The organism is Roseovarius sp. CAU 1744 (assembly GCF_039839345.1).
In the GTDB taxonomy this organism is placed as follows: Bacteria; Pseudomonadota; Alphaproteobacteria; order Rhodobacterales; family Rhodobacteraceae; genus Roseovarius.
On sequence record NZ_JBDOQV010000009.1, the window covers coordinates 114234 to 169447 of the forward strand.

Genomic DNA, 55214 nt, shown 5'->3' on the forward strand with positions numbered 1-55214 from the left:
AGCCGTTGCGCATGATCTGGTATTCCTTGTCGGTGAGCGTCAGCGCCGGGGCCACGGTGATGGAATCGCCCGTGTGCACGCCCATCGGATCGACGTTTTCGATGGAACAGACGATGATCGCGTTATCCGCCTTGTCGCGGACGACCTCCATCTCGTATTCCTTCCAGCCCAGCAGGCTTTCGTCGATCAGGATCTGGTTGACCGGCGAGGCATCGAGGCCCGATTTGCAGAAATGTTCGTAATCGTCGCGGTTATAGGCCACGCCGCCGCCGGTGCCGCCCAGCGTGAAGGCCGGCCGGATGATCGCGGGCAGGCCGATATCCTCGAGCGCGGCCATGCATTCTTCCATCGTGTTGGCGATGGTGGCCTTGGGGTTTTCGATCCCCAGCCGGTCCATTGCCTCGCGGAAAAGCTTGCGGTCCTCGGCCATTTCGATGGCTTCGCGGTTGGCGCCGATCAGTTCCACGCCGAACTTTTCCAGCACGCCCATATCGGCCACCGCCAGCGCGGTATTGAGGCCGGTCTGCCCGCCCATGGTGGGCAACAGCGCATCGGGGCGTTCCTTCTCGATGATCCGGGCGACGACCTCGGGGGTGATCGGCTCGATATAGGTGGCGTCGGCCAGTTCCGGGTCGGTCATGATGGTGGCCGGGTTCGAGTTCACCAGCACCACCCGGTAGCCTTCTTCCCGCAGGGCCTTGCAGGCCTGGGCACCGGAATAGTCAAACTCGCACGCCTGCCCGATAACAATGGGCCCCGCCCCGATTATCATGATGGACGAGATGTCAGTTCTTTTCGGCATGGTGGTCCCCAGGGCAACTATTCGGGCGGCAGCAGATTGGGTGCGGGCACAGGCACGCACACGCAAATTGTTGGGGGTTATAGCCATCATCGGACGCAGCGCAAGGGGGATCGCAAACACAGGCGAAATGGACGCTTTTTAGGGTGCCATTCGCGGCCCGGACCGCTAGATACGGGGACCAGACCAGCGGCAAAGGACGCCAAGCGTGCAGATTCGTTTCGATCACGGCCCCGATGGCAGCGCGTGCAGCTTTGCGCGGGCACGGCGGCTGATCGTGGCCGATGCGCCAAAGGATGTGCCCGCCGCGCTGGATGCGCTGGAGGCCGCGCGGGCGGACGGGCTGTGGGTGGCGGGATACGCCACCTACGAGCTGGGCTACGTGCTGGAGCCGAAACTGACCCCGCTGCTGCCCGCCGACCGGCGGCTGCCGCTGTTGCAGTTCGGGGTCTATGACTGGCCCTCGATCGCCGACGCGCTGCAGCCCGGTGATGCGGGGCTGGACGGGTTTTCCCCCGGCTGGGATGCGGCGCGATATGCGGGTGGGTTCCGGACCGTGCATGACTATATTTGCGCCGGTGACATCTATCAGGCCAATCTGACCTTTCCGATCACGCTTGACGCGCAGGGCACGCCGCTTGCGCTTTACCATGCGCTGAGCCAGGTGCAGACGGTACGCCACGGCGCGCTGATCGAGCAGGAGGGGCTGCCGGCGATCCTGTCCCGCTCACCCGAGCTGTTTTTCCGCACCGACACGCGCGGCCGGATCGAGACCCGCCCGATGAAGGGCACGATGCCGCGCAGCGATGACGCGGCCGAGGATGCCCGCCACCGGTTTTTCCTGCAGACCGACGAGAAAAACCGGGCCGAGAACCTGATGATCGTCGACCTGTTGCGCAACGACCTGTCGCGGATCAGCGCGCCGGGCAGCGTCGCGGTGCCCGAGCTGTTTTCCATCGAAAGCTACGAGACCGTGCACCAGATGACGTCGCTGGTGACCGGGCAGATGGTGGCGGGCACCGGGCTGGGCGACATCTTTCGCGCGCTGTTCCCCTGCGGGTCGATCACCGGCGCGCCCAAGGTGCGGGCGATGGAAATCCTGCGCGCGCTGGAGCCCGCCCCGCGCGAAGTCTATTGCGGCACGATCGGCTGGGCCGCGCCGGACGGGCGCGCGGAATTCAACGTGGCGATCCGCACGCTGTTGGTCGAGGATGGCCGCGCCACGCTAAACGTGGGTGGTGGCCTGGTCTATGACAGCACCGCCGCCGCAGAATACGAGGAGGCCCTGTGGAAGGCCCGTTTTGCCCGCCAGCTGACCCCGGGTTTCGCCTGATCGAGACTTTCCGCCGGGTGCCGGGCCGCGGCATCCTGCGCGGCTGGTCCGATGGCCTCACTCTGCCGCTTTCAGATCCGCCGGACCGTTTCGCGTATAGAGGTAGTCGCGCGTCAGTGGCACCGCGTCTTGCCTTCTGGTCAGTTGCAGCTGGAACACCACCTGCCGGTTCAGGCGGAAGGTCAGCTCGCTGGCGATCAGGTAATAGCGCCACATCCGGCAGAACCGGTCATCGTAAAGCGCCCGCGCCCGTTCGATATTGGCCATGAACCGGTCATGCCAATGGCGCAAGGTTTCGGCGTAGTGCAGCCGCCAGACCTCGATATCGGTCTGGACCAACCCCTGGTGTTCCACCGCGCGCATCACCTCGGACAGGGCCGGGCAATAGCCGCCGGGAAAGATGTACTTGGTGATCCACGGGCTGGTAGCCCCCGGCGGCTGGGCGCGCCCGATGGTGTGAATGAGCGAGATGCCATCCTCGGTCAGCCGGTCGCGCACATGGGCGAAAAATTCGTTGTAATGCGGCACGCCCACATGTTCGAACATCCCGACGGACACGATCCGGTCGAATTGCCCGGTGACCTTGCGGTAATCCAGCAGCTCAAACCGGCAGCGGTTCGCCAGACCGGCCATTTCGGCGCGCGCGGTGGCCATGGCATGCTGTTCCTTCGAGAGCGTCACGCCCAGCACTTCGGCGCCATGATCGCGCGCCAGCGTCAGGCCCATGCCCCCCCAGCCGCAGCCGATATCCAGCACCTGCATCCCCGGCTGGATCAGCAGCTTGCGGGCGATATGCTGTTTCTTGGCCGCCTGTGCCGCCTCCAGCGTCATCCCCGGGTCGCGGAAATAGGCGCAGGAATATTGCCGGTCCTCGTCGAGGAACAGGTCATATAGCTCGCCCGAGAGATCATAGTGATGCGCCACGTTGGCCCGCGCCCGCGGCGCCGGGTTGAATTGCTGCAAATGGCGCATCAGGTGGCGGACCAGCACGATCGGGCGGCGAAACCAGGGTGGACCCTGCGCCGCGATATTGCTGATCGCCAGCGTCAGAAAACCGTGCAGGTCATCGTTTTCGATGGTCAGCCGGCCATCCATATAGCCCTCGCCCACGGCCATTTCGGGCGACAGCACGATCTTTCTGGGCAGGCTGCGGTCCAGCAGGGCAATCGCGACCTCGGGCCCGTCGCGGCCGCTGCCATAGGTTTTCGTGCTGCCATCCGGGTAGGTCACGCCAAGCGACCCCCGGCGCATCAGTTGCGTAAGCAGCCGGTCAAGTGCCGTCATCCACATTTGTCACCCCCATACCTCTGCGCCCTCCCGCGACGCATTCCTCCGGTGATGTGAAACCTGCCTGTGGCACCCGGTTTTCCGGGTGAACTGACTCGACGGCACATATTTTTGCGCAAAAAAACATGCCTGTAAATGATTTTGCCGGTCTGCGCGGGCCGTCGCCGATTGCCAGCCCTTGACTTTGCCCCATAGGCAAGGTGTATCGGCGCGAACCAATGCCAGCGGCCCGCGAGGGGCCAGATGAGGACGTCATGCACAGCTATCGCAGCCATACCTGCGCCGAACTGACCAAATCCAACGTGGGCGACACTGTGCGCCTGTCGGGCTGGGTGCACCGCATCCGCGACCACGGCGGGGTGCTGTTTGTCGATCTGCGCGATCACTATGGCATGACGCAAGTGCTGTGCGACCCTGACAGCCCGGTTTTCGCCGAGGTCGAGAAGCTGCGCAGCGAATGGTGCGTGCGGATCGACGGCGAGGTCAAGGCGCGCGACGAGAGCCTGGTAAACCCCAAGATCCCCACCGGCGAGATCGAGGTGTTCATCCGCGACATGGAAGTACTGGGCAGCGCGGGCGAACTGCCGCTGATTGTCTTCGGCGATCAGGAATATCCCGAGGAAACCCGCCTGCGCTATCGCTACCTTGATCTGCGCCGCGAGGCGATGCAGGAGAACATGAAGTTGCGCTCTGACGTGGTGGCGTCGATCCGCCGCCGCATGTGGGATACCGGTTTCCGCGAATACCAGACGCCAATCATCACCGCGTCGTCGCCCGAGGGCGCGCGCGATTTCCTGGTGCCAAGCCGCCTGCATCCGGGCAGGTTCTACGCCCTGCCGCAGGCGCCGCAGCTTTTCAAGCAGCTGATCATGGTGTCGGGCTTTGACAAGTACTTCCAGATCGCGCCGTGTTTCCGCGATGAAGACCCGCGCGCCGACCGGTCGCCCACCGATTTCTACCAGCTCGACATGGAGATGAGCTTTGTCGAGCAGCAAGACGTGTTCGATACGATCCAGCCGGTGATTGCGGGGATTTTCGAAGAGTTCGGCGGCGGGCGCAAAGTGGATGCGGAGTGGCCGCAGATCTCCTACGCGGATGCGGCGATGTGGTACGGCACCGACAAGCCCGACCTACGCAACCCGATCAAGATGCAGGATGTCAGCGAGCATTTCCGCGGCTCGGGCTTTGCGATCTTCGCCAAGCTGCTGGAACAGGACGGCACGCAAATCCGCGCGATCCCCGCGCCCACCGGCGGCAGCCGCAAGTTCTGCGACCGGATGAACGCCTTTGCCCAGAAAGAGGGATTGCCGGGCATGGGCTATATTTTCTGGCGCGATCAGGGCGAGGGGATGGAGGCCGCAGGACCGCTGGCCAAGAATATCGGGCCTGAGCGGACCGAGGCCATTCGTCAGCAGCTGGGCCTTGATGTGGGCGATGCGGCGTTTTTCCTGGGTGGCAAGCCGGATGCGTTCGAAACCGTCGCCGGCAAGGCGCGGGTGGTGATTGGCGAGGAACTGAACCTGACCGACAAGGACCGGTTCGCCTTTGCCTGGATCGTCGATTTCCCGATGTACGAGGCCGACGAGGAAACCGGCCGGGTGGATTTCAGCCACAACCCGTTCTCGATGCCGCAGGGCGGGCTCGATGCGCTGGAGGGCGATCCGCTGAATGTGCTGGGCTATCAGTATGACCTGGCCTGCAACGGTTACGAGCTGGTTTCGGGCGCGATCCGGAACCACAAGCTGGACATCATGATCAAGGCGTTTGAGCTGGCGGGTTACGGCGCCGACGAGGTGCACAAGCGTTTCGGCGGGCTGGTCAACGCCTTCCAATACGGCGCGCCGCCCCACGGCGGCTGTGCCGCGGGGATCGACCGGATGGTGATGCTCTTGGCGGATGAGGCCAATATCCGCGAGGTCATCATGTTCCCGATGAACCAGCGCGCCGAAGACCTGATGATGAACGCCCCCAGCGAACCCACCAGCGACCAGCTGATGGAACTGGGCCTGCGCATACTCCCGCAGGAAGACTGATTGCGGCACCTTTTTGCCCGCGCAACCGACGGAATATGCAGTTTACTGCGTAGGATGGTATGGTTGGCGGGTAAGAAGTGACGGTGCCATAGGATGTTTGATTCCGAACGAGCGGAAATCCGGTTTGGCTGCGGGCTGTCGCCGCGCATCGCGCCGGCGGGCTCGGTGCCCAAGATGCTGGCCCGGCTGAAGGGGCCGGATACCGCTGCCGCGCGTTTCGCAATCCCCAGCCTTGACCAGTTCCGCCCCGAGGCCCTGAAATTCGCCAGGCTGCGCCGGGCCTATTTCTTTGCCGATAACCCGGATGAGAAGGCCGAGGCACGGGTTGAATTCAGGGCGGGATCGCGCGTGATGCGGCATCATGCCTACCGCTGGTTCGGCCAGATGATCCTGCGGCGCGCGCTGGGCCAGGATTCGATGCGCGAGAGGCTGGCGGCGTTCTGGGCCGATCACTTCACCGCGCAGGGCCGCGATATCGTCTCGCACACCGTCCAGGCCATCTATGTCGAAGAGGCGATCCGCCCGCATGTGTCGGGACGGTTCGCCGATATGCTCAGGGCGGTGATGACCCATCCGCTGATGCTGATCTATCTTGACCAGAACCGGTCGGTCGGGCCGAACAGCCGCGCCGCAAAAAGACGGCCCGAGAAAAAGCGCGGGCTGAATGAAAACCTGGCGCGCGAGTTGCTGGAGCTGCACACGCTTGGCGTCGGCGGGCCCTATAGCCAGGATGACGTGCGCCAGCTGGCCGAGCTGCTGACCGGGCTGCGGTATTCGCTGGAGAAAGGATTTCAGTTTGATCCCGCGCGGGCGGAACCGGGCGCCGAGACCGTGCTGGGCAAGATCTATGGGGGCGATGCGCCCGCCTTGTCGGATATTCACGCGGTGCTGGACGATCTGGCGGCGCACCCGGCCACGGCAGCGCATCTGGCGCGTAAGCTGGCGGTGCATTTCGTGTCGGACACGCCCGACCCGGCGATGATCGCGGCGATGGCGGCGCGGTACCAGCAGACGGGCGGCGATCTGCTCGAAGTCTATCGGGCCATGCTGGATCATCCCTCGGCCTGGGATTTCACGCACCGAAACGTCAAGCAACCGATTGATTTCATAAGCTCTTCCCTGCGTGCGCTGGATATCTCTCCGCGCCATATCCAGGGCGCGCGGCCCGGCAAGATCCTGACCAACCTGGTGGCGCCGTTGACCCTGATGGGGCAGCAATGGGCGCGCGCGCCGGGTCCCGATGGCTGGCCCGAGGAAGACGGGCAATGGATCACCCCGCAGCGGCTGTCGGCGCGGCTGCAATGGGCGATGGGGGTGCCATTCCTGCTGCGCCGCGTGCTGCCCGATCCGCGTGAATTTGTCGATACCGCGCTGGGCCGCGACGCGCCCGAGGCGGTACGTTTTGCCGCCGGGGCCGCCGAAAACCGCGCCGAAGGCGTGGGGCTGGTGCTGGGCTCGCCCGCGTTTCAGCGGATGTAAGGAGGAATTGCCATGCCGTCCCGATCCCGCCGCAATGTCCTGACCAACGGGCTTGCGCTTGGCTGCTCGCTGGCCGCCAGCCCGCTGCTGACGCCGATGACATTCGCCAGCGCGCCCTGGGAAAACCGGCTGGTCGTCATCATCCTGCGCGGCGGGATGGACGGGCTGGACGTGGTGCGTCCGGTTGGTGCGCCCGAATATGCCGGCCTGCGTCGATCTGATCCCGGGGAGGCGCAGGATCTTGACGGATTCTTTGCCCTGCACCCGGCACTGGCCGATCTGATGCCGCTCTGGCAGGCGGGGGATCTGGGATTCGTGCACGCGGTGTCGACGCCCTACCGGGACAAGCGCAGCCATTTCGACGGGCAGGATATCCTCGAGGCCGGTTCCGGCGGGTCCGCCCCGGGCCGCATCCGCGACGGCTGGCTGAACCGGCTGTTGCAGAACGTGCCCGGCGCCCATGCCGAGACCGCCTATGCCATCGGGCGCGCCGACATGTTGCTGACGCGCGGGGCGGCGCGGATTGCGGACTGGTCGCCCGATGCCGGCCTGACGCTCAGCCCGCAGGCGCAGCGCCTGCTTGAGGTGGTGATGCATGATGACCCGCTGTTTCGCGAGGCTGTCACCGAAGCGATCACCCTGTCGGCCGCTACCCCGGCGCAGGCCGGGCAGGACGGGGATGCCGATAGCGGCGATATGCTTGATGCGATGCAGAGCACGATGCAAAAGGCACGCCGGGGCGCGCGACCCGAAACCATCGCCAGCTTTGCCGCCGAACGGCTGCGCGGCGACACGAGGATCGCCGCCTTTTCGCTGAACGGGTTTGACACCCATGCCCGGCAGAAGGACGCGTTGCTGCGCGCGCTGGCGCAGTTGGGAACGGCAATTCTGACGCTGAAACAAGAGCTTGGCCCGATCTGGAAGAAAACCGCCCTGGTCGCGATGACCGAGTTTGGCCGCACCGTGCGGCTGAACGGTTCGGGCGGGACCGATCATGGCACGGCCGGTGCGATGGTGCTGGCGGGCGGCGCGGTGCGCGGTGGCCGGGTGGTGGCCGACTGGCCTGGACTGGACGAGGCCGACCTCTATAACCGCCGCGACCTGCTGCCCACGCGCGATCTGCGCGCCCATACCGGCTGGATCCTGCAGGAGCTGTTCGGCCTCGACGCGCAATTGCTGGAGCGCACCGTGTTCCCCGATCTGGAGTTGGGCGCAAACCCGGGCCTGATCCTGTGAACGCATCTGGCGCGGCGCCGGGGGCTGGTCTAGGGTCTGTGCCAATCACGTCCCGGAGGCAGAATGACCGACCAGACCCGCCCTGTCGGCCCCGCGATTGAAAACTGGCAGGTGCCACCCGTGCCCGCCGATCTGACGCTTGAGGGTGAATATGCCCGGCTGGAGCCGCTTGCGGCCATGGCCCACGCGGCGCCGCTGTTCGCGGCCTTCGACGGTCATGACTGGGTCTGGGATTACATGCCGGCGGGACCGTTTCCGTCAGCCGCAGCGTTCCGTCGCTGGATGGACGAGGCAATTTCGGCGGGCGATCCGGTCTTTCATGCCATCCACGACAAGGAGCGCGGTGCCTTCGGCGGCTTTGCCTCTTATCTCAGGATCAAGCCCGGCACCGGTTCGATCGAGGTGGGGTATATCGCGATGTCCCCGCAATTGCAGCGCACCCGCGCGGCGACTGAGGCCATGTACCTGATGATGAAATGGGCGTTCGAGGCGGGTTACAGACGCTACGAGTGGAAATGCGATGCGCTCAATCGCCCTTCGCGGCGTGCGGCGCAGCGGCTGGGGTTCAGCTATGAAGGGGTGTTCCGGCAGGCCACGATCGTCAAGGGCCGCAACCGCGATACCGCCTGGTTCGCCGTGATCGACGGTGAATGGCCGGCGCTGGAGGGTGCGTTCCGGCGGTGGCTGTCCCCGGCCAATTTCGATGCGGCGGGTCGGCAGCGCGAATCGCTCAGCGATCTGACGCTGCCGCTGCGCGTGTCGGACGATCCGACGCTCTGACCGGATGCGGCCGGTGTCAGATGGCGACGCGGTCGCTCAGCCGGTCCTGCACCAGCCCGGCCAGGCGGGAAATCTTGACCGGCAGAGCGGCCTTGTCGCTCAGGCTGCTTTCCAGATCCCGTGTCGCCTCGATCAGCTGCCGGTCTTTCGCGCTGCGGGCGACACCGCTGAGGAATTGCAGAACGTAATCCAGGACCGGACCGTCCTGGTGATCCCCCAGCAGGTTGGCCACGTGGCACATGTCGTCACGATAGGCCATCGGATCGGGGTCGATCACGTCCTGGCTCAGCACCCGCGGGCCCGAGGGACGCCGGTCAACCGGCAATTTCTCAAGAATGGCCTGCTGAAATTCGCCGACCGAGCTGAGCGGTTTGGACAGGAAACCATCCGCCCCCGCCGCCAGCGCGTGATCTTTCAGGCTGTCATCCCCGCTGGTGGCCATGATGACGCCAACCCGCGGATTGGCGGTATCCAGATCCTCGATCAGGTCGATTCCGGATCCGTCCGGCAGGCCCAGATCGACAATCGCGATCGACGGTCGGTAGACACGCAGGTGCCGTCGGGCCGAGCGCAGGCTGTCCGCGCGCCGGATACGGGCACCGCTGCGCAGGCACATCAGGCGCAGGGCTTCACAGGTGAAACGGCTGTCTTCGACCACCAGCACGGTCATGCCCAGAAGAGGGCGGTTGCTGGTGGGCATCTGCGGTGGCGGCAGGTCGCTTAGGTCATCCATCTTACAGCTCCTCAGGCGGGTTCGGCCCCGGAAGGATTACGCAAACATGCCTAACGGATGGTTAATCGCCGCATTGCGTCCCTCTGTCGCTTGTCAGCCGCGCCCCGCGGCCCCATAACAGCGCCAAAGGCTTTGCAGAAGGAATTGACCATGATCGGACGCCTCAACCACGTCGCCATCGCCGTCCCGGATCTCGAGGCCGCTTCGGCGCAGTACCGCACTGCCCTGGGGGCCAATGTCGGCGCGCCGCAGGACGAGCCCGATCACGGTGTCACGGTGGTGTTCATCGAACTGCCCAATACCAAGATCGAGCTTCTCTACCCGCTGGGCGAGGACAGCCCGATCAACGGTTTCCTGGAAAAGAACCCGGCGGGCGGCATCCACCATGTCTGCTACGAGGTCGAAGACATCATCGCCGCGCGCGATCATCTGCAGGAAACCGGTGCGCGCGTTCTGGGCAGCGGCGAACCCAAGATCGGCGCCCATGGCAAGCCGGTGTTGTTCCTGCACCCGAAGGATTTCAACGGCTGCCTGGTCGAGCTGGAGCAGGTCTGATGGGCGTCGCCTCGGGGATTGTGCTCTACATGGTGTTCTGGTTTATGACCTTCCTGGTGGCGCTGCCGATCCGCATCCAGACACAGGGCGAGGCGGGCAAGGTGGTGCCGGGCACCCATGACGGCTCGCCGCAGAAACACCATCTGAAGAAAAAGGCGGTGATCACTACCATCGTCGCGGCGGTTCTGTGGGCGATTGCAGCCTATATCATCATCACCGGCACGATCACCGTGCGCGACATCGACATGTTCAACCGGATGGGCGAACCCTGAGGTTAAAGGCCGGGAGTTGATCCCGGCCGATGGCGGTAATGCGGACGGAGCGGCCAATCGGTTGGGTGCTCCCAGCGCGGCTCCGGTTGAATTACTGATTCGTGCTCTTAGCCGTCTATGGGTGCAATACTTGAGAACTCTACATGGATAGTGAAACTAAACAAAGCCTAGCCAACCGATTAATCATTGGGGTCTGTCTCATTGCGGTCCCAATTTGTTGTTTGGTTGCTTCTTCTTTTTTTCGGTCAAGCGGGTTTGCTGCTGAAAACAATCTCTCGGGTTTCCTGTTCTTTGTTGCGATCTTTCCAGGAATCGCAATGTTTCTGTTTGGCGTTTTCATGGTGATGTTCGCCGTCGCGCAGGCACTCGGTTTGCCAAAGAAATAGGCTGAATTACAGTAATTCGGGCAAAGCGCCGTTCGACCGCTCAACTACAAGCCGCGCATTGCCGACGCGCGCGGTGGCGATCCGACAGAAATTCTGAGCAGTTTATCCCAGCCAAGTCCTAGAAACATCAGTCCATTGCGCCTGCCTCAGCCAAATTGCCGCCGCATGGGAGCGCGCCGGCAATGCGCGGCGCCCTTCGGGCTTGATTCCACGCAGGGCGCCTATCAAATGTCGGGTTTGGGCACAAAGCGGTCAATTGGCGCGCCCGATCAGTCAGGGCTTCGGTGCCCTTGTCTCAACCGCGTGGTAGATATGGGTGAAGGTCGCCGCGCCGAGGAGGGGGATCAGCAGGTTAACCAGAGGCAGCGTCAGGGGCAATGCCATCAGCGTACCCGCCAGCCAGATCGTGCCCCGGTTCTGCTTGCGCAGCGCGGTGGCCCGTGCCCGGCCCAGGCGGCGCATTGCGGCCAACTGGAAATACTCCATCCCCAGCAGATACCCGTTCAGCGCCCAGAAGATAAAGACCGAGGCAGGCGGCACCGCTGCATAGACAAAGAGCGCCAGAATGTTCGCGCCAATGAGAATGCCCAGGAAGTTCAGCGTATCGCGGATCGCATCCCAGAGGGGGACCCTTGGGGCGGGGGGCAGGTGCGGATAGTGCCGGTCCTCGACCGCTTTTGCCACCTCGTCAAGGAACATCGAGGTGATGGCCGAGGCCACCGGGACCATCAGGAAGACCGACAGGATCAGCATCAGAAACAGGCTGCCCCAGCCCAGCAGGTCATCCAGCCACGTCACCGTTCCGATCAGGGGCAGTTCGGCCCCGTCGCCAAGCGCCCATTGCAGCAGGCCCAGAAACCCGGCGTAGACTGCCACCAGCAGCGCCAGCGTCAGCCCGATGCCCAGCAACAGCACCTTGCGGAATCGCGGATCACCGATCTGTGCCAGCGCCTTGAAAAACGAGGAAAATATCATTCCATGACCCAGCTGATGATGGTGTCGGCGTCAGGGCGGGGGCGCTCGGGCGGCGGGTTGGTTTCGGTGCCGATATGGATGAAACCGGCGATGCGCTCGTTCTCGGCCAGCGACAGCGCCCGGGCGGCGAACTGCCGGTCGTGGCTGGCCCAGCCGGACAGCCAGTTCGCGCCCCAGCCGCTGGCCAGCGCGGCATTCAGCAGGGCCAGGCAGACCGCGCCCGCCGAATAGCTCTGCTCAATCGCCGGCACCTTGGCCGAAGGTTTCTGCACCTCGATCACCGCGACGGCGAGATCCGCATTGGCGAACTGGTCGCGCGCCTTGGCAACCTCTTCCGGCGTGCGCCCCAGCCGTTCACCTGTCTCCGGGACTAGTGCCGCCAGCCGGGCCAGCGCCGCGCGGTCCAGCACGATCAGCCGCCACGGCTCGAGCTTGCCATGATCCGGGCTGCGCAGCCCCGCCTGCAGGATCGGCATCAGCGCATCACGGTCGGGCACCGGCCCTGTCAGGGTCTTCGCGGGACGGGACCGGCGGGTCAGCAGAAAGTCGAGGGCGGCGGGGTTGCGATCGGGCATGGTATCCTCGGCGGTTTGTTCGTCGCGCTACATGTCGGGGGTCCGGAGAACATGGTCAAGGGGGCAGGGCATGGCACGGGTGCGATTGGTGCCGGGTCTCGCTGAATGGCGGCGGCGGTTTGCGCCCATTGCGGTGGTTGGTGTCGCCGCGCTGCAGGCACCGGCCGTCGGGCGGGGGCACGCGAACCGCACCTGAGTATTTCGGGAACGGTGAAAGAGCGGGCGTCTCGCGCAGGATGACCGTGGGCCGGACAGATATTCAAAGCCTGTCCCGGCGCGGCTTGTCGTTTCACGGGGCGAGGGATCTCTTGGTCCGCATTACGACCGCGCCGCCTGATTCTAGGGATTGTTCTGCGCCAGGGAATAGACCCCTTCGGGCAGGTTCAGCGCGGCGCCGAGGTCGCGCAGCTGCGCCATCGACAGCGTGATCTTGTGGGTCGTGTCGTTGCGCGGGTCATATTGTTCGACCGTCACGCATTCTTCGAACGCATTGACGATCACATCCTCTTGCAGCGGGGCCGCGCCGTCATCGACAAGCGTGACCACAGTTGCGTCGAATTCATGCTCGATTGAAAACATGCCCCTACCCTGACCTGCCCGGCGGCTCTTTGCAAGCGCTGAACCCCTGGTGGCAATCAGGGTGGTACAAGCCGCAATCCCTGCTAAATATAAAGCATCAGTTGGTAGTGAGGACCTCAGATGCGTTGGATAGCCCTTGTTTGCGCCTTTGCCCTGTCAGCCTGTGTGGCGACCACACAGGCACCGTCGCCACAAAAACCCGCGCCTGGCCGGCAGGCGGCCAAGAAACCGGCCGTGCCGAGCCAGGCGCAGATGGAGTCGTTTTCCCGCGTTGTCCGCACGATGGAGCCGGTGGCGGAACGTGAATGTCGCCGTCGCGCCCAAGGCCTGAACTGCGACTTCAAGGTCGTCGTCGACAGGCGCCCGGGCCAGCCTGCAAACGCGTTCCAGACGCTGGACAAGACCGGCCGCCCGATCCTGGCCTTCAACCTGGCCTTCATCGCCTCGGCCCGAAACCCGCACGAGCTGGCCTTTGTCATGGGGCATGAGGCCGCCCACCACATTTCCGGCCATATCGCGCGCCAGCGCCAGAACGCCACCGCCGGCGCGATCCTGCTGGGCGGGATTGCCGCCATCACCGGTGCCGGATCGGGGACCATCAGCACAGCACAGGATATCGGCGCGACGGTGGGGGCCCGCACCTATTCCAAGGATTTCGAACTTGAAGCGGACGCCCTGGGTACGATCATCACCAAGCGCGCGGGTTACAACCCGGTCAGGGGCGCGCAGTTCTTTACCCAGATCCCCGATCCGGGTGACCGCTTCCTGGGCACCCACCCGCCCAACGCACAGCGGATGGAGACGGTTATTCGGGTGAATAACAGCCTCTGATGCGTCAACTGACGGGTGTCATCAGCGATCGTGGGTCGAAATACGCCGTGTCGGGCGGACCTGCGGATAGCCGCGATGCGGTTGAGGCTTTCCTGAAGGCCCTGAAAAAGGACAAGAAATTCGCCCGCGCCACACATAACAGCTGGGCGGTGCTGCTCTCGGACGGCACGCCGCTCAAGGGGGATGACGGCGAAGCCGGGGCGGGGATGGTGATCCTGCGGATGCTGGAGCGGGAAAATCTGCGCGATCACGTCATAGTCGTCACCCGCTGGTATGGCGGCAAACATCTGGGTGGCGATCGCTTCCGTCACGTGCAGGGGTGCGTGCACGCGTATCTGGCGGGATGACCTCCGCATTGACATAGGTCAAAGCCCCACACGGATGCGGGCTGTACATTTGTGGAACAATGCCCGGGAAACCGGGCCGTTTCTGCAAGGGGAGGATACATCCCGTGATCAATCAAACGACACTTCGCCGCCATGCCGATCTGGTGGACCGCATGGCCACGACGCTGGGTCTCGATCTGGAAGAGCTGGCCATGGCTGGCCGGCTCCGCTTTGACACGATCAGCGACGCGGTCTTCAGTTGCACCGGTTGCGCCAGCGCCAGGGATTGCGACCATTGGCTGTCGATGCAGCAGGGTACAGTAGCCGAAGCGCCCGGCATCTGCCGAAATGCCGAGCTTTTCAGGATGTTGAAGGACGGAAAATCCGTCTGACCACTTCGGATTGCGCCGTTGCGCCCCTATCCCGCCACGGCCAAAGCGGTCGAGACTGCGAAGAACAGGCAGGTCGACGCGATCAGGACGATGCCGTGCCAGATCGCGATGGAATAGCGCAGCCCTTCCCAGCGGTAAAAGATGACCCCGGCGGTATAAAGCAGCCCACCCGCGACAACGAGGCCGATGCTGTAGAAGGGCAGCTTTTCGACCAGCGGGACGAAAATGGCGATGCCGATCCAGCCGAGTATCACGTAAGGAATCCAACCTGTTGTCATCCGCCCGGGCGCCGCGCGCAGCTTGCTGGCCGCGCCCAGCAAGGCAAGCGCCCAGACGCAACCCAGCACCACATATCCGAAGGTCGTGTTCAGCACGACGCTGAGCGGGGTGAAGGTGCCGGCGATCTTGAAATAGATCGCCGCGTGATCGATCCGGCGCAGGATTGGGCGGGCAGGTGTGTATGCAGCGATGTGGTAGGTCGCCGAGGCCGTCAGCATGGTCACCAGTGCGGCCGCATAGACACAAGCGGCGGCAAACATGGCCCCCGTCAACTGCCCCGACAAATTCCTGAAAATGATGCAGACCCCAACGAGCGCCGCGGTAACACCCAGCACGTGGATTGCCACGTCGGCAATACGTTCGGCCCGGGTGTATACTGGATACGACATAACTGGTCACACACTCCTGTTAACATTTAACACTACAATTGCTTGAACAACCTAACGGAAATGTATCAATACTTTGTTTCCGTTGCGTCAACATGGGGCACGGTCAATGCTCGTTGGCATATCTTGTGTCGATACGGCCGGACCGCTTCAAGCAGTGGTAGCCTCTGACGCGGTGTCAAGCGGGTGAGTCGCGCGATCGTCGCCACGGTTTCAGGGCGTGGCTTGTTAACCAATTGGGCCCAGTCCGGTGGATGTTTGCCAGTAGCCTGGATCATGCCGGGCAATGATATTTGAAGGGACATGAACCGGGGGCCCTATTCCACCACGATCCAAGCGTCATTGTTCCACGTATACAAATGATCGGACACCGGATAGCTCAGATCTTGTGCCAAACTGGCAACAAGTTCGCTCAGGTAATCGCGGCTTTCCGGTACTGCCCCATCCACGAAAATCACCAGATCGCGCGCGGGAACAGCCATGAGTATTTCGCCCAGCTGGGCGTCGATTTCGCGCCACATGGGGATGAAGGTGACGAAGGACGATTCGTAAAATCCGTCGAGGGTCAGGAAATAGACGCCTTCACCTTCGATCCTGAGATCGTCGAATTTCCGCCGCAGGTTATCATTCCCGATCGCGCGCAACCTCTCGCTGTCAAGCTTCAGCCGTTCCAGGTCGGCGATGGTCAGGAAGCTGACCGTATCGCCTTTGTCGACGACATAGAGAATGTCGCTGTCGCCAAGTGATTGCGAGGAATGAAACTGCAGTTTGGGGAACTCGGACCGTGCCGTCTCTCGGTATTCCCTGTGCCTGATGACCGGAAACACACGCTCAAGATCGGACGGGGTCAGGCCCTCGTCGCTCGAGGCGAGGCTGCCGAACACAGACTCAATGTGAAAATCAAAGATTTCCTGCCGCGCGTGATCGTCGTCTGCCGTAACCAGCTTCTGGTGAAGATTGTCAGGAAAAACCACCATCTCCGTGCCGGATTTGAGGTGAAGCAGGATATTTCCCTCGTCCTTGTGGATGACAGTTCTTTCGGTTTCCGGATGTGCCTCAAGCGCCTCCGACATCCATTGCAGAGTATCGCTGACACCATTGGGCGCGCCGATCTCGGATATCGCGGCCCCGGTCCAGGCCCATAGGAAAACCAGAGCTGTTCCAAGTCTCTTCATTGGGCGACGCGGCCCCAAAGATCGTATTCTCCGGCCTCATCCACCTCGACGCGGACAATGTCGCCGACCGACAGCCCGCCGGTGCCCTGGTCAACGAAGAGGTTGCCGTCGATCTCGGGGGCATCGGCCTTGGTTCGGCAGGTGGCGATGCCGTCTTCGTCGATCTCGTCCACGATCACTTCTTGCACAGACCCGACCTTGGCGGCCAGTTTATGCTCGGATATCGCCTGAGCCTTTGCCATGAACCGATCCCAGCGGTCCTGCTTGACCTCTTCGGGCACATGATCCGGCAGCGCGTTCGAGCGGGCGCCATCGACATTCTCGTACTGGAAACACCCAACCCGATCCAGCTGTGCCTCGTCCATCCAGTCCAGCAGGGTCTGGAATTCATCCTCGGTTTCGCCGGGATAGCCGACGATGAAGGTGCTGCGCAGGGTGATGTCGGGGCAGGTGGCGCGCCAGGCGGCGATCTCATCCAGCGTTCGGGCCGCGGCGGCGGGCCGGGCCATGCGCCGCAGCGTATCGGGGTGGGCGTGCTGAAAGGGAATATCCAGATAGGGCAGCACCTTACCTTCGGCCATCATCGGGATCAGCTGGCGGACATGTGGGTAGGGATAGACGTAATGCAGCCGTACCCACGCGCCCAGGCTGCCCAGATCATTGGCCAGATCGGTGATATGGGCGCGGTGGCCGTGGTCCTCGGCATGTTTGATGTCCACGCCATAGGCTGATGTGTCCTGCGAGATGACCAGCAGCTCCCGGACACCGTTCTCTACCAGCTTCTCCGCCTCGCGCAGCACCGCATGGGCGGGACGGCTGGCCAGCCGGCCGCGCATATCGGGGATAATGCAGAACTTGCACTTGTGGTTACAACCCTCGGAAATCTTGAGGTAACTGTAATGGCGCGGGGTCAGTTTGACACCCGAACCGGGCAGCAGGTCGACAAAGGGGTCGGGGCTGGGTGGCACTGCCAGATGCACCGCATCCAGCACCTGTTCGTACTGGTGTGGGCCGGTCACCGCCAGAACCTTGGGATGCGCGCCGGTGATGTATTCGGGCTCGGCCCCCAGGCAGCCGGTCACGACCACCCGGCCATTTTCGGCCAGCGCCTCGCCGATCGCTTCCAGGCTTTCGGCCTTTGCACTGTCGAGGAACCCGCAGGTGTTCACGATTACCGCGTCGGCCCCCGCGTAATCGGGCGAGATGCCGTAGCCTTCGGCGCGCAGCCGCGTCAGGATGCGTTCGCTGTCCACCAGCGCCTTGGGACAACCCAGCGAGACCATGCCGATGGTCGGCTGGCCCTTGCGGGGCGCGTCAGAGATGCGTGCGCGCGCAAGATCGGGGCGCAGATCTGGGGGGTTGGTGCTCATGAGGCGGCCTATACAACGCCCGATGCCTCTCGGGAAGGGGAAAGCGGTTGTTGCCACGCCGGTCGCGGCCTACATTTCACAGGTAAGAGGTGCGGGAGCGTATGATGAAATGGATCATTCGACTGATCGGGTTACTGGTGGTCCTCGCGGCGTTCCTGCTGGGGGCTCTTTTCTTCCTGCCCGGTGAACGGATTGCAAAAATCGCCGCGGACCAGATCAGCGCCGCGACCGGCCGGCAGGTCGAGATGTCGGGTGAAACGACGATCAGCTTCTATCCCGTTCTCGGCATCAGCACCGGGCGCGTCACCGTGGCGAATGCCGATTGGTCCGACGCGGGACCGATGATCAGCGCCGACAGTTTCAAGCTGGGCGTTGATCCGTCGGTATTGTGGGGCGGTGAGATCCGCATCACCGGGCTGGAGGCGGTCAATCCCACGATCCAACTGGAACGCGCTGCCGATGGCCGCGTCAACTGGGAGTTGGGGGTTGAGGGCGTCGCCCCATCGGACACGGCAGAGCCTGGCAAACCGGCGCAGTCACGCGCCCTTGCGCTGACCCTGGACCGGGCGCTGGTTACCGGAGCGACATTGAAATATGTCGACCATGAAAGCGGCCAGCAAACCACCCTGGCGAATTCGGATTTCGAACTGCGCTGGCCCGCCTACCAGGGCGAGGCGACCTTCGAGGCGACCCTGCGGCCCGCTGGTCAGGATGTGACCATTTCCGGCCAGTTGGGGACCGTGGCCCGGTTCATCGACGGAGAGGTGTCGGACATGTCGGCCACCGTCAGCGCGTCGGGCGGTACGGTGGCGTTTCAGGGCCGCGGCGATATGAAGCCCGAGCTGACCGGCAGGCTGGACGCTGACCTGACGGATACCAGCGAATTCCTGGCGGCTCTTGGTCTGCCTGGCGTCGACATCCCCAACGGGCTGGGCCGCGCGCTGAAGGCGGGCGGAGACGTGACCTTTACCCGCGACCTGCGCCTTGCCTTGCGCGACGGTACGGTGCAGCTGGACCATAACAGCATGAACGTGGCGGCGGATATCGCCATTGGCGGCGACAAGCCGCGGATCAACGCGCAACTGCATGCGGGCGCACTGGATTTCTCGGACCTGGCCAGCGGCAACAGCGCCCCAAGCGGCGGGGGCGGCAGTGGCCAGACAACGGGGACCGCCGCCAGCAGCGGCTGGTCCAGGGATCCGATCGATGTCAGTGCCCTGGCGCTGGTGGATGGCGAGGTTGCCCTGGTGGCCGAAAAGCTCGATTTCGGCACGTTCAACTTTGGCAAGACGCGCATTCTGACCTCGATCGACAATTCGCGTGCGGTCTTTGGCCTGCGCGAATTGCAGGGCTATGGCGGCACCGTGACCGGCGAATTCGTGGCCAACAACCGCAGCGGCCTGTCGGTGGGCGGGGACATGACGGCAGAGGGCATCAACATGCAGTCTCTGCTGGCCGATGCCGCCGGGATCACCCGGTTCACGACGACCGGCACGGCACGGCTGAAATTTCTGGGCGTCGGGCAATCGGTGGACGCGATCATGAAGAGCCTCAGCGGCAATGCCTCGGTCCGCACCGGCAACGGCCATATCAGCGGCTTCGATCTGGACAGGCTGATGCGCTCGGGCAACGGCACTGGCGGCACGACGGTATTCGACAGCCTCAGCGCCAGCTTCGTGATGAAGGACGGGCAGATGTTCAACAACGATCTGGCGATGATCATGCCCTTGGCCAGGGCCACAGGCCTGGGGCGCATCGGGCTGGGCAACCAGGATATCGACTATACGTTCACGCCGTCCCTGCTGGAGGGCGATAACACGCGCGGGCTGGCGATACCGGTGCGCATCCACGGCCCCTGGGCCAGCCCGCGTTTCACCCCTGATCTGGAAAAGGCGATTGATCTGAACCTCAAGGAGGAAAAGAAGAAGCTGAAGCAGAAAGCCCGGAAAGAGGCAAACGAACTGCTGTTGAAGGAACTGGGTGTCGAGGCGCAGGAGGGGCAATCCGCCAAGGATGCGCTGCGGAAAAAACTGGAAAAAGACGCCGCGAAAGAACTGTTCAAGCTGTTCGACTGACGCCCGGAAGTCTTTCTATTTTCACGTTCTCTTGAGCCGTTGCTTTCACGCTTTCTTGCGGAGTCTGTCAGGGTATTAGTGGCAGTGACAACAAGAGGAAATATTGATGAACACCCCCAACAATACCCAGGCCTTCGCTGCGCTGCACGTCAAATCCGATCCGCTGATCCTCTATAATATCTGGGATCCCGGCAGTGCCCGGGCCGTGGCCGCCTCCGGGGCCAAAGCCATTGCCACCGGAAGTGCACCTGTCGCGTTCGCGCACGGGTTTGCCGATGGTCAGAAAATCCCGCGCGCGATGATGCTTGATAACCTGCGGCGCATTGTCGAGGCCGTTGACCTGCCCGTCACCTCGGATATCGAAGGCGGCTATGGAACGGCCCCCGCGGAAGTGGCCGAGACCGCGGCCGAGACCGTTCGCGCGGGCGCCGTTGGCTTCAATTTCGAGGATCAGATCGTGGGCGGCGAGGGGCTTCACGACATTGCCACCCAAGCCGCCCGGATTTCCGCTGCGCGCGAGGCGGTCGACGCGATCACCTCGGACGTTTTCATCAACGCCCGCACCGATATCTTCCTCAAGGCCAAACCGGATACGCACACCGAGGCGATGCTTGACGACGCGCTGGCCCGCGCAGAGGCTTATGCCGCCGCGGGGGCAAGCGGATTTTTCGCGCCGGGCCTGGCGGATGAGGCATTGATCGGACGTTTATGTGCCGAGTGCAGTTTGCCGGTAAACATCATCGCGTTGCCGCATGTGCCGGGCCCCGCGCGACTGGCGGAGCTGGGTGCGTCGCGGATCAGCTACGGGCCGGTGCCCTACAAGCAGATGGTCAACTGGCTTGAAGAGCAGGCGCGCGCTGCCATCGGGTATCGCGACGCCTGAGCCAGAACATCGAAAGGCCGCAGCCTTCGCGCTCTATGTATCACTGACAGGAGAGCCGCGCGTCAACGGCGCGGCCGCTTTATCGCCGACGGTCGCGGCGCGAGCTCATCGGCTGGAAGGCCACGCCCACATGCGCCTCGCAATAGGGTTTGCCGGATTGCACCGGCAGGCCGCAGAACCAGAAATCCGGTGTGGCGGGGTCGCCCACCGGCCATTTGCAGGTTCGCTCTGTCAGTTCCATCAGGCTCAGTTTCTTGGCCTTCTTTTCGACCTCGTTGACCTTGGCCAGCGCGGCCGGGTCGATTTCGTTGGTCGAAGGCTGCGGCGGCAGGGGCTGACCCGCGGGAATGATCGGCTTGATCCGGGTTGCGGGCTGCGGCGGCGGTGCCGCGGATTCCGTCTTGGGCTGCGGTTTGGGTGCCGGTTTGGTCGCCGTCTTGGGTTTGGCGGCCTTGGCGGTTGTCTTGGCCTTGGCCTCGGTCTTGTCGGACCCGCCGCCATTGCGGTTCGACAGGCCCAGCCGGTGCACCTTGCCGATCACCGCATTGCGGGTCACGCCGCCCAGTTCCTTGGCGATCTGGCTGGCCGACTGGCCTTCGCCCCACATCTTTTTCAACAGTTCTACGCGCTCGTCGCTCCAGGACATGCCCTGTTCCTTATCTCAAAAGGCGGCCCGGTCTTGCCTGCCGCCCTGTAAAAATCCATCAGCGCCCTATTCTAGTCACTCACGGCTGAGTTACAAGGCGTCGAATCGGTGAATGAACGGTCGGTTGATATGACAAACGGGTTTGACATGGGGACGCGCCGCTTTGGGCGGGTCAACTGGATGGGGCTGTGGACGCTGGCAAGCCGCGAAATCCAGCGGTTTCTCGCGGTGTGGACACAGACATTGCTGGCGCCGCTGGTGACGGCCGGGCTGTTCCTGATGATCTTCACCATCGCGATCGGTTCCCGACGGGGCGATGTGATGGGGGTCGATTTCATGACCTTCCTGGCGCCGGGAATCCTGATGATGGCCGTTATCCAGAACGCCTTTGCCAACACGTCCTCGTCGATTGTCATCGCCAAGGTGCAGGGCAATATCGTCGATACGTTGATGCCGCCACTCAGCCCGGCCGAGCTGGTCCTGGGTTATCTGGCCGGCGGCATCGGGCGCGGCCTGATGGTGGCTCTGCTCGTCGTCCTGGGCCTCTGGGTGTTCCTGGGGATCGGTGTGGTGCATCCGGTCTGGGCGCTGGTCTTTATCGTCCTCGGGTCGGCTTTTCTGGGCGCGCTTGGCATGATCGCGGGCATTTTCGCCAACAAGTTCGACCAAATGGCGGCGGTTACCAATTTCATCGTCACGCCGCTGGCTTTCCTGTCGGGCACGTTCTACTCGGTCGAGGCGCTGCCGCCGGTCCTGCGCCAGATCACCCATTTCAACCCGGTCTTCTACCTGATCGACGGGCTGCGATTCGGCATGATCGGGGTCTCGGACAGCGCCCCGGCGCTGGGCCTTGTGATCGTCCTGCTGTCGACGCTGGCCGTTGCCGCCATCGCCTGGCTGATGATGGCGCGGGGCTATCGGCTCAAGGCCTGAGTTTCGGGTCTTTTGGGGCACGTTTCAGACGTGCCTCGCGCCAGGCCAGCAGCCCCGCACCGCTAAGGATGATCGCCGATCCGACCAGCGAAACAGTATCGGGCCAGACCGCGAATACAATCCAGTCATAAAGCGCGGAAAAGACCAGGACAGCGTAGAAGAACGGCGCCACGAAACTTGCGTCCGCCCGCGCCATGGCATTGACAAACGAGGCCTGTGCGCCCGCCATCAGCACGCCGATCCCCGCCAGCGCCGCCCATTGCGCAGGATTGGGCCAGATCCAGACGAACGAGGCGGCGAAGGCCGCGATGCACAGGCCGATGGTATTGTTGACCAGCAATATCTGTACCGGCCCCTCACGCCCCGACAGGCGCTTGATCAAGATCACTTCGGTGCCCAGCAAAATCGCCGATCCCAGTGCCAGCAACGCGCCGAATTCCACCGCGCCGCCGCCGGGCCGGGTCAGTACCGCGGCGCCGGTCAGCGCGATGATCGCGGCGCTCCAGCGCACGGGCCCAACCTTTTCGCCCAGGAAAGGGATCGCCAGGATCATCGCGAAGACCGGGTTGAGAAAGCTGATCGCGGTGGCATCCGACAGCGGGATGAAGGCGGCCGCGGCAAACATCAGCGTCACACCGCCCCATCCCAGCGAGGACCGCGCCGTGTGCAACCGCAAATCGGGACGGGTGAATGTGGGCCGGGTCGCGGCCACGAACGCGCCGATCGTCAGCAGGGCAAAGAGAAACCGGCCGAAACTGACCTGAAGCGCCGGCAGTTCGGGCCCCAGGACGCCGGTTCCCAGTGCCTTGGCCAACAGCATCGTGCCCGCCGCCAAGGCGGCAGCCAGCAGCGTCAGCGAAGCGGCAAGGGCAGGGTTCTGGGGCCTGGGCGTATACATCGCGCCAGCCTTGGCGCGAATTTCAGGCGGGCGCAAGCTCGTTTGGGGCTGCATCGGTTTCGGCCGTCAGGATCGCGATGAGGGCGTCACTCGGGGAATTGCTGGAATGTCGAACAGGCCCGGCGCAAGCTGAAGGATGTGTCGGCGTCACCAAGGCCGTGAACTTCTTTGCCATATTCGCGCAGGCGCTGCGCCAGGTGGGACAGGCGTTCGTCCGAACTGGCGAGGATTATCGCGTCAAAGACATCTGTCAGCGCAAATTCCACCGCATCAATTGCCATGAGCAGATCGGTTGCATTCCTGCCCCGCCCGGGATGAACCAGGTGGAAATTCTTCGCATCGTGCCATGCGGAATTCGTGGGCATGGCGCCATAGACACGGGCAAAGGCGATCTGGCCGCGCCCGGCGGTTTCCCGCATGATCCGGGCGGCGTGCGCGGGGCTCACATTGTCTCCGTCTACCATGACTGCGACGCGGTTCTTCATGTAAACTCTCGGGGCGATTTGGCAGTCTGACAGGCTTAAGCCGCCAAAGCGACGAAAATTTGGCGATGTTTTGGAGAGAATGCCGCAATGGTTTACGGGACGGGGGTGTCGCAAACCAGGCCGCCGCGCCTTGCCACGTCGGGCGAAAAGCCAATTTTCCCTTCACCTCCGGTCAGGAACCGGCTAAAGCAGGATCATGTTCAAACGCGCTACATATTCCCAGCCCCGACGCCGACGCCTCCGCGCCTGACGTCCCGCCCTTCGTTTGAACCTGCGCCAGACCGGCGCGCCCCCTGCACATGACATTGACTTGGCCTTTGCCCTCGGGCAACTCTTGGCTTTCCCGATCAAAAGGATTCAGACCCATGATCCCCTCCGTTCTGCCGACCTACAACCGCGCCGCGCTCACCTTCGTCAAGGGCGAGGGCAGCTGGCTGATCGAGGCGGACGGGCGCCGATTTCTCGACCTGGGTGCCGGAATCGCGGTGAATGCCCTGGGCCACGCCCATCCGGCACTGGTCAAGGCGCTGACCGATCAGGGGCAGGCGCTCTGGCATACATCGAACCTCTACCACATTCCGCAACAGCAGGCGCTGGCCGACAAGCTGGTCGAAAACAGCTTCGCCGACACGGTCTTTTTCACCAACTCGGGTACCGAGGCCTGCGAACTAGCCGTCAAGATGGCGCGCAAGCATTTCCACGACGCGGGCCAGCCCGAGCGGGTCGAGATTCTCACCTTCGAGGGCGCGTTTCACGGCCGCTCTTCCGCCGGGATTGCCGCCGCCGGATCCGAGAAGATGACCAAGGGGTTCGGCCCCCTGCTGCCGGGGTTCAGGAAACTGCCCTGGGGCGACCATGACGCGGTGGCCGGCGCCATCACCGACAAGACCGCCGCCATCCTGGTCGAGCCGGTGCTGGGTGAAGGCGGTATTCGTCCGCTGCCCGACCAGTGCCTCAAGGGATTGCGCGATCTTTGCGACGCGCATGGCATGCTGATGATCCTTGACGAGGTGCAATGCGGCATGGGCCGCACCGGCAAGCTCTTTGCCCATGAATGGGCCGGGGTCGACCCTGACATCATGATGGTGGCCAAGGGCATTGGCGGCGGGTTTCCCCTGGGTGCGGTGCTGGCCACGGAACATGCCGCCAGCGGCATGGGTGCGGGCACGCATGGCTCCACCTATGGCGGCAACCCGCTGGCCTGCGCGGTGGGCTGCGCGGTGATGGATATCGTCGCCGACCCGGAGTTCCTGGCCCAGGTGAACCGCACGGCGGGACTTCTGCGCCAACGGCTCGAAGGGCTGGTGGCCGATCACCCGGAGGTCTTTGATAGCGTGCGCGGCAGTGGCCTGATGCTGGGCCTCAAATGCAAGGCCGCCAACACCGATGTGGTTGCCGCCGCCTACCAGGCAGAGCTGATCACCGTGCCCGCCGCCGACAATGTCATCCGCCTGTTGCCGCCGCTCAACATTTCCGAGGAGGAGATCGCCGAGGCCATCACCCGCCTCGATACCGCCGCGCGCCAGGTGGAAACCGCCATTCAGACCGAAACGGCCTGATCTTCACCTTTCCAGAAATACTCCGGGGGGCCGCCACAGGCGGCGGGGGCAGCGCCCCCTCCCGGCCCGGCAAGAAGCGAATACGATATGAACCATTTCCTTGATATCCACAAAACCGATCCCGCCCAGCTGCGCCACATCATCGATCAGGCGCAGGCGATGAAAACCGCCCGCCTCGGCCGCCCGCGGGGCACGCCGGATGATGATCTGCCGCTGGCCGGTCACGTGGTGGCGCTGATTTTCGAGAAACCCTCGACCCGCACCCGCGTGAGCTTTGACGTCGGGGTGCGCCAGATGGGCGGCACGACGATGGTGCTCAGCGGCACCGACATGCAGCTTGGCCACGGCGAGACCATCGCCGACACCGCGCGCGTGCTCAGCCGCTATGTCGACCTGATCATGATCCGCACCTTTGACGAGACGGTGCTGATCGAGATGTCGGAATACGCCGATGTGCCCGTCATCAACGGGCTGACCGACCGGACCCACCCCTGCCAGATCATGGCCGACGTGATGACCTACGAGGAACATCGCGGCCCGATCCGGGGCAAGAAGGTCGTCTGGTCCGGGGACGGCAACAATGTCTGCGCGTCCTTCCTGCACGCCGCCGCCCAGTTCGGCTTTGACCTGACCTTCACCGGCCCCGCGCAACTGGACCCCGAGGATGAATTCGTGGGTCTCGCGCGCAAGGCCGGCAGCTCTGTCACGATCGAGCGCGACCCGTTCAAGGCGGTCGAGGGTGCCGATCTGGTGGTGACCGACACCTGGGTCAGCATGCATGACAGCCAGTCCGCCAAGGAGCGTCGCCATAACATGCTGCGCCCTTATCAGGTAAATGACGCGCTGATGGCCCATGCCAAGCCCGATGCGCTCTTCATGCACTGCCTGCCGGCGCATCGCGAGGAAGAGGCGACATCCACGGTCATGGACGGCCCGCATTCGGTGATCTTCGACGAGGCCGAAAACCGCCTTCACGCGCAAAAGGCCGTGATGCGCTGGTGTCTTGGCGTCTGAGCGCGGGCGGCATTGCAGCGCTGTCTTGACCGGTCGATATGCGGAAGGGCACGATCGGTGATTGGCAACGATCAGGCATCGGTGTTCTTTTCGGATGGCCCGGTGTCGGATACGTGATGCGCGGCGCTTGCAAATCCCGTGCCAGCCCCTAGCCTGCAGAAAGCGGAACAGGTGACAGGGGTTTTTATGCCAAAGGCACAGATCGGGGTTTACGGGCTCGGTACCATGGGCAGTGCTCTGGCGCTGAACATGGCGGAGAAGGGATTTCAGGTTGCCGTCACCAACCGCGAGGCCGGCTGGATATCGGAGTTCATCGCAGAGGCGGGCAGCCTGGAAAAGAACCTGCATCCGCATGAGCTGCTGGAAGATTTCGTCAGCGGCCTGACCACGCCGCGGGTCATACTGTTCATGATACCGTCGGGCAGGCCGATGGACATAATGATCGACGCAATCGCGCCCCTGCTGGAACCGGGTGACACGATCATCGACGGCGGCAATGCCGATTTTCACCGGACACGGGCGCGTTCGGCCGCGCTGGCCGAACAGGATATTCATTTCGTCGGCATGGGGGTTTCGGGCGGCGAAGAGGGCGCGCGCCATGGCCCGTCGATGATGGTGGGCGGGACCGGTCACAGCTGGGCCCAGCTGCGCGACGTGCTCAGGGCCATTGCCGCGCGATTCGAGGGCGATCCCTGTGTCGATCACCTGGGGCCGGACGGGGCCGGGCATTTCGTCAAGACGGTCCATAACGGCATTGAATATGCCGACATGCAGGTGATCGCGGAAATCTACGGGCTTCTGCGCTATGGCGGGTCCTGGACGCCGGCCGAGATCGGGCAGCTGTTTGCCCGCTGGGACGAGGGGCGGCTGAAATCCTACCTGGTCGAGATTACCGCCAGGACGCTTGAATTCGCGGATCCCGAAACCGGTCACCCGATGGTGGATGTGATCAAGGATACCGCGGGCCAGAAGGGCACCGGCCGCTGGAGCGTGGTCGAGGCGGTCAGGCTGGGACAATCCGCCAACATGATCGAGGCGGCCGTCGGCGCGCGCAGCTGGTCGTCGGAAAAGGACACGCGGGTCGCCGCGCAAAAGGCACTGGGCGGCGGGCGGCTGGCGCTGGAGCTCGACGAGGGCACGCTGGCGGATGCGTTCATGGCGGTGCGTATCCTGGGCTACGCGCAGGGATTCCGGATCCTGGCCGCGGCGTCCGAGGAATACGGCTGGAACCTGGATTACGGACGGATCGCGGAAATCTGGCGCGCGGGCTGCATCATTCGCTCGGCGCTGCTGGATGACATTTCCGAAGCGTTCGCCGCTGACCTGCCCGAAGGCCAGCTGATCCTTGCGCCCCGGTTTGCCGAAGTGCTGGCTGAGACCGTCCCCGCCCTGCGCAAGCTTGTCGCGGCGGCGGTAACCGGCGGTCACGCGGTGCCGGCAATGGCGGCCGCGCTGAGCTGGTACGATACGATGCGGCAGGGCTATGGCACGGCCAACATCATTCAGGCCCAGCGGGATTTCTTCGGCTATCACGGGTTCGAGCGCCTGGGACAGGACGGTGCCCATCACGGCCCCTGGTGGGAGTAGCGGTCACGAGGTTGAGTGCGCTGGCGCGCACGCAGGATGTCTCGTCGGCGGCGCGGGGCGCCTTCTCCTCGGGGCGTGTGGCGCCGCAACGCGATGATTGTCCGCAGGTGCCGTGGCGCTGGTTGCACGGTATCATTATCGGGACGAATCCCTTGACGGCCCGGGGCTTTGGGCCTAAAGACCGCAAACGGAATTCGGGGCGCTGCCTTTGGCACGCGCCCGTTTGTATTGAATAGGGCCGTTTGCGCCCGGACCCTGGAAGAGGATGACCCCATGTCGCGCCGCTGCGAACTGACCGGAAAAGGCCCGATGGTTGGCAACAACTCCAGCCATGCCAACAACAAGACCAAGCGTCGGTACCTGCCGAACCTGAACGATGTGACCCTGCAGTCGGAAACCCTGAAACGCGGCATCAAGCTGCGGATCACGGCGGCCGCGCTGCGCAGCGTCGATCATCGCGGTGGGCTGGACGCCTACCTGGCCAAGGCCAAGGATACCGAGCTTTCGGCCAATGCGCTGAAGGTCAAGAAAGAGATCGCCAAGGCGCAGGCCGCCAACGCCTGAGATCCTTGCCGACAATTGTTGCGCAGCCCTGCCGGCGACGGTGGGGCTGTTTTACGTTTGACGGCTCAGCAGCTCTTCCACCCAGGCCGGCACGATGCTGCCCGCCGGTCCGTGGCGCAATTCGGCGAAGTCGCGGACATTGACCGACGGTTCCAGGTTCAGCTCAATCGTGTGTGCCCCGGCGCGTCCCGCGTGCTGACCGAACGCGGCGGCCGGGTAGACATTGCCCGAGGTGCCGATGGCGGCAAAGATATCGGCCTCTTCCAGGTGCTGCCAGATCGCGTCCATCTGGTAGGGCATCTCACCGAACCAGACCACATCCGGGCGCGTCGACGTGGCAGAACAGGCCGGGCAGGGGTCACTGGTCCGCATCTCTTGGGGCGCGGGCCAGCGGTGGCCACAGGCGGCGCAGAGCGCGCCGTTCAGGGCGCCGTGCATGTGAATCACGCTGCCTGATCCCGCGGCCTCGTGCAGCGCATCCACATTCTGCGTGACCACGATAACCTGGCCTGCGTGTTCGCGTTCCAGCCGGGCAAGGGCGAGATGCGCCGGGTTCGGGGCGACGTCGGCGGCCTTGGCGCGCCTGGCGTTGTAGAACTCGTGCACAAGATCGGGGTTGCGCGCGAAGGCTTCGGGCGTGGCCACGTCCTCGACAGCGTGTTGTGCCCAGATGCCCCCGGTATCACGGAACGTGCTGAGCCCGCTTTCGGCGGAAATCCCTGCTCCGGTCAGGATCACGATCTTTTCCATGGTACCTCCTTGCCCTACTGTTCTGCCGAAAGGAGATCACCGTGACCAGCCGAATCCTGTTTGTCTGCCTTGGAAATATCTGCCGGTCACCCGCGGCCGAGGGCGTGTTCCGGGCGCTGGACACCGGGGTCGAGGTGGACAGCGCTGGCACGGCTGGCTGGCACGTGGGCACGCCGCCCTATGGCCCGATGCAGGCGGCGGCCCTGGCGCGCGGATATGATCTGTCCATGTTGCGGGCACGGCAGTTCGGTAGCAGTGATTTCACACGGTTTGACCTGATCCTTGCGATGGATGGCAGTAACCTGGCGGAGATAGAGGCACGGCGCCCTGAGGGGAATATGACGCGCGTGCAGCTGTTTACCGATTACGCCCCTGAAACGGGGATGGATCACGTCCCGGACCCCTATTACACGCGCGATTTCGACGGGGCGCTTGATCTGATCGAAGCGGCGGCGCGGGGCCTTGCCGCACGGCTGTGACCATGACCCTTTCGGGTTTCCCGAAGTACGGTTTCAGCGGCTGAAAAAAGACATGGGCCGGCGCGGGGATTTCCTTGCCGGTTGCAGGCAATGGGCGCATCTGTGGCTTGTAGGAGAGCTTCAGATGCCCGTGACCGTCCTCAAAGCCGCCCCCGGCCAGCCGCCGCAAACCGCCGCGGATATCGCGGATACGGTGCAGATGATGCTGGCCCGTCTGGGCACGGGCGGCGCGCAAGTGGCGCTGGAATATGCAAGACATCTGGACGGGTGGCGGGGCGACGTCACGGTGAGGCGAGCCCACATCGACGCGGCGATTGCCGAGGTGCCGCAATCGCTCAAGGACGACATCCGCTGGGCACATGACAACATCTCGCGCTTCGCCGCCGCACAGCGCGCGACCGCCCAGGACATGGAAATCGAGCTGCGCCCCGGTCTGGTTGCCGGGCAGCGCCAGATCCCGCTGAGCGCCGCGGGATGTTACGTTCCGGGCGGGCGGTACACGCATATCGCCTCGGCGCTGATGTCGATTGCGACGGCGCGCGAGGCGGGCGTGGCCGACATCACAGCCTGTTCGCCGCCCAACGGTGCCCTAGGCATTCCGCCCGCAATGCTGTTTGCGATGGATCTGGCGGGGGCGACGCGCATCCTCACCCTTGGCGGCGTACAGGGCGTGGCGGCGCTGGCGTTTGGCATGTTTGGTGCGCCGGCGGCGGATATCCTGGTCGGACCCGGCAATGCCTATGTGGCCGAGGCCAAGCGACAGCTCTTTGGCCCTGTCGGCATCGACATGTTTGCCGGGCCCACGGACAGCCTGGTGCTGGCGGATCATACGGCCGACCCGGAAACCGTGGCGATCGACCTTGCGGGGCAGGCGGAACACGGCGCGAATTCACCGGTCTGGCTGGCGACCACGCACAGGCCGCTGGCCGATCAGGTACTGGCGCGCATCCCCGCGATCATTGCCGATCTGCCGGATCCGAACCGCAACGCCGCTGCCACCGCCTGGGCCGACCTGGGCGAGGTCGTACTGTGCGACACGGTCGAGGAGATGGCGCAATATGCGGATGCCAAGGGTCCGGAGCATCTGCATGTTCAGGCGGAAAACCTGCCCTGGTGGCGCCAACGTCTGCGCAGCTACGGCTCGTTGTTTCTGGGCGAGGAGACCACGGTGGCATTCGGCGACAAGGCGGCCGGGCCGAACCATGTGCTGCCCACATCCGGCGCTGCGCGCTATACCGGCGGATTGTCGGTGCACAAGTTCCTGAAGACCGTCACCTGGCAACGGGTGGATCAGCGCGCCTTGCCTGACCTGGCGCGCGTCACCGCCAGCCTCAGCCGCGCCGAACGCATGGAAGGGCACGCCCGGTCGGCGGACATCCGGCTGGAGCGTTGTGCACAACGGGCCGAAGCGGTGAACGACGGATAAGCGGACGAAGTGTGCAACCGCGGCGTTTGCTCCAATTACCGGTCTTTACCTATCGCTACCTCTGCCCGGGCGCTCTACGGCTGCCAGATGACGGCTGTTAAGTTCCAATTGCATCTATCCCGGAAGGCCCTCCACCTTGGGAAGGTTGCTAAAATCGTCATCCCAACATGCCCGGCTCTCCCAGCAGATATGGGCTTTGGGACGGATTTCAGGTGGCATGTTCAGGCTGCCTGCAGGCACAACGAGCAGTGTACCGTCCATTTGCAGGTCCGGCAGCGCTGAGCCGCAGGTCCCGCAGAAGCTCTTTCCGTGATTGGTGCCCGGCAACCGGAATGAGCGGACCAGGGCCTGTCCCGAGAGCCAGGAGACCTTGCCACCGGGCGCGAAGACATTGGAAGCATGGGCCGAGCCGGTATCTTTGCGGCAACGCGTGCAATGACATAGAAAAAAATGCTTGAACGCACCGTCTATTTCGAACGTGACGCTGCCGCAAAGGCATGAGCCGGTTGTTTTTTGTTTCACCAGTTTGGGCCTTCCATAGGTTCTCGTGCTCCCCTCAGAGCGCGAGCGAATACGTTCCTTCCGCCCCATAGCTTGTAGCCATCCACGCCGACAGATGAAAGAACGTGATTCGGAGCAACTATCCGGGTGGAAGTGTCAGCTTTGCGCACATTGCTCCAACTTGTGGCGCGCGCAGCATCTGTCGTTATGGGCTCAAAGCCGACCGTATCGTGTTGCGTCCGGGCGTCGTCGCGTTAGACTTTTCCACTCTTCAAAAGAAAGGGACGCGTGATGAGGATGAAACCGCTGGGACGTACCGGCATGATGGTGAGCGAGCTGTGTCTGGGATCGATGACATGGGGCACGCAGACGACCGCAGAGGTTGGCCACGCCCAGATCGACATGGCGCTGGAGCGGGGCGTGAATTTCATCGACACGGCCGAGATGTACCCCGTCAACCCGATCAGCGCCGAGACCATCGGCCGCACAGAAGAGATCATCGGCCAGTGGAATGCCCGATCGGGCAGGCGCGACGAGGTAATCCTGGCGACCAAGCATTCGGGCGCGGGGATGAAACATGCCCGCGATGGCGCCGAAATCTCGTCCAAGACCATCCCGGCGGCCATCGAGGCCTCGCTCAGGCGGCTGCAGACCGACCATATCGACCTCTACCAGTTTCACTGGCCCAATCGCGGCAGCTACATGTTTCGTCAGAACTGGGCATTCGACCCTTCGTCACAGAACCGGGCGGAAACGATTAACCATATGGAAGAGGCGCTTGATGCACTGCAGCGCCAGGTCGACAAGGGCACGATCCGCGCCTTCGGTCTGTCAAACGAAAGCGCCTGGGGCACCGGGCAATGGCTGCGACTGTCCGAGGATCGCGGCCTGCCGCGCGTCGCCTCGATCCAGAACGAATATTCCCTGATGTGCCGGTTATACGACACGGATCTGGCGGAACTGGGCGTGAACGAGGATGTCGGCCTGCTGGCGTTTTCGCCCATGGCGGCGGGCTTTCTGACCGGCAAGTACCAGGGCGGAGCGGTGCCCGAAGGATCCCGCATGTCACTGAACGCTGACCTGGGCGGGCGCAAGACCCACCGGGCCTTCGCCGCGGTGGATGCCTATCTGGACATTGCGCGGCAACACGGCCTGAACGTGGTTCACATGGCGCTGGCCTGGGCCGCGCGGCGCCCTTTCACGTGTTCGGCCATCTTCGGGGCGACGACCCTTGCGCAGCTGGACATGGCCCTGGGTGCGGCGCAGGTCGAGCTGTCTGCGGAGGTGTTACAGGATATCGACACGGCGCACCGCGCCCATCCGATGCCCTACTGACCGGCGGAATGGCGTTCGATCCCATCGACCTGGATGTCGGCGGCCTGCGTGCCCAGCCGGTTCCAGGCATCATCGGCCAGCGCCGATGCGCCAGAACGCAGGCGCAGCAGACGGATGTCCAGACAGGTGCCTGGCAGCCGGTCGGACAGGTCCGTCAGCTCTCCGCGGGTCAGCGATTCATGCGCGACCGAGCGTGGCAGCCAGCCGATGCCCAACCCCTGCCGGACAAACTGCAAGATGGCCGGCGTCAACCCGGTTTCCGCCACGCGCCGGGTTACGGCATCGCGCGGCAATGCCGGCAGCAGATGAAGTTGCAGGATTTCGCCCAGATAGATGTCTGGCGGATAGGCAATCAGCGGCAGCTCCATCCTGTTCAATCCGTCGCGGATCGTCGCATGATCGCGCAGGTTCGCCACCGGCAGCAGGCGGTCCACGCCCAGCGGAATATGTTCGAACAAGGCCGTGTCGGCCATCGTTACCTCGCCCCTGGTCTGGTAAAGCAGGGCAAAGTCGATCTCGTGCCGCAGCAGCATCAGTTGGCATTCGCTGCGCGTCCCTGATCTGATCCTAAGCTCGGTCTCGCGGCCCATAGACAGGCTGCGCGCCAGCAGCGGGGAAACCATCGTCGTCAGCGCGTGCTGGCAGCCCAGAACCAGGCGATTGCGGTTGCGCCCGTCGATATCCGACAAACCGATCTGCAATTCGCGAAACCGCCGCGCGGCGGCGCGCAGTTCCGCCTCCATCGCGCGCACATGCGGCAGCAGCGTGACGGGTTTGCGGTTGCGGTCGAAAAGCTGACAGCCCAGCGACGCTTCGATCCCCCGGATGCGGCGGGTAAAGGCCGACGGTGTCAGAAACCGCCGTTCTGCCGCGGCACTGAAGGATCCCGCATCCAGTACTGCGAGAATATCGTCAATCCATTCAAGGCGCATATCGCACCCTAACTTGCACGTTATGCAAAAAGAAGTCGGGATTTCGAATTTGTTTATGTCAATTGGATGTGAATAATGTCGGATAACGTCATATAAGGAGCGTTTTGATGAACCTCGCCAAATTTCCCCGTGTTCGCCTGGCCCATCTTGCCACCCCGCTGGAGCCGATGCCGCGCCTGACCGAGCTTCTGGGCGGGCCGGAAATCTGGATCAAGCGGGATGATTGCACCGGGCTCAGCACCGGCGGCAACAAAACGCGCAAGCTGGAATTCCTGATGGCCGAGGCACAGGCGCAGGGCGCGGATATGGTGATGACCCAGGGCGCGACCCAGTCCAACCATGCCCGCCAGACCGCCGCCGCCGCCGCCCGGCTGGGCATGGCCTGCCATATCCTGCTAGAGGACCGCACCGGCTATAACCACGAGAACTACAAGTATAACGGCAACGTACTGCTGGATCACCTGCATGGCGCGACAATGGAACATCGCGGTCCCGACCTGGACATGAATGCGGAAATGGAGGCCGTGGCAGACAGGTTTCGTGCCGAGGGGCGCAACGTCTACACGATCCCGGGCGGTGGTTCGAACGCGACCGGGGCGCTTGGCTATGTCAACTGTGCCTTCGAGATGCTGCACCAGTTCGTCGACCGGGGCCTGAATGTCGACCATATCGTGCATGCGACCGGGTCGGCGGGCACCCAGGCGGGTCTGATCACCGGCCTCAAGGCAATGAATGCAAACATTCCGCTGCTGGGTATCGGCGTGCGTGCGCCCAAACCCAAGCAGGAAGAGAATGTTTACAATCTTGCCGTCAAGACCGCCGAGAAGCTTGGCTGCCCCGGCGTTGTCGCCCGCGAGGACGTGGTGGCCAATACCGATTATGTCGGCCCCGGTTACGGTATTCCCGGCGACGATACGCTAGAGGCGATTGATATCTTTGCAAGAACAGAGGCGATCCTGCTGGACCCGGTCTATTCCGCCAAGGGCGCCGCTGGCCTGATAGATCTCATTCGGAAGGGCCGGTTCCAGAAGGGCGAGAGGATTGTCTTCCTGCACACGGGCGGCGCCATCGGGCTGACCGGCTATACCCATTGCTTTGACGTTCCGAAATGAGGCCCGTTGGCATTCTTGGCGGGATGGGGCCCGAGGCCACGATCCTGCTGATGCAAAAGGTGATGGCCGCGATCCCGGCCAGCGACGATGCGGATCACATTCCGCTGATCGTGCATCAGAACCCGCAGGTACCATCGCGCATCGCGGCACTGATTGACGGTACGGGCAAGGATCCGGGGCCGACCCTTGCCGGGATGGCGCGCGATCTGGCCAATGCCGGAGCCCAGGCGCTGGCCATGCCCTGTAACACGGCGCACCATTACGCGCAGGCGATCGAGACCGCGACAACCCTGCCGTTCCTGAACATGATCGGCGCAACAGCCGACCGGCTTGCGGCCTCGGGCGCGCACAGCGTCGGGATGCTGGCCTCGCCGGCGACACGGATTGCGTCGGTTTTCGATGCGGCCTTTGCGGCGCGTGGCCTGACGCCTGTCTGGACCCGCGATGAACCTGCCATGCTGAGCCTGATCCGGCAGGTCAAGGCGGGCAAGGACATCGGCGCAACGGCGGCGGGGCTGAAAGAACAGGCGCAAATGGTGTTGGAGCAAGGTGCGCAGCACCTGTTGGTTGCATGCACGGAACTGTCGCTGCTTACGGATCACCTGCCGCCCAATGTTCCTTGGGATGACAGCCTGGATTGCCTCACCACGGCGATCAAGGATTTTGCAACGAAACCAATGGACTGATTTGTCTGTATTGCGCTGCCCGAGTGACCGCGCATTACCCTGACTGCACTGTCGCCGGTATCAGCTGCAGACCTGTTCGGACCGTTCGCCATAGGCACGGTAAGCTTTCCAGAACCTTTCATCAGCAGCACGGTCAGATTGCCGAATGACCTGGGCCTGATGCGGGTTGTTGTAAAACGCCGCCGCGCGGTTCTGCTGACTGCCGCTCAGCGTCTGGTTGGCGACGGTCTGGATACATCCACACAGCGTACGCGACCGTGCCGAGCGGTTCGAGGACAGGCAGGCACTGTTGATCGGCCCTGTAGAAAGGGGTGCCGCCTGACGGTTGGTCACCGGTCCGGGCCGCGGGTTGTTGTTGCTGCTGCCGCTACTGTTGCTGCATCCCGCCAGAATCGCGATAACCACTCCGAACATCGCAAAATTATTCACCACTCACTCCCCGGCCTCTGCGTTTCTTGCTTTCGGCGATCAATGCCGCATCGCCTTCGGGTTTTCAATTCCCAAGATCGTGATCGGTCAACCGCCGCTGGTCGGTACGAAAGTGATGCGGCGGTCCGGCCCTGGATAGACGACAAAGGCCGGGAACCTGACGCTCACCTCTCCGGCATTGCCTATGGACACCCAGGGTTGCCCTGTATCGACGCAATTGGCCTGGCGTCCGGCCAGGGGGCGGCGCGACGATGCGCGTCGAAAAAACCGGAGATCGCTTATGACTGTCCGGCCACCCGCCACGAGAGAGCCGCGCGCCAGAACCTCGGGGGCCTGTTTTTCAGTGCGCGGGGATTGCCCGCCGCTTTCGCGCCAAACGCCACAGGCAAAGGCATTCGTGCCGATCTGGCGCAGCTCAGCCGCGGCACGGATTCCACCGCCCGAGCTGTACCGGCCACCACCCGATGCGGGTGACTGCCCCAGCGGAATGCGCACCGTGTTGCCGAAAATCGCCTTGATCAGATCGAGCGAACCGCCAAGCGCTCCGGGCCCGGTCTGCCGGAAATCGACGACCGGGCCTTTGACCGCCCCTCCGTCGCGGTAGACGATCTGGTGCGGCAGGCGGATATCCGGGGTCAGTTTTGCGTATTCGGGGCGCCAGGGCTCTTCGCTGGCGCGGCACGGCGCGGGCGTTGTGGAGTACATTGTGGTGGCAGGAACCTTGCGGAGAAAGCCAAGACCGGTAAGAAGCCGCTTATCCCGCAGGTAGACCGCGCCGCTGGACAGAACCCGGGCGGCCTTGCCTCTGGAAAAGGGGGTCTGCGCAGCGCTTTCCGACCACAGGCCGCAAAGCGCAACCCGCCCACCAACATTGCGATACGCGCTGGCAAGGGTAATGCCGCCGCCGGTGGAATAGGTGCCCCCGGTCAGGGCCGGATCGGCGGCCAGCCGGGTGACCGTTTCGGCACCGCCACCGGCACATGCGACCAGGGCGCCAAGCGCAGGGATCGCGCAGATTTTCAGGAAATTCATCATCTCGCCTGTCCTCCGGCACAGCTACTCCTTTCAGGCTAACAGGCTGTGCCCGGCCCCTCAACTGGGGCATGCAGCGGTAACGTACTTGTTCAGACAGCTTTCCGCAGCAACGCCAGATCGGCGGAATAGTTGGTCACATCCGCGGCCCGGCCTAGCCGTGCACGTACAGCGCATGAAAGACGGGTTTGTTCGGAACATCACCGGTGATGCATGACAAGCGTTTTTATTTCGTGAGCCTGAAACTCTTTGCTACGGATTTGTTCCGATCAGGCGTTCAGAACATTTGAAAATCCTGCTATCGCAAGATCGGCAGAAAGGATCGGGACGCAGCATGGCGGCGCAGGAGTTTGATGTTGTCGTGATTGGCGCGGGCCCGGCGGGTGCCGCGGCGGCGGCGACGGCGGCTGCGGCAGGGCTGAATGTTGCCCTGATCGATCACAAGACATTCCCGCGCGACAAGCTGTGTGGTGGGCTGATCACCGGGCGGTCGCTGCGATATTTTGAGGAAATATTCGACGAACCCCTGTCGGTTGATCCGCTGGAGCGCAAGGACAGGATCGCCTTCAGCTATCAGGGGCGGCCCTTGGGTGTGATCGACGATGCACCGCCGCTATATCTGTCGATGCGCTGGGATCTGGATCATTACCTGGTCAGGCGCGCGGTTGCGCGTGGCGCGGCTGACATGACCGGCCAGGCGGTCGCGGTTCTGGACATGCCGGCTCGGCGGGTCGTTCTGAAAGATGGGCGGCATATCGGTTACGGCGTGCTGATTGGCGCCGATGGCGTGAACAGCATGGTCGCCCGCGCGCTCTACGGCAAAAGTTTTGACCGCGCCCGGATCGGTTTCGGCCTCGAGATCGAGGCCCCCCGCGAGGAGAGCCCGGAGGCGGCGGGTATTCAAGTTGATATCGCGGCGGCCCGGTGGGGGTACGGATGGTGTTTTCCTAAAGGTTGCAGCACGACAATTGGCGTCGGCGGGTTGCTGGCGGAAAACCATGACATGAAAGCCGCCATGTCGGCCTATCTGGCGGGGCAGGGGATCGACGCAGAGGCGTGCCGGTTCAGGGGCCAGTTCCTGCCCTTTGGCGATTATCGCAAGAACCCTGGTAATGGTAACGTGCTGCTGGTCGGGGACGCGGCGGGGCTGGTCGATCCGATCACCGGCGAAGGGATCGCCTATGCGATGAAAAGCGGGCAGATTGCGGCGCTGGCCGCGGCGGACGCCATTCTGCAGCGAAGACCGGATACGGCGCTGAAAGAATACAGGTATCGTTTGCGCCCCATCCATCGCTCGTTGAGAATAGCCAACATGTTGCGTCCGCTGATCTTCCGGCGCGGGTTTCAACGGGGCTTCGAACGCGCGTTTCGCAGCTCGTCCACTGTGCGGCGGCAATTTCTGAAGTTGCTGGCCGGGGAGGTCGAGTATGGTGCCATCCTTGCCGCCTGCGTTTGGCGCCTGCCCAGACTACTGCGCCTGATGTTGCCATCGAGGGATCCGCGCTGACGCGCCGCCGGCATGTCCCTTCATGCGCATTGCCATACCGGAGCGGCGCGAGGTTCAGGCGTTGCCGACAGTTCCGATGGTGTTCAGTTGCCGGCAAGCTTGACGATCAACTCCCGCGTCAGCTGATCCGCCATGATGATGACGAGCCGCCTGATTGCGTCCTGGCGGGCGCTGATGAACAGCCCGTCCGAGACCGAATAACCCGCAAACGAGTCAACCGCCCCCTGTTCCAGCACGGCGCCGGTGCCGCGATCAACAAGCTCATAGGTCACAACACCGACGAAGCGTCGCCGTTCGGTATCGCTTTCGATGCCTTCGCCCCGGATCGTGATATTGTAATTGAGCAGCTTCGAGGCATTTGTGGCCCGGCCCAGTCGATCCTCCATTTCGCGAACAAAGAGATAGCCTTGCTCGTTCCTGGGGGCGGCCAATTCTATATCGGAGAGCGCGGCGGCGGATCTGGTTCCCGGCGCATAGACCGGCGTGAACCCGCACGAAGCCAGACCGGCCAGGAAGCCGAAGATCAGGAGCATTGAGCGATACCGGGTTCCGGGCATGGCGAATCCTTTCCGAGAGACGGGCAATTCGGGCGTGTCACAGTCATATTAGGAAAAGCCCGCCGGGTGAAAGGCCGAAGATTGAAGGCGCGAATTTGCCGGTTTGGATGGTGAAACCGGCCGTACCGGGCCTACGCGACCCCGAAAACCTGCAGAACCGTGTCGAAGAAGCCCATCTCGACCGTCTTGCTTCGGATATCTGTTGTACTTTTTGATCGGTCCTTGTAGCGGATGCGGCAATCGCAACTGTACCATAGATTGTAATGGCTGCCTCTCCTTTTCGCGCGAGCCTTCTGCTGCTTGCCTACAACCAGGAAGATTTCATTCGCGATGCGGTGAATTGTGCGCTGGCGCAGGACGCCAGCGACCTCGAGATTATCTTGTCGGACGATTGCTCAACAGATTCCACTTTTGACATCATGCAGGAAATGGCCGCCGCCTATGACGGCCCGCATATGCTCAGGTTGAACAGGAACCGCAAGAACCTGGGTGTGAACAACCACATCAATTTTCTTGTAGAGATGGCCAGCGCGGACGTCTGTGTGCCGTTTCCGGCCGATGACACATCCGTGCCGCACCGGGTAACGCGTCTGCTGGAGGTAATAGAGCGCGATGATGCGCTGCTGGTGCATTCCGATGCCTCGACCATCGACGGGGAAGGTAACCCGGCAAAGCCAAGCCACAAACATGCGCTCTTCTATCGTACGACGGATGTGTTGGAGGCAGCCCTTTCCGATGCGTTGTTCCTGGGGGCCACGTCGGCCTATCGCAAAGTGCTGTGGGAGAAATACGGGCCGCTGCCGAATTACAGCAAGGCGTTCGAGGATCTCATCACCGGGTTTCGGGCGGCGCTTGAGGGGCGCATCAGCTACATTGATGAGCCGCTCGTCTGCTACCGGCAGGATGTGGGTATTTCGAACGTCATCAACAGCAAGTATCGGCTGGACTCGATGAGAGAGTCGCGGAACCGTCGCGAGCAGCGTTTCCGGGCGCGTAAAGCGTTGTTCGACCAACGTTTGAAAGATGCGGAAACCTTTGGGCTGACGGAAGATGATGACGTAGTTCGCCATATCAGTGACGAATTAGTAAGGACGGGTCAACGCAAAGACTTCTACTCGATGTGGTGGCCGAAATTCGTGTGGAAGTACGGCCGGGAGGCCATCAGGGTTACGCTTTCCGAGCTCAACTACATCGTCAAGCGCAAGTGATCGTGGACGCGGGTCCAAGGTTGGCAAGCCCGGCGCCAGTTGTTATTTGCCGCAATATATGCAATTGGCGAGGTGATCTGGCAGGCCCGCCTCATGCGCAAACCAGCGGTTGCGACGGATAAGCAAAAACCCCATGGCAAAAGATAAGCAAAAGAAATACGGCCCGATGTTTTCGGCAACGGACCGCGATAATCTTCGCTGGATCTGGCGCAAATATTGCCGCAAGCGGGTCAAGATGATCCTTGTCGTGCTGGCCATGATCGTGATCCAGGGCCTTGTCTATCAGCAATTCCTGGCGATGACGGAAAACGGCCTGCGGGTGATCTTTGAATCCGGCACGATGCGCGAATTGCTGAATGTCTGCCTGTTCGTCTTCTTCCTGTTCGCGGTACGCGGGTTGATGTCCTATCTGGTGCCGGTGGTCTCAATGCGGTTGAGCAACGGTGTGATATTCGAGCTGCGGCGCGACATGATCGAACACATGATGCAGCTTGACCTGGCCTACTTCGAGCGCACCAAATCAGGCCAAATTCTGCAGCAGGTGGTGGGACAGCCGCAATCGCTGGGCATGTTCGTGGGCGGGGCCGCGGCCAATGCGCTGCGCGATTTCGTGACGGTGGTGATTGTCTCGGGCTACCTGATCTACAAGAACCCCTACCTGTTTTCGACCGCTCTGATCGTGCTGCCCTTCATCATCTGGGTCATGAACCACGTGGCAGACCGGGTAAAGGACGCGCAGGAAAAGATGCAGGAAGCGTCGATCCAGTACATGAGCGGCATCGAAGAGATGACCAACGGGATGCGCACGGTCAAGATCGCCCGACAGGAACCGATTGAGCGCGACCGCCTGATCAAGGGCACCAGCATCATCCGGGATTTGCTGATCCGGGCACAGACCACGCAGGCGCTGCTGATGCCGTCGATCGACCTTTCCTCGGCCTTCGTCTATGCGCTGGTGATCGGTGGCGGCGGCTACATGGTACTCAGCCCCGATTTCGACATGGACGGCGCGGGCATCATCACCTTCCTGCTGGGGATGGTGATGATCTTTGACCCGGCGCGCCTGCTGGCGCAGTTCTTCGGCGGGGTACAGAACAACCTGGTGATCCTGAACCGGGTGCGCAATTTCTTTCACGAAGAGCCCACGATCAACGACGCGCCCGACGCGCTTTCGGAGTTTGACACAGGTGCGGACATTGTCCTGAAAGATGTCGATTTCAGCTATAGCGAGGAACAGCCGCTATTCGAGAACTTGAACATGACCTTCAAGGGCGGTCAGGTCTCGGCCATCGTCGGATCGACCGGGTCAGGCAAGACCACGATCCTGTCGCTGCTGTCGCGGCTTTATGACGTCAAGGGTGGCGAGATCACCATCGGCGGCATCCCGATCAACAGGCTGAAGGTGCTGAAGCTGCGCGATGCGTTTTCCGTGGTGGCGCAGGATATCGTGATCTTCAACAACTCGATCTGGGAAAACATCCGCTACGTCAATCCCGACGCGACGGACGAAGAGGTCTGGCGCGCCGCAGAGAATGCCGAGATCGCCGATTTCATTCGCACGCGGGGTGACAAGCCCGTCGGCCCCAAGGGCGCGCAGTTGTCGGGCGGACAGAAACAGCGGATCGCGATTGCCCGTGCCTTTCTGCGTGATGCGCCGATCCTGCTCTTGGACGAGGCGACATCGGCGTTGGATCAGGCCACCGAAGAGCGGATCAAGAGCGCGCTGGACCGGCTGACCAGGGGCAAGACCACGATCGTGGTGGCGCACAGGCTGTCATCGGTGGTGGATGCCGATCAGATCTTCGTGCTCGAGACGGGCAGGCTGATCGAGAAGGGCAGGCACGAGGAACTGCTGGCGCAGAACGGGCTTTATGCGCAGCTCTACAGCGCGCAGAAAGAGGGTTACGCCAAGAAATGACCTGATGCTTAGCGGCGGCGCAGGATGCGAAGCCCCTCGGCCCCCGCAGCTGAGAATGCCGCGATCGGGTGTGACAGGTTGCCCAGGATCATCCGCCCGATGCCATCGTAGCAGGCAAGCCGCAACTCGGCCCTGCGCAGGGCACGGCTTAGTTTGCGCATGATCGGGTGGTTGCTCTCCAGGCCGAAAGCGGCGCCGTCTGTCAGCCGTTGGCGATATGCCGAAATCATCATTTTCAGAATTTTCCGGCGCCGGTCGCGGGCGGTCTCTGCGCTCTGCCCCTGTTTCAACCGGTGCGACAGCCCGATCCCCTCGCGGTATTTCAGCAGCGGTTTTTCGATCAACGCAACGCGTCCTTCCAGCGCCGCGCGGAAACCGAAGACATGATCGTCATAGATATTCGGGTATTTCAACGGCCCGTATCTGGTGAAGAGTGACCGGTGCCACGCGCCGGATGCGCCCAGATAAAGCGCCATTGATGTGGCCGTTTCCAGTGGATCGTCGGTAACAAAGAAATCGGCCTTGCGATAGCTGGTTGGGGTCTCATCGCCCGCCGCGTCAATTGCCATCGCGTCGGAATGCACCAGCAGTGGCTTTCCATCGGCGAACGCTTTCATGATTTCAGCCGCGCGGTTCGGCATCGCGATGTCGTCACCATAGGCCGGGATCAGGACATCGCCTGTGGCGATCCCGAAGATCGCGTTGATATGCGCCACCAGCCCCATGTTCTGCGGGTTCTGCCTCGCGTTGACCTCGTGCGGGCCTTGATAGCCCCGGATGGCATCCTGAATGGCCTCATACGTGCCGTCGGTCGAACAATCGTCAGAGATGATGATCTCAAGCGGCGGGCAGTCCTGCGCCAGCGCGGCGTGCACGGCGTCGGCGATGAAACCCACCTGGTTGTAGCTTAGCACCACCATGCTGTAGCGCAGTTGCTGTGGCGGCGGCGGTGTCACTTCTGGCGATCCGCTGCCGGTGACTTGTTTTCATGCACCTCGCGTGCGGTCGCCGGATCGAGGCCCAAAAAGGCGGTGAGTCCTATCCATTTATCCGCATCTTCCAACCGGCTGTAATACAGCCGCTCCGGGGCGCGATCCTGAAAGAACTGGCGGGTTTCGCGATTCCGGGTGCGGTAAAGACGGGTGTAGTGATCCTGTTGACCCTCCAGGGCCAACCCGTTCTGGTCCACCTCCTCGGGCGTCTTGGCCTGTGCCAATAGGTCCAGGTAGTCCTCTTCACGGCGATAGATCTTGGCATGAACCGCCGTCACCCCCAGCGAACGCCCCTCGGAATGCGACAGCATCGAGGCGAACCAGGCATCGGCGTCGCGCTCGAACAGGATGAACCTGGACCGGGGAAAGCGGTGAAAGAGAACGCGATAGAACTCGGGGCAGAACCACGGTCCATCCTCGAACCCCTGATGGGCGCGGAAATCCGCGCTGTCGAAGATCTCGTCAAACTGGCCTTCCACCCATTTCCGGCCCCATTGATTGCGGTTTGACACCGACCAGTCCGCCACCGCGTAGCCTGCGTTCTTGAGGAATTGCCCGACGCTGGTGGTGCCGGTGCGCTGGAAGGAAATGCAAAAGACCTTCTGATCCTGCCGTGGATCGGCGGATTTTCCTGCAGAGAGAAGGGTACGTAGCTTCATGGGGTCGTATCGGGTCTAAACGTGGTCGCGGTCTGCGCGGTTCAAATCTCAGGCTCAGCGGGCATGTGACGCGTGGTACAGTGCCCGTGCGGATTGATCCACCAAATATCTTCTGGCGCGCCCATTCAAGCCCCCGAGGTGCTGCGTTCAGCTTGTCCCGTGCTGGTCCACCAGTTCCTGGCGCAGTGTTGACCAGTGCTCCAGCCGGTCCCGTTCGTCCTGTGGCAGTTTCTGATAGGCGGATTTCTCCCACGGCTCGCGTGCCTCCAGCGCGGCCTCCAATGCGTCAAAGCTGTCATGGCTGCCATAGGGCGGCGCATCGGCGGCGCGGGAATTTTCGTACCCGAACCGGGCCATCAGCGGGCCGCACAGGGCTTCGATATAGGCAATCTCGTCATCGCTGAGCTTGCCTTTGAACTTGTTGAAATTGTCGCGCATGATCTCGCGTGACAGATTGCCCCAAAGCGCGGTGCGCGCCGCATCCTGGGCAACGCCCTGGCTGTTGCCGACATGTTTTAGCATGACGTCGGAAAACGCGACCCCCAATTCGGAACAAACCCGTCTCAGGGTTTCTTCGGGTTGGCTGACCAGAGCCTCATATGTAAGGCGCACGATCTGGCGGCCCTCTTGGCCCGCCTTCAGCGCGCCTTCGGTATCCGACAACCATCGCCGCGCGGCGCGAACGATACCCCCGCGCAGTGTCGGCGCGGCCACCCAGGACACCGCCATATCCCGCGGGTCGCGCACCATGTGAACATAGCCGGGCTCGTCCGCGACCGCCTCCATGAACGGCAGGAAAGAATGCGCTGAATTTTCCTTGAGGAACAGGCGGGATTTTTGTTGCAACGCGCCTTCGGCATTCAACAGCGTGGCGATCATTTCCGCGGTGGTGCCGGACTCCGCGAGCAGTGCCTTGCGCTCTTCTGGTGAAAAGTCATCTGATTTCCAGATACCAAGCTTCGCATCGAACATGCGCAAAATTTCGCAACTTAGATCGCGTCCCGGTGCGAGCTGCGAAAAGACCCGGAACAGATGGGCGGGACTGGGTGCAAAGAATTCCGGGTGCGCGCCAAAGATCCGCGTTATCAGGTTGCTGCCCGACCGCTCCGAGCACATCAGGAAAACCGGAGTTGAGAGCCGCTTGTGGTACATAGAAAATAGCCCTAATTTGTGCGCGAGTCTTAGCTGGTAATGCCAGGCGCTTACAACCAAATTGATGAGCTGAAAAAATCCAACAAGGCGACACCAAACCAGCCTCGGCCCGTGGAAAGTCCCTGGCGATCATGCAGCCGTATTTCCTGCCCTATATCGGCTATTGGCAATTGATGCAGGCTGTGGACGAGTTCATCGTTTATGACGATGTACAGTTTTCCAAGGGAGGATGGATCAACCGCAACCGGCTGCTTCTGGGAGGGCGCGCACACACTTTCACGCTGCCGCTGCGCAAGGGCCGGCTAGGTGACAAGATCAATGAACGCCACCTGTCGGACAGCCATGCCGAAGCCGGGCGGTCGATCCTGTCCAAGATCAGGCAAGCCTATTCCGCCGCGCCTTTCGTTGCCAATGCAATGCCCGTCATTGAATTGATCATGACCGCGGACGAACCGAACCTTGCCGACTTCCTTTTTGCGTCGCTTGTGCAGATACAGCGTTATGTCGGCCTCGACACCCGCCTGTTGCGCTCTTCCGAACTGAACGAGGGACAGGGCCTGCGGGCCGATGATCGCGTACTGGAAATCTGCAAGGCCCGCCACGCCCGCCGCTATGTCAACGCACCGGGCGGGCGAAGTCTCTATGACAAGGAAACCTTCAGGAAACAGGGCCTGGATCTGAAGTTTATTGAACCGCAGGCGATCGCCTATTCGCAGTTCGGGGGAGATTTTGTGCCGTGGCTTTCGATCCTGGATGTCATGATGTTCAACGACCCTGCCGCCATCCGCGAGATGCTGACATGCTATACGCTCGAGTGACCCGCGCGCTTGCGCCCGGAATAACAGGCTGATAGCCAGATCACAGGAAACGCCCCCGACGTTCCATCAGATTGCCAAGGACCATCGCGTGATAAAATTCGTTGAAAACAAGCGCCCGGACATGGCGCGCATCGCGACACTGCTCGAGGATTGCGCCGCGGAGAACACCTGGGCCAATCGCGGACCGGTTTATTACCGGATGGCCGATGCCTTTGCCGAACACCTTCAGATCCCGTCGGGCAGCAAGCTTACGCCATGTACCAACGGCGGCGTGGCGCTGGAGGCGATGGCGCGACTGCACGAGGCCGATGCCGGCCGCCCCCTGCGTTGGGTGTCGTCCAGTTTCACCTTCCAGAACATGGGCCGTGGGTATTTCGCCGATGTCACCTTTGTGGATTGCGATGCGCATGGAATGCTGGACCTTGCCACGCTCAGGGCGCTTGATCCAGACAGCTATGACGGCATCGTCGTGGTCAATACCCTGGGCATGGCGCAGGATTTTTCCGGCTATATCGAATTTGCGCGCGAAACCGGCAAGGCGATGCTGTTTGACAATGCCGCCGGGGTTCGTGCAGGCGTGCCGGACTGGCCCTGGCAAAGCTTCAGCCTGCATCAGACCAAACCCTACGGGCAGGGCGAGGGCGGGCTGGCCATCACCCCGGCCGACCGGGCGGATGATTTCTATACGCTGCTTGACTACAACGCCCCGCCGAACGAGGCGCGCCTGTGGATGAACAATGGCAAGATATCGGATATCTCCTGTGCCTTTCATCTCAGCCGGCTTGAAAAGGTCGATGACTGGTCGCCGCTCTACCACGAGCAGGAAGTGCGCATCGAGGGTATCGCCCGCGAAATGGGCTTGCGGCCCCTGATGCCCGTGGGTGGCCCGACGCCGAAAACCAGCTGTGCCTTCCTGTCCGAATCCGACGTACCGTTGGAAAGACTGCGCATGACAAGGTATGTAAAATTTGCCAAATACTACAAACCTCTGGCGGAGAAACCGGTAACAAGCGGGATCTATGCCAGTATCCTGAATATCCCGACCCATCCCGACATGGCCGGGGTCAGCAAGGATCAGATCATCGGTGACCTGACCACCCTCATCTACGGAAACGAAGACTAGCGGCTCAGATACGCGTCAAATTCGGCTCTTACGTCTTTGGGGATGTCCGGCTGCGACATGGCGACGGACGGCAGGGTGTTCCGGCCTTCCAGCGCGACACCCTTCGCGGCAAAGAGCGAACGAATTGTGTCGAATGCCGCGTCCGGCTCGGTGCACAGCTGAGCATAATCCAACGACACCCAGCGATCCTGAGGCAGCTCTGAGAGCTGCGCGATCAGATCCCGGCGGATCTTGTCGATCTGGCCCATGACCTGCTGTGCGGGTGGCAGATGCCGGAGCGCCTCGTAGTTTGGTGTCCTGAACGAGTACCAGATCTGCCTGTCGCCATGCATCTTCTCACGCGCCCGAAGCATTGACCAGGCAGACGCCACCGGATCACGGTCAAGGTGCAGGAATAGTGCGTTCGGAATGGCCGAGGCGAATTTCGCCAGTTGATGATTGACGATCATGCCCTTGGTCGCCACAGGTTTCCCGCGCACCTCGGCGAATGCGGCCAGTTTCTCGGCAAATAATTGAAACTGCATATCTTCCGCGCGCGTGAGGTCGATTCCGATATCGCCATCTCCCGGGAAGGATGACCGCCAGAAATACCAGAATTCGTTAGGCGAAAGCAGCCCTGTGGTCTTGCCCAGGTCCGAGCGTTGCTGAGGATCATGAAAGCCAATGTCCGAAAACTCTCCGCGGAAATCATACTCCGGGTTTGCCAGCATCTCCTGGCACATCGCGCCAATCGCGGGCGCCTGCCAGAACCGGGCGATCAGGTTCGACGGATAGGAAAACGCCCCGCTGGCGGCGAGCCATTGCATGCAATACGTGGTACCGCTGCGGGGCGTTCCCAGAATAAACAGCGTCGGCAGGGCGGGGGCCTCTGAAGCAGGCAGGCGTGCCTCGGAAATCGCATGGTTCAATCGCCCAAGCAGCGCTTCGAGATTGTGGTTCCTCTGGAAGGTCGCGGTCCGTTTCGCGGTCATCTGCCCGGTCTCCTGGTTTGCTGATCGTGATGCTGGCCCAAATGCTTGCCGCACCGGATCAATGGCGCAATCCCAGCATCTGCCTGATCGTGAAAACGGTTTTTGGAACAAATCCCCTGAACTCATCACCCGCGATCCGTAGCAACCGTGCTCGTTTGCAGGCACGGCGCACCTTGCTGCGCACGGGCAAGGTGCCACGGCTGGCGGCCTCCCAGACTGCGTCAAACGGTTTGGGCGCATACCTGGCGACATACCCTTGCACGTCTTGTGTCTTTTTCAGGCGTTCCTCGTAAGGTTTTCCATACCACATGTTCTTCTTGTGAATCCTGTATCTGGTGGCTTCGATATCCAGGTAACCGATCCAGCCCTTGCGCGCGATCAGTGCGAATTTTGCATAGTCACCAAAGCCGATTTCGCTGAAATCCGGCGGCAGCTCGGGCAGGGCATCGCGCCGGTGCATGACCGCCGAACTCAGCAGGAAATTGGCCGGCGCGAGATCTTCGAAATATCTGCGTCTTCGCCTTTTGTCCTCAGGCGGAAAATGTTCGAGCACCTCTCCGGTTTCGTTGTCGAAAAAGACCGATCGTGTCTGGCTGATCATGCATCTTGGATGCGCGTCCATGAAATCGACCTGCCGCTGCAATTTGTCGGTGCGCGTCCAGAAATCATCGCCGTCCAGATAGGCGACATATTGGGCCGTGTAGTGCGGCCATACCAGCTTGGCGATCCGATGGCCTTGCTGGAACTGGTTTTCCTCCTGCAGGATGCAGTTGAAAACTTCCGGGTGCCGGCTGGCGTAATCCTGGATGATGTCGCGCGTGCCGTCGGTTGAGGCATCATCATGAACCAAGATCTGGAACTTGTGCCGGGTTTCCTGCGCCAGAATGCTGTCAAATGTCTGCGCAAGGTATTTTGCGTGATTAAAGGTGGTAACGACCACCTGAACTTTTAGCATTCGGAATCTCGTTTATGCGCCACTGACATGACCTTGTTGGGACTTGGGCCGTTTTTATCGTCAATACCGGGATTTTGAAAGATGTTGCTGTGCGATCCTGCCTACCGTCGGCGATGGCCAGCGGGCGTATTTCCGCGGCACTTGTGCGTGCCCGGACCATCGCCCGATGCCGGGGTCAGGCAAGCGGCAGTTCCACCGAGAACGTGGCGCCTGAGGGGCCTGTGCTTTCCAGCCTGATCTGACCCTTGTGGGCCACGATGATCCGCTGGCAATAGGCCAGCCCCACGCCTGTTCCCTTGCTGGCATCCTTGGTGGTAAAGAGCGGATCGAAAATCCGTGTCTTGATGGCGTCGCTGATCCCCGGGCCATCATCTTGTACTCTGACTGTCATGGTGCCGGCACCCCATGTGCTGGATATGCTGATCTCAGTGCCGACCTGCGCATCATTCATCGCCTGCAGAGCGTTGGTCAGCAGATTGATGACGACCTGGGTCAGTTGAACCTCGTCCGCGATCACATCGGGGCAGTCCGCACCGCAACTGCTGGATAGCCGGATGCCGGTTGGTTCCGCATCGCCTGATACGGCCTCGATGGCGCTATCGATCAGGCGGGTCAGAGCGACGGGTTTGAGGTCCAGCGGCTCTTGCCTGGCAAGCGACAGGAACGAGCGGATTATCCGAACGCAACGATGCGCGGCCTGGGTCAGTTTGCCCACCCGTTTTTGCAGGCCGGGATCATCAACCTCTTCGTGCAGGAATTCTGCGTTGCCGACGATGATCGACAGAGGGTTGTTAAGCTCATGTGCAACACCCGCAAGCAGTTCCCCAAGGGCCGACAGCTTCTCGGATTGGAAGAGCTGCTCCTTCTGGCGGTCCATCTTGGCCTTTACCGCCAGTTCATCGGTCAGATCCTCGATATTCGCCACAATCACATCTTCGCCGCGATATTCGATCAGCCGCGCAGAAATTTCAGCCGGAAATTCCTCGCCGTTGGCGCGCAGGCAGGTCAATCGCATGTTGTCCACGCGGGCATCCGGAAGCAGCAGCGTGACGAAATCAGCACGTTCCTCGCGATGGGCAAAATGGGCGAAGCTGCTTTTTGCAGACCCCAGTAGCTCGGTTGCGGCGGGCGAGCGATAAATGATCTGACCGTCGGCAACCCGCGACATGGTCAGACTGGCCGGGCAGGCCTCGAGCACCTTGCGCAACAGCATTTCGGCCTCACGCGCGGCGTTCGATTGGTCGGACTGAACCTGGCGTGCGATCTGGGTCAGGACGAATCCGCCATCCGAGGTCTGGCCCAGCCGCAGGGCAACAACCTGTCCCTTGCCCGATGGCATTTGCACGGTATCGTTCCGGTCGTCGCCGTCTGGCAGCGCGGATTCCATTTCATCCAACCGCTGCCCGACGGGCGCAGGCATGACCCCCCGGTTGACAGCTTCGCGCAGAAAGATGTTCCAGGGAACGCCTGGTTGCAGCACATCCGCAATGTTGCGGTACATGTCCTGAAAGCTGCGATTGGCCAGGCGCAATCGCCCTTCGGCATCAAAAATCGCCACGCCCTCGGAAAGAAACCCGACAAGCTCATCCAGCGTTGTATCCGATGACTTCAGGTTGTCCGGTGTAAATTGCATGGCGATGTCATCCCGCCTGACCCGGTGCGGTGCCGTCGTCCTGAAGCACCACGTAGGTCTGGGTGGCCGGATCAGTACCGTCGCCAGTGGCTTCTTCGGCGCCGAATTTACCTGCCACCCGACCGGCAAATTCTTTGCTGGCGGCGACTGTCATTGGCCGGGCCATCGCGCGGTACCGCACGGCCTCGGATACAGTGGGGCCGAAAACATCGTAGATGTAGTTCTGTGTCCCGACGACCGATCCGATGACCGATCCCGCGGCCACACCTATCCGCGCGTTCCACTTGACCGGATGGGACTGATTGCGCCGCGCCAGGTAACGCACCAGCCGAATGGCCGAATCGGCGACCGCCTTGGCGTGGTCCTCGTTGGGGTCCGGTACGCCCGAAACCGCCACGTAACTGTCACCATTGGTGCGGATTCTCTGAACCCCGAACTGGGCGCAGATCCTGTCGAAGGCGCTGTAGATGTCGTTCAGTTCACTGACAACGACACCGGGGTCATTGTCGGCAACCAGCGAGTCGAAACCGGCGAAATCCAGTGTCAGGACGGAAACCGGGTCGAACAGCCGGGGCGAGACGATGCCGAAGGTCTTGTATTCCTCATATGCTGAGCGCGGCATCATGTTCAGCAGCAGTTTTTCGACCTGCTCTTTCTCGCGCTTGATCTCGTGGGTGTTGCGCTCGACCATCATCGAGTAGGAATCGATCATCGATTCCAGTTCCTTGATGCGCGTGATGTTCTGGCAAACCAGTACGGCGAAGTCCTCGCGGGTATCAGCGGCCAGGTTGAACTCCAACGCCACCGTCATTTTTCGCCGCCGCAGCTTGAAAGATGTTTCGGTCGAATACCGGCCAGCGTCTCTGAGGGATCGCATCATCTCATCCACGTCAAGCGAAGGAAAGAAATCTTTCAGTGTGCTTGCGCTGTCGTTTTCACCGAACCATTCGTTGAAGGTGTCATTGCGGAACTGAACCGTGTGCCGGTCCAGTTCGATCAGCGCGACGCCGACGCCGATCGCGCGCAGCAACTGTTCATTGATGGCCTCAATGGACATCGGAGGTCCCGATCAGCAGCGGACGTCGCTGCTCAAAGGCGCCGACCACCGTCGCGACATCGTCCTCATCGACGCCGAAATCGTTCAGCGTTTCCGTCAGGATCGCCTTCAGCCGGTCGAAATGGTGGTCATGAATGACCATGCTCTGGTGGGCGCGCTGGATGTGATCGTCTGAAAACGAGGCCGGCCCGCCCATGAGGGAAGACACGAACTTGGTCTGGTGGTCAATCAGCCTCGGCATCTCGACATCATCGAAAAACGGCCCGACATCGTCATCTTCCAGAAGGCGGTCATAAAGTGACAGGACAATTTTGCTGACGGTCGAAAAACCACCGTATTTGTCAAAAAGAGATTTTTCCATATATGCCCCCATCGGCGCTTATGGCGCCATTTTTTTCTTAATAGCATACCTGCAGGAATGCTTTCGCATTTTTGCAAGAATGCCGGAACCGGTCAACTTGATCGGGGTGGCAATCCCCGGCATTCGCGGTTCGGATATCATGCGGCTGCAAGCTGTGGTGCAAGATTGTCGATCATCCAGTTCTGTTGTTCTTTCATGCAGTCGCTGAGACGTCGGTGCATGTCCTGCAGCCGTGCCAGATCCCAGTTCAGGCTGGCGATCTGATCGGTGATCTCGAAGAATTCGGCGCAAAGCGCGTCGCGCATGTGCTGGTATTCCGCGAGGGCTGCAGTCGTGTTTTCAAGGACAGCCGAGCTAAGGATTTCGGCGTCGCGCAGTGCATCCGAGATGCCATGCGCCGTCAGCGGATCCTTGAAATAGCCGGCATCGCCTACCAATGCCCATCCCTGCCCCCAGGAGCGGCGGGTGAAGCCTTTCTGGCCCTGAAAACCCGTCAGTCTGCCATGCAACGCTGCCGCGCCGACTTGCGCACCGCATTCCGGGTTGGCGGCGCGGAAAAACTGCGCCAGATCGGCGCCGGTACGGGCTTTGCGCCCTTCTGAGCGAAACCGTTCAGGGGACAGTGCGGCAAAGACACAATGCTGCCCGTTATTGGTGGGGATGACACCGGTGCCAAGACCGGGAACATAATGCCAGTGGGTGCCCGCGTCGGGCAGGCCGCTGAAATAGCCGTAGACGCAGGCTGTTGTGTGCCTGGCCAGCTTCTCGGTTCTGGCACGAACGCGTCGCGCCACGGTGGACCGGCGGCCATCAGCGCCGATGACAATGTCGGCCGAGACGCTGATCTGCTGACCCTGATGGGACAGGACCGCACCGACAACGCGGCCCTTGTCATTGGTGATCACATCGCGAAACGCCACCCCGTACCGGACATTCGCCCCGGCATTTGACGCCTGTGCGACCAGGGCATTGTCCAAGACGCTGCGCCGCGGTGCATAGAGCGCCTCGACACCGGGCGAAGGCTTGATCGGCAGTTCGATCCTGGTGGAGCCATAGTGAAACGTGGTCGTCCTGATTGCGGGCGTGCGCGCTGCCTTGATCCGGGGCAGCACGCCCCAGCGGTCCAGTTGCAGGACGGCGCCACGCATCAGCGCATGAGTCGAGACGGTTTCCGCCGACGGACCGGACCAATCGACCAGAAGCACACGGGCACCCCTGCGGGCCAGCAGCAAGGCGGTTGCCGCACCGGCACATCGCGCACCGACGATGATGGCATCGTAATGTCTTGCAAAGTGACGATCGTTTTTCATGACATACCTCATGCGGCTTTGGGCGGCGATGCGCCCAGTTGGTTGGCGATCAATTTCGTGATGGCGCGGGCGTCCTGCCCGACACCGTCGATGAAGCTGGAATTGCACCGGCGCATATAGGGCAGACCCACCGTGTAGAGCCCGGCAACAGGGGTGGCGCCGTCTTGTTGGCAAATCTCTCCGCCCGGCGACAGAACCGGTACGTGAAGCCACGAATAGTCGCGGCTGTAACCTGTGGCCCATATGATCGTCCTGATCCCTTCGCGGGCCAGGTCAATCTGCGCAGGCGCGACCGGACAATCGACCGGATCAATGCGGCCGGGCGCGGGGGCATTCAGGCCGTGCCGGGCGATATGCTGGTCGATCCGGCGCAGGATTCTTCCCATGCGGGCCTCGGCGCTCCGGATATCTTGGCGAAGCGTTTCGCCAAGCCCGATCCTCGTGCCCTCTGCGCCGGTCAGGCGGCCTGTCACACGACCGCCCTGGGCCCGAAACGCCGCCAGGTCAAGCGATCTGCCGGTTGGACTGCCGATCAGTTGAACGGAATGTGTCCGGGCAAGGGTATCGACATCCCGCGCCGGATCGCGTTTTTCCTGCAGGATGCCGGTGCGCTCCAGCCAGACCATGATGTCGCGGCCGCGATAGGTGCGGGGCACCCGTGTGTGCCGTCCTGCCGCCAGGGTGACGTCGCAGCCGGAGGATTGCAGCGCGCTGGCGATTTGCAGACCAGAGGCCGACGCCCCCACAACCAGAACGCCGCCCCGGGCGATCTGCGACGATGTCTTGTAGCTGTCGAGGGTTACCTGAGCGATTGACGGGTCGATGGCCGAGGCGCATCGAGGGACGCGCGGTACATCGCAGGCGCCGGTCGCAATCACCACGGATCTTGCCCGCCAGTTTCCCCGCGTCGTCGCGACCAGAAAAGCGCCCGCCCGATGCGCCACCGACAGCACCCGCGTATGTGTCATGACAGGTGCCGAAAAATCGGCGCCGTAAGCCGTCAGGAATTCAGTGACTTCTTTGCGGGACATGAACCCGTGCGGATCGCGGCCCTGATAGGACCAGCCGGGCAGGCGGGTCATCCAGTTGGGCGTCAGAAGCCGTAGCGAGTTCCACCGCTCCGCACGCCAACGCTGGGCAACCTCGCCGCGCTCTATCACCAGGTGGTCGATTCCCAGATCGGTCAGGCAGCGGCTGGTTGCAAGACCTGCCTGGCCGCCGCCAATGATAATGACATCTGTTTTCCGGTCCATTGAACTGCTCCTCAGCGCCCTGCGGCCTGGTCAGATCATTGCGAAGTCGAAACCGATGCGCTGGAAATACGCTGGTTCGGGTTTGTATTTCCCACCGTGGCGGGAACCGCGGGATGCGGTGTAGGCCATTTGCCGGGTGGCCTGGCGGTTGGAGTTCTTGAAGCGGGCCATCTTTGACCTCCTTTCAGGGTTGGGGAAATTTCGGCGGACGCGGATCGGGCGCACCCGCCGGTTTCGGATCAGGCGGCGATGTCGACGCTGACGTTCACGCCATTGGCGAGCACATCGAACACAGCTGATCGCGCCACCGATTGACGGACGACCTGTTGCAGTTGTTCCGCCGGGGCGTCGCCCTTGACCGAAACGCTGGCGCGGATGTTGGCAAAGCCGTTGCGCACCTCGTCGTTCAGGCCCAGGATGCCTTGCATGTCCATGTCGCCCTCGATCGTGGTTTCCACCGAATGCAGCGTGATCTGACGGACCGAAGCGATATTGCCGATACCGGCGGTGATGCACGCGGCGAGAGCCGACAACAGGTATTCCACCGGGGTCGGGGCATTGTCGCCACCGCACAGAACCGCGGGGTGGTCAGCTTCGGCAACGAAGTCCGCCGCGCGCTGGTGTTCGCCGCCG

58 protein-coding genes (2 of these 58 cut by a window edge) are annotated in these 55214 nt (G+C 62.4%); 28 read left to right on the forward strand and 30 right to left on the reverse strand.

From position 1 onward, the window contains the following. Positions 1 to 802 carry the beginning of a carbamoyl-phosphate synthase large subunit gene (gene carB, locus AAFO92_RS18125; protein ID WP_347537531.1) on the reverse strand. The gene continues 2501 nt to the left of window position 1, outside the view, so only the first 802 of its 3303 coding nucleotides appear in the window; the start codon lies at positions 800 to 802; its stop codon lies off the left edge, out of view. A 205-nt stretch (positions 803 to 1007) separates the two neighbouring features. Here carB and AAFO92_RS18130 point away from each other — a divergent pair, with 205 nt between their 5' ends. Continuing rightward, on the forward strand, positions 1008 to 2132 hold the full coding sequence (locus AAFO92_RS18130) for an aminodeoxychorismate synthase component I (protein WP_347537532.1): 1125 nt from the start codon (positions 1008 to 1010) through the stop codon (positions 2130 to 2132). A 57-nt stretch (positions 2133 to 2189) separates the two neighbouring features. On the opposite strand, the gene AAFO92_RS18135 is transcribed toward AAFO92_RS18130, so the two are convergent. After that, positions 2190 to 3422, reverse strand: coding sequence for a cyclopropane-fatty-acyl-phospholipid synthase family protein (locus AAFO92_RS18135; RefSeq protein WP_347537534.1), 1233 nt, complete (start codon positions 3420 to 3422; stop codon positions 2190 to 2192). Between the two features lie 251 nt (positions 3423 to 3673). Here AAFO92_RS18135 and aspS point away from each other — a divergent pair, with 251 nt between their 5' ends. The 4 genes from aspS to AAFO92_RS18155 all read left to right on the forward strand — a co-directional run bounded on the left by aspS (position 3674) and on the right by AAFO92_RS18155 (position 8947). Further along, positions 3674 to 5452: an aspartate--tRNA ligase gene (gene aspS, locus AAFO92_RS18140; RefSeq protein WP_347537758.1), complete on the forward strand. Its 1779-nt coding sequence runs from the start codon at positions 3674 to 3676 to the stop codon at positions 5450 to 5452. A 93-nt stretch (positions 5453 to 5545) separates the two neighbouring features. Next, positions 5546 to 6931 (forward strand): DUF1800 domain-containing protein, encoded by a 1386-nt coding sequence (locus AAFO92_RS18145; protein ID WP_347537535.1) that lies wholly within the window; start codon positions 5546 to 5548, stop codon positions 6929 to 6931. Between the two features lie 12 nt (positions 6932 to 6943). After that, the gene (locus tag AAFO92_RS18150; RefSeq protein WP_347537537.1) at positions 6944 to 8167 is read left to right on the forward strand and encodes a DUF1501 domain-containing protein; all 1224 of its coding nucleotides are present in this window, start codon (positions 6944 to 6946) and stop codon (positions 8165 to 8167) included. A gap of 63 nt (positions 8168 to 8230) precedes the next feature. Further along, a complete protein-coding gene (locus tag AAFO92_RS18155; RefSeq protein ID WP_347537539.1) occupies positions 8231 to 8947 on the forward strand; it encodes a GNAT family protein in 717 nt (238 codons plus the stop codon). A 16-nt stretch (positions 8948 to 8963) separates the two neighbouring features. Here AAFO92_RS18155 and AAFO92_RS18160 read toward each other — a convergent pair whose 3' ends face one another. Further along, positions 8964 to 9680: a response regulator gene (locus AAFO92_RS18160; protein WP_347537541.1), complete on the reverse strand. Its 717-nt coding sequence runs from the start codon at positions 9678 to 9680 to the stop codon at positions 8964 to 8966. 150 nt (positions 9681 to 9830) lie between these two features. Here AAFO92_RS18160 and mce point away from each other — a divergent pair, with 150 nt between their 5' ends. The 3 genes from mce to AAFO92_RS18175 all read left to right on the forward strand — a co-directional run bounded on the left by mce (position 9831) and on the right by AAFO92_RS18175 (position 10893). Further along, complete coding sequence (gene mce / locus AAFO92_RS18165; protein WP_347537543.1) at positions 9831 to 10235, forward strand: methylmalonyl-CoA epimerase; 405 nt, start codon at positions 9831 to 9833, stop codon at positions 10233 to 10235. Then, a complete protein-coding gene (locus AAFO92_RS18170) occupies positions 10235 to 10507 on the forward strand; it encodes a DUF1467 family protein (RefSeq protein ID WP_347537545.1) in 273 nt (90 codons plus the stop codon). Before mce ends, AAFO92_RS18170 begins: the two co-directional genes overlap by 1 nt. Before the next feature lie 143 nt (positions 10508 to 10650). Then, positions 10651 to 10893 (forward strand): hypothetical protein, encoded by a 243-nt coding sequence (locus tag AAFO92_RS18175; protein ID WP_347537547.1) that lies wholly within the window; start codon positions 10651 to 10653, stop codon positions 10891 to 10893. Positions 10894 to 11166: 273 nt separating this feature from the next. Here the strand turns inward: AAFO92_RS18175 and AAFO92_RS18180 are convergent, their stop codons facing one another. The 3 genes from AAFO92_RS18180 to AAFO92_RS18190 form a co-directional block, all read right to left on the reverse strand. Next, positions 11167 to 11868, reverse strand: a complete 702-nt coding sequence (locus tag AAFO92_RS18180; RefSeq protein WP_347537548.1) for an EI24 domain-containing protein — start codon at positions 11866 to 11868, stop codon at positions 11167 to 11169. Continuing rightward, positions 11865 to 12443: a nitroreductase family protein gene (locus AAFO92_RS18185; RefSeq protein ID WP_347537550.1), complete on the reverse strand. Its 579-nt coding sequence runs from the start codon at positions 12441 to 12443 to the stop codon at positions 11865 to 11867. The genes AAFO92_RS18180 and AAFO92_RS18185 overlap by 4 nt, the downstream gene beginning before the upstream one ends. Positions 12444 to 12782: 339 nt before the next feature. Beyond that, positions 12783 to 13022, reverse strand: a complete 240-nt coding sequence (locus AAFO92_RS18190) for a hypothetical protein (RefSeq protein ID WP_347537552.1) — start codon at positions 13020 to 13022, stop codon at positions 12783 to 12785. A 120-nt stretch (positions 13023 to 13142) separates the two neighbouring features. Here AAFO92_RS18190 and AAFO92_RS18195 point away from each other — a divergent pair, with 120 nt between their 5' ends. The 3 genes from AAFO92_RS18195 to AAFO92_RS18205 all read left to right on the forward strand — a co-directional run bounded on the left by AAFO92_RS18195 (position 13143) and on the right by AAFO92_RS18205 (position 14571). Further along, a complete protein-coding gene (locus AAFO92_RS18195) occupies positions 13143 to 13853 on the forward strand; it encodes a M48 family metallopeptidase (protein WP_347537554.1) in 711 nt (236 codons plus the stop codon). Then, positions 13853 to 14200, forward strand: coding sequence for a YigZ family protein (locus AAFO92_RS18200; protein ID WP_347537556.1), 348 nt, complete (start codon positions 13853 to 13855; stop codon positions 14198 to 14200). Before AAFO92_RS18195 ends, AAFO92_RS18200 begins: the two co-directional genes overlap by 1 nt. A 104-nt stretch (positions 14201 to 14304) precedes the next feature. After that, entirely contained in the window at positions 14305 to 14571 is a 267-nt protein-coding gene (locus tag AAFO92_RS18205; RefSeq protein ID WP_347537557.1) for a DUF6455 family protein, read from the forward strand. A gap of 26 nt (positions 14572 to 14597) precedes the next feature. On the opposite strand, the gene AAFO92_RS18210 is transcribed toward AAFO92_RS18205, so the two are convergent. The 3 genes from AAFO92_RS18210 to rimO all read right to left on the reverse strand — a co-directional run bounded on the left by AAFO92_RS18210 (position 14598) and on the right by rimO (position 17781). Then, positions 14598 to 15239: a hemolysin III family protein gene (locus AAFO92_RS18210; protein WP_347537559.1), complete on the reverse strand. Its 642-nt coding sequence runs from the start codon at positions 15237 to 15239 to the stop codon at positions 14598 to 14600. Positions 15240 to 15553: 314 nt separating this feature from the next. After that, complete coding sequence (locus tag AAFO92_RS18215; protein WP_347537561.1) at positions 15554 to 16411, reverse strand: DUF1444 family protein; 858 nt, start codon at positions 16409 to 16411, stop codon at positions 15554 to 15556. Continuing rightward, positions 16408 to 17781 (reverse strand): 30S ribosomal protein S12 methylthiotransferase RimO, encoded by a 1374-nt coding sequence (rimO, locus tag AAFO92_RS18220; protein WP_347537563.1) that lies wholly within the window; start codon positions 17779 to 17781, stop codon positions 16408 to 16410. Before rimO ends, AAFO92_RS18215 begins: the two co-directional genes overlap by 4 nt. Before the next feature lie 104 nt (positions 17782 to 17885). Here rimO and AAFO92_RS18225 point away from each other — a divergent pair, with 104 nt between their 5' ends. Together AAFO92_RS18225 and AAFO92_RS18230 are read left to right on the forward strand one after the other, a co-directional pair. Further along, positions 17886 to 19856 (forward strand): AsmA family protein, encoded by a 1971-nt coding sequence (locus tag AAFO92_RS18225; RefSeq protein WP_347537564.1) that lies wholly within the window; start codon positions 17886 to 17888, stop codon positions 19854 to 19856. A 106-nt stretch (positions 19857 to 19962) separates the two neighbouring features. After that, positions 19963 to 20739, forward strand: a complete 777-nt coding sequence (locus tag AAFO92_RS18230; protein WP_347537566.1) for an isocitrate lyase/phosphoenolpyruvate mutase family protein — start codon at positions 19963 to 19965, stop codon at positions 20737 to 20739. 79 nt (positions 20740 to 20818) lie between these two features. Here AAFO92_RS18230 and AAFO92_RS18235 read toward each other — a convergent pair whose 3' ends face one another. Further along, positions 20819 to 21385, reverse strand: a complete 567-nt coding sequence (locus AAFO92_RS18235) for a GcrA family cell cycle regulator (RefSeq protein WP_347537568.1) — start codon at positions 21383 to 21385, stop codon at positions 20819 to 20821. Positions 21386 to 21514: 129 nt separating this feature from the next. Here AAFO92_RS18235 and AAFO92_RS18240 point away from each other — a divergent pair, with 129 nt between their 5' ends. Next, a complete protein-coding gene (locus tag AAFO92_RS18240; RefSeq protein WP_347537570.1) occupies positions 21515 to 22318 on the forward strand; it encodes an ABC transporter permease in 804 nt (267 codons plus the stop codon). Here the strand turns inward: AAFO92_RS18240 and AAFO92_RS18245 are convergent. Together AAFO92_RS18245 and AAFO92_RS18250 are read right to left on the reverse strand one after the other, a co-directional pair. After that, a complete protein-coding gene (locus AAFO92_RS18245; RefSeq protein ID WP_347537572.1) occupies positions 22308 to 23216 on the reverse strand; it encodes a DMT family transporter in 909 nt (302 codons plus the stop codon). The two genes, AAFO92_RS18240 and AAFO92_RS18245, sit on opposite strands and share 11 nt — an antisense overlap. Positions 23217 to 23302: 86 nt before the next feature. After that, positions 23303 to 23701, reverse strand: coding sequence for an NYN domain-containing protein (locus AAFO92_RS18250; protein WP_347537574.1), 399 nt, complete (start codon positions 23699 to 23701; stop codon positions 23303 to 23305). Between the two features lie 365 nt (positions 23702 to 24066). On the opposite strand from AAFO92_RS18250, the gene AAFO92_RS18255 reads away from it, so the two are divergent. The 4 genes from AAFO92_RS18255 (at position 24067) to rpmB (ending at position 28425) form a co-directional block, all read left to right on the forward strand. After that, positions 24067 to 25260, forward strand: a complete 1194-nt coding sequence (locus AAFO92_RS18255) for an aspartate aminotransferase family protein (RefSeq protein WP_347537575.1) — start codon at positions 24067 to 24069, stop codon at positions 25258 to 25260. 87 nt (positions 25261 to 25347) lie between these two features. After that, positions 25348 to 26274, forward strand: coding sequence for an ornithine carbamoyltransferase (gene argF, locus AAFO92_RS18260; RefSeq protein WP_347537577.1), 927 nt, complete (start codon positions 25348 to 25350; stop codon positions 26272 to 26274). A gap of 186 nt (positions 26275 to 26460) precedes the next feature. Beyond that, on the forward strand, positions 26461 to 27861 hold the full coding sequence (gene gndA, locus AAFO92_RS18265; RefSeq protein ID WP_347537579.1) for an NADP-dependent phosphogluconate dehydrogenase: 1401 nt from the start codon (positions 26461 to 26463) through the stop codon (positions 27859 to 27861). Positions 27862 to 28134: 273 nt separating this feature from the next. Further along, on the forward strand, positions 28135 to 28425 hold the full coding sequence (rpmB, locus tag AAFO92_RS18270) for a 50S ribosomal protein L28 (protein ID WP_347537581.1): 291 nt from the start codon (positions 28135 to 28137) through the stop codon (positions 28423 to 28425). 51 nt (positions 28426 to 28476) lie between these two features. Here rpmB and AAFO92_RS18275 read toward each other — a convergent pair whose 3' ends face one another. Continuing rightward, entirely contained in the window at positions 28477 to 29175 is a 699-nt protein-coding gene (locus AAFO92_RS18275; protein ID WP_347537583.1) for an NAD-dependent deacylase, read from the reverse strand. 41 nt (positions 29176 to 29216) lie between these two features. On the opposite strand from AAFO92_RS18275, the gene AAFO92_RS18280 reads away from it, so the two are divergent. Then, on the forward strand, positions 29217 to 29654 hold the full coding sequence (locus tag AAFO92_RS18280; protein ID WP_347537585.1) for a low molecular weight protein-tyrosine-phosphatase: 438 nt from the start codon (positions 29217 to 29219) through the stop codon (positions 29652 to 29654). Between the two features lie 124 nt (positions 29655 to 29778). After that, positions 29779 to 31080, forward strand: a complete 1302-nt coding sequence (gene hisD, locus AAFO92_RS18285; RefSeq protein WP_347537587.1) for a histidinol dehydrogenase — start codon at positions 29779 to 29781, stop codon at positions 31078 to 31080. 114 nt (positions 31081 to 31194) lie between these two features. Here hisD and AAFO92_RS18290 read toward each other — a convergent pair whose 3' ends face one another. Beyond that, positions 31195 to 31602, reverse strand: a complete 408-nt coding sequence (locus AAFO92_RS18290) for a GFA family protein (RefSeq protein WP_347537589.1) — start codon at positions 31600 to 31602, stop codon at positions 31195 to 31197. A 270-nt stretch (positions 31603 to 31872) separates the two neighbouring features. Between AAFO92_RS18290 and AAFO92_RS18295 the strand changes: the two genes are divergently transcribed. Continuing rightward, positions 31873 to 32916, forward strand: a complete 1044-nt coding sequence (locus AAFO92_RS18295; protein ID WP_347537591.1) for an aldo/keto reductase — start codon at positions 31873 to 31875, stop codon at positions 32914 to 32916. Here AAFO92_RS18295 and AAFO92_RS18300 read toward each other — a convergent pair. Further along, entirely contained in the window at positions 32910 to 33848 is a 939-nt protein-coding gene (locus AAFO92_RS18300; protein ID WP_347537593.1) for a LysR family transcriptional regulator, read from the reverse strand. The two genes, AAFO92_RS18295 and AAFO92_RS18300, sit on opposite strands and share 7 nt — an antisense overlap. Before the next feature lie 107 nt (positions 33849 to 33955). Here AAFO92_RS18300 and AAFO92_RS18305 point away from each other — a divergent pair, with 107 nt between their 5' ends. Beyond that, positions 33956 to 34960, forward strand: coding sequence for a D-cysteine desulfhydrase (locus tag AAFO92_RS18305; protein WP_347537595.1), 1005 nt, complete (start codon positions 33956 to 33958; stop codon positions 34958 to 34960). Continuing rightward, positions 34957 to 35646 carry an amino acid racemase gene (locus AAFO92_RS18310; protein ID WP_347537597.1) on the forward strand — a complete coding sequence of 230 codons (690 nt, stop codon included), beginning with the start codon at positions 34957 to 34959 and terminating at the stop codon, positions 35644 to 35646. Before AAFO92_RS18305 ends, AAFO92_RS18310 begins: the two co-directional genes overlap by 4 nt. Positions 35647 to 35706: 60 nt before the next feature. Here AAFO92_RS18310 and AAFO92_RS18315 read toward each other — a convergent pair whose 3' ends face one another. Next, a complete protein-coding gene (locus AAFO92_RS18315) occupies positions 35707 to 36075 on the reverse strand; it encodes a hypothetical protein (RefSeq protein ID WP_347537599.1) in 369 nt (122 codons plus the stop codon). 87 nt (positions 36076 to 36162) lie between these two features. Beyond that, positions 36163 to 37110, reverse strand: a complete 948-nt coding sequence (locus AAFO92_RS18320; protein WP_347537601.1) for a hypothetical protein — start codon at positions 37108 to 37110, stop codon at positions 36163 to 36165. Positions 37111 to 37441: 331 nt separating this feature from the next. Here AAFO92_RS18320 and AAFO92_RS18325 point away from each other — a divergent pair, with 331 nt between their 5' ends. Then, on the forward strand, positions 37442 to 38614 hold the full coding sequence (locus AAFO92_RS18325; RefSeq protein WP_347537602.1) for a geranylgeranyl reductase family protein: 1173 nt from the start codon (positions 37442 to 37444) through the stop codon (positions 38612 to 38614). Positions 38615 to 38697: 83 nt separating this feature from the next. Here the strand turns inward: AAFO92_RS18325 and lptE are convergent, their stop codons facing one another. Then, positions 38698 to 39171: an LPS assembly lipoprotein LptE gene (gene lptE / locus AAFO92_RS18330; RefSeq protein WP_347537603.1), complete on the reverse strand. Its 474-nt coding sequence runs from the start codon at positions 39169 to 39171 to the stop codon at positions 38698 to 38700. Between the two features lie 263 nt (positions 39172 to 39434). Here lptE and AAFO92_RS18335 point away from each other — a divergent pair, with 263 nt between their 5' ends. Both AAFO92_RS18335 and AAFO92_RS18340 read left to right on the forward strand, forming a co-directional pair. Further along, a complete protein-coding gene (locus AAFO92_RS18335; RefSeq protein ID WP_347537604.1) occupies positions 39435 to 40379 on the forward strand; it encodes a glycosyltransferase in 945 nt (314 codons plus the stop codon). A 133-nt stretch (positions 40380 to 40512) separates the two neighbouring features. After that, positions 40513 to 42297, forward strand: coding sequence for an ABC transporter ATP-binding protein (locus tag AAFO92_RS18340; RefSeq protein WP_347537605.1), 1785 nt, complete (start codon positions 40513 to 40515; stop codon positions 42295 to 42297). An 8-nt stretch (positions 42298 to 42305) separates the two neighbouring features. Here AAFO92_RS18340 and AAFO92_RS18345 read toward each other — a convergent pair whose 3' ends face one another. From AAFO92_RS18345 to AAFO92_RS18355, 3 genes are all read right to left on the reverse strand, one after another. Continuing rightward, positions 42306 to 43253, reverse strand: coding sequence for a glycosyltransferase (locus AAFO92_RS18345; RefSeq protein WP_347537607.1), 948 nt, complete (start codon positions 43251 to 43253; stop codon positions 42306 to 42308). After that, positions 43250 to 43948 (reverse strand): sulfotransferase, encoded by a 699-nt coding sequence (locus AAFO92_RS18350; protein ID WP_347537609.1) that lies wholly within the window; start codon positions 43946 to 43948, stop codon positions 43250 to 43252. The genes AAFO92_RS18345 and AAFO92_RS18350 overlap by 4 nt, the downstream gene beginning before the upstream one ends. Positions 43949 to 44095: 147 nt before the next feature. Next, positions 44096 to 45100 (reverse strand): sulfotransferase, encoded by a 1005-nt coding sequence (locus AAFO92_RS18355; RefSeq protein WP_347537611.1) that lies wholly within the window; start codon positions 45098 to 45100, stop codon positions 44096 to 44098. A gap of 131 nt (positions 45101 to 45231) precedes the next feature. Between AAFO92_RS18355 and AAFO92_RS18360 the strand changes: the two genes are divergently transcribed. Both AAFO92_RS18360 and AAFO92_RS18365 read left to right on the forward strand, forming a co-directional pair. Then, entirely contained in the window at positions 45232 to 45918 is a 687-nt protein-coding gene (locus AAFO92_RS18360; protein ID WP_347537613.1) for a WbqC family protein, read from the forward strand. A gap of 88 nt (positions 45919 to 46006) precedes the next feature. Beyond that, on the forward strand, positions 46007 to 47041 hold the full coding sequence (locus tag AAFO92_RS18365) for a DegT/DnrJ/EryC1/StrS family aminotransferase (protein ID WP_347537615.1): 1035 nt from the start codon (positions 46007 to 46009) through the stop codon (positions 47039 to 47041). On the opposite strand, the gene AAFO92_RS18370 is transcribed toward AAFO92_RS18365, so the two are convergent. From AAFO92_RS18370 to AAFO92_RS18410, 9 genes are all read right to left on the reverse strand, one after another. After that, positions 47038 to 48012 (reverse strand): sulfotransferase, encoded by a 975-nt coding sequence (locus tag AAFO92_RS18370; protein ID WP_347537617.1) that lies wholly within the window; start codon positions 48010 to 48012, stop codon positions 47038 to 47040. The two genes, AAFO92_RS18365 and AAFO92_RS18370, sit on opposite strands and share 4 nt — an antisense overlap. Positions 48013 to 48070: 58 nt before the next feature. Continuing rightward, on the reverse strand, positions 48071 to 48967 hold the full coding sequence (locus tag AAFO92_RS18375; protein ID WP_347537619.1) for a glycosyltransferase: 897 nt from the start codon (positions 48965 to 48967) through the stop codon (positions 48071 to 48073). A gap of 175 nt (positions 48968 to 49142) precedes the next feature. Next, positions 49143 to 50600 (reverse strand): ATP-binding protein, encoded by a 1458-nt coding sequence (locus AAFO92_RS18380; protein ID WP_347537621.1) that lies wholly within the window; start codon positions 50598 to 50600, stop codon positions 49143 to 49145. Between the two features lie 7 nt (positions 50601 to 50607). Then, on the reverse strand, positions 50608 to 51657 hold the full coding sequence (locus AAFO92_RS18385; protein ID WP_347537622.1) for an adenylate/guanylate cyclase domain-containing protein: 1050 nt from the start codon (positions 51655 to 51657) through the stop codon (positions 50608 to 50610). Then, a complete protein-coding gene (locus AAFO92_RS18390) occupies positions 51647 to 52018 on the reverse strand; it encodes a group 1 truncated hemoglobin (RefSeq protein WP_347537624.1) in 372 nt (123 codons plus the stop codon). The genes AAFO92_RS18385 and AAFO92_RS18390 overlap by 11 nt, the downstream gene beginning before the upstream one ends. 137 nt (positions 52019 to 52155) lie before the next feature. Beyond that, on the reverse strand, positions 52156 to 53328 hold the full coding sequence (locus AAFO92_RS18395; protein ID WP_347537626.1) for an NAD(P)/FAD-dependent oxidoreductase: 1173 nt from the start codon (positions 53326 to 53328) through the stop codon (positions 52156 to 52158). A gap of 8 nt (positions 53329 to 53336) precedes the next feature. Next, positions 53337 to 54581 carry an NAD(P)/FAD-dependent oxidoreductase gene (locus tag AAFO92_RS18400; RefSeq protein WP_347537628.1) on the reverse strand — a complete coding sequence of 415 codons (1245 nt, stop codon included), beginning with the start codon at positions 54579 to 54581 and terminating at the stop codon, positions 53337 to 53339. A gap of 30 nt (positions 54582 to 54611) precedes the next feature. Then, positions 54612 to 54752 (reverse strand): hypothetical protein, encoded by a 141-nt coding sequence (locus AAFO92_RS18405; protein WP_347537630.1) that lies wholly within the window; start codon positions 54750 to 54752, stop codon positions 54612 to 54614. 68 nt (positions 54753 to 54820) lie between these two features. Next, a protein-coding gene (locus AAFO92_RS18410) for an OsmC family protein (protein WP_347537632.1) crosses the window boundary here: on the reverse strand, positions 54821 to 55214 show its 3' portion. It continues 185 nt past the right edge of the window; the window shows 394 of its 579 coding nt (coding positions 186-579); its start codon lies beyond the right edge, outside the window; its stop codon occupies positions 54821 to 54823.

Excerpts from the sequence above, each read along its gene's own strand:
- AAFO92_RS18135 (WP_347537534.1), bottom strand. The coding sequence starts at position 3,422 with ATGTGGATGACGGCACTTGACCGGCTGCTTACGCAACTGATGCGCCGG.
- aspS (WP_347537758.1), top strand. The coding sequence starts at position 3,674 with ATGCACAGCTATCGCAGCCATACCTGCGCCGAACTGACCAAATCCAAC.
- AAFO92_RS18145 (WP_347537535.1), top strand. The coding sequence starts at position 5,546 with ATGTTTGATTCCGAACGAGCGGAAATCCGGTTTGGCTGCGGGCTGTCG.
- AAFO92_RS18150 (WP_347537537.1), top strand. The coding sequence starts at position 6,944 with ATGCCGTCCCGATCCCGCCGCAATGTCCTGACCAACGGGCTTGCGCTT.
- AAFO92_RS18155 (WP_347537539.1), top strand. The coding sequence starts at position 8,231 with ATGACCGACCAGACCCGCCCTGTCGGCCCCGCGATTGAAAACTGGCAG.
- AAFO92_RS18160 (WP_347537541.1), bottom strand. The coding sequence starts at position 9,680 with ATGGATGACCTAAGCGACCTGCCGCCACCGCAGATGCCCACCAGCAAC.
- mce (WP_347537543.1), top strand. The coding sequence starts at position 9,831 with ATGATCGGACGCCTCAACCACGTCGCCATCGCCGTCCCGGATCTCGAG.
- AAFO92_RS18170 (WP_347537545.1), top strand. The coding sequence starts at position 10,235 with ATGGGCGTCGCCTCGGGGATTGTGCTCTACATGGTGTTCTGGTTTATG.
- AAFO92_RS18175 (WP_347537547.1), top strand. The coding sequence starts at position 10,651 with ATGGATAGTGAAACTAAACAAAGCCTAGCCAACCGATTAATCATTGGG.
- AAFO92_RS18180 (WP_347537548.1), bottom strand. The coding sequence starts at position 11,868 with ATGATATTTTCCTCGTTTTTCAAGGCGCTGGCACAGATCGGTGATCCG.
- AAFO92_RS18185 (WP_347537550.1), bottom strand. The coding sequence starts at position 12,443 with ATGCCCGATCGCAACCCCGCCGCCCTCGACTTTCTGCTGACCCGCCGG.
- AAFO92_RS18190 (WP_347537552.1), bottom strand. The coding sequence starts at position 13,022 with ATGTTTTCAATCGAGCATGAATTCGACGCAACTGTGGTCACGCTTGTC.
- AAFO92_RS18195 (WP_347537554.1), top strand. The coding sequence starts at position 13,143 with ATGCGTTGGATAGCCCTTGTTTGCGCCTTTGCCCTGTCAGCCTGTGTG.
- AAFO92_RS18200 (WP_347537556.1), top strand. The coding sequence starts at position 13,853 with ATGCGTCAACTGACGGGTGTCATCAGCGATCGTGGGTCGAAATACGCC.
- AAFO92_RS18210 (WP_347537559.1), bottom strand. The coding sequence starts at position 15,239 with ATGTCGTATCCAGTATACACCCGGGCCGAACGTATTGCCGACGTGGCA.
- AAFO92_RS18215 (WP_347537561.1), bottom strand. The coding sequence starts at position 16,411 with ATGAAGAGACTTGGAACAGCTCTGGTTTTCCTATGGGCCTGGACCGGG.
- rimO (WP_347537563.1), bottom strand. The coding sequence starts at position 17,781 with ATGAGCACCAACCCCCCAGATCTGCGCCCCGATCTTGCGCGCGCACGC.
- AAFO92_RS18225 (WP_347537564.1), top strand. The coding sequence starts at position 17,886 with ATGAAATGGATCATTCGACTGATCGGGTTACTGGTGGTCCTCGCGGCG.
- AAFO92_RS18230 (WP_347537566.1), top strand. The coding sequence starts at position 19,963 with ATGAACACCCCCAACAATACCCAGGCCTTCGCTGCGCTGCACGTCAAA.
- AAFO92_RS18235 (WP_347537568.1), bottom strand. The coding sequence starts at position 21,385 with ATGTCCTGGAGCGACGAGCGCGTAGAACTGTTGAAAAAGATGTGGGGC.
- AAFO92_RS18240 (WP_347537570.1), top strand. The coding sequence starts at position 21,515 with ATGACAAACGGGTTTGACATGGGGACGCGCCGCTTTGGGCGGGTCAAC.
- AAFO92_RS18245 (WP_347537572.1), bottom strand. The coding sequence starts at position 23,216 with ATGTATACGCCCAGGCCCCAGAACCCTGCCCTTGCCGCTTCGCTGACG.
- AAFO92_RS18250 (WP_347537574.1), bottom strand. The coding sequence starts at position 23,701 with ATGAAGAACCGCGTCGCAGTCATGGTAGACGGAGACAATGTGAGCCCC.
- AAFO92_RS18255 (WP_347537575.1), top strand. The coding sequence starts at position 24,067 with ATGATCCCCTCCGTTCTGCCGACCTACAACCGCGCCGCGCTCACCTTC.
- argF (WP_347537577.1), top strand. The coding sequence starts at position 25,348 with ATGAACCATTTCCTTGATATCCACAAAACCGATCCCGCCCAGCTGCGC.
- gndA (WP_347537579.1), top strand. The coding sequence starts at position 26,461 with ATGCCAAAGGCACAGATCGGGGTTTACGGGCTCGGTACCATGGGCAGT.
- rpmB (WP_347537581.1), top strand. The coding sequence starts at position 28,135 with ATGTCGCGCCGCTGCGAACTGACCGGAAAAGGCCCGATGGTTGGCAAC.
- AAFO92_RS18275 (WP_347537583.1), bottom strand. The coding sequence starts at position 29,175 with ATGGAAAAGATCGTGATCCTGACCGGAGCAGGGATTTCCGCCGAAAGC.
- hisD (WP_347537587.1), top strand. The coding sequence starts at position 29,779 with ATGCCCGTGACCGTCCTCAAAGCCGCCCCCGGCCAGCCGCCGCAAACC.
- AAFO92_RS18295 (WP_347537591.1), top strand. The coding sequence starts at position 31,873 with ATGAGGATGAAACCGCTGGGACGTACCGGCATGATGGTGAGCGAGCTG.
- AAFO92_RS18300 (WP_347537593.1), bottom strand. The coding sequence starts at position 33,848 with ATGCGCCTTGAATGGATTGACGATATTCTCGCAGTACTGGATGCGGGA.
- AAFO92_RS18305 (WP_347537595.1), top strand. The coding sequence starts at position 33,956 with ATGAACCTCGCCAAATTTCCCCGTGTTCGCCTGGCCCATCTTGCCACC.
- AAFO92_RS18310 (WP_347537597.1), top strand. The coding sequence starts at position 34,957 with ATGAGGCCCGTTGGCATTCTTGGCGGGATGGGGCCCGAGGCCACGATC.
- AAFO92_RS18320 (WP_347537601.1), bottom strand. The coding sequence starts at position 37,110 with ATGATGAATTTCCTGAAAATCTGCGCGATCCCTGCGCTTGGCGCCCTG.
- AAFO92_RS18325 (WP_347537602.1), top strand. The coding sequence starts at position 37,442 with ATGGCGGCGCAGGAGTTTGATGTTGTCGTGATTGGCGCGGGCCCGGCG.
- lptE (WP_347537603.1), bottom strand. The coding sequence starts at position 39,171 with ATGCCCGGAACCCGGTATCGCTCAATGCTCCTGATCTTCGGCTTCCTG.
- AAFO92_RS18335 (WP_347537604.1), top strand. The coding sequence starts at position 39,435 with ATGGCTGCCTCTCCTTTTCGCGCGAGCCTTCTGCTGCTTGCCTACAAC.
- AAFO92_RS18340 (WP_347537605.1), top strand. The coding sequence starts at position 40,513 with ATGGCAAAAGATAAGCAAAAGAAATACGGCCCGATGTTTTCGGCAACG.
- AAFO92_RS18350 (WP_347537609.1), bottom strand. The coding sequence starts at position 43,948 with ATGAAGCTACGTACCCTTCTCTCTGCAGGAAAATCCGCCGATCCACGG.
- AAFO92_RS18355 (WP_347537611.1), bottom strand. The coding sequence starts at position 45,100 with ATGTACCACAAGCGGCTCTCAACTCCGGTTTTCCTGATGTGCTCGGAG.
- AAFO92_RS18360 (WP_347537613.1), top strand. The coding sequence starts at position 45,232 with ATGCAGCCGTATTTCCTGCCCTATATCGGCTATTGGCAATTGATGCAG.
- AAFO92_RS18370 (WP_347537617.1), bottom strand. The coding sequence starts at position 48,012 with ATGACCGCGAAACGGACCGCGACCTTCCAGAGGAACCACAATCTCGAA.
- AAFO92_RS18375 (WP_347537619.1), bottom strand. The coding sequence starts at position 48,967 with ATGCTAAAAGTTCAGGTGGTCGTTACCACCTTTAATCACGCAAAATAC.
- AAFO92_RS18380 (WP_347537621.1), bottom strand. The coding sequence starts at position 50,600 with ATGCAATTTACACCGGACAACCTGAAGTCATCGGATACAACGCTGGAT.
- AAFO92_RS18385 (WP_347537622.1), bottom strand. The coding sequence starts at position 51,657 with ATGTCCATTGAGGCCATCAATGAACAGTTGCTGCGCGCGATCGGCGTC.
- AAFO92_RS18390 (WP_347537624.1), bottom strand. The coding sequence starts at position 52,018 with ATGGAAAAATCTCTTTTTGACAAATACGGTGGTTTTTCGACCGTCAGC.
- AAFO92_RS18395 (WP_347537626.1), bottom strand. The coding sequence starts at position 53,328 with ATGAAAAACGATCGTCACTTTGCAAGACATTACGATGCCATCATCGTC.
- AAFO92_RS18400 (WP_347537628.1), bottom strand. The coding sequence starts at position 54,581 with ATGGACCGGAAAACAGATGTCATTATCATTGGCGGCGGCCAGGCAGGT.
- AAFO92_RS18405 (WP_347537630.1), bottom strand. The coding sequence starts at position 54,752 with ATGGCCCGCTTCAAGAACTCCAACCGCCAGGCCACCCGGCAAATGGCC.